The 57,671-nt window shown below is 42.6% G+C and carries 59 protein-coding genes and 1 pseudogene (2 of these 60 cut by a window edge); 5 read left to right on the plus strand and 55 right to left on the minus strand.

Going from position 1 to position 57,671, the window contains the following annotated elements:
- The 9 genes from MAHAU_RS07075 to MAHAU_RS07115 all read right to left on the minus strand — a co-directional run.
- Positions 1 to 221 carry the 5' portion of a dihydroorotate dehydrogenase gene (locus MAHAU_RS07075; RefSeq protein ID WP_013781041.1) on the minus strand. Its footprint begins 694 nt before the window's first position, so only the first 221 of its 915 coding nucleotides appear in the window; it begins with the start codon at positions 219 to 221; its stop codon lies off the left edge, out of view.
- Entirely contained in the window at positions 214 to 996 is a 783-nt protein-coding gene (locus tag MAHAU_RS07080; protein WP_013781042.1) for a dihydroorotate dehydrogenase electron transfer subunit, read from the minus strand. The genes MAHAU_RS07075 and MAHAU_RS07080 overlap by 8 nt, the downstream gene beginning before the upstream one ends.
- 4 nt (positions 997 to 1,000) lie before the next feature.
- A complete protein-coding gene (carB, locus tag MAHAU_RS07085; RefSeq protein WP_013781043.1) occupies positions 1,001 to 4,243 on the minus strand; it encodes a carbamoyl-phosphate synthase large subunit in 3,243 nt (1,080 codons plus the stop codon).
- A gap of 16 nt (positions 4,244 to 4,259) precedes the next feature.
- Positions 4,260 to 5,201: an orotidine-5'-phosphate decarboxylase gene (gene pyrF / locus MAHAU_RS07090; RefSeq protein ID WP_013781044.1), complete on the minus strand. Its 942-nt coding sequence runs from the start codon at positions 5,199 to 5,201 to the stop codon at positions 4,260 to 4,262.
- Positions 5,188 to 6,498 (minus strand): dihydroorotase, encoded by a 1,311-nt coding sequence (locus MAHAU_RS07095; RefSeq protein ID WP_041644438.1) that lies wholly within the window; start codon positions 6,496 to 6,498, stop codon positions 5,188 to 5,190. Before MAHAU_RS07095 ends, pyrF begins: the two co-directional genes overlap by 14 nt.
- Complete coding sequence (locus tag MAHAU_RS07100) at positions 6,482 to 7,432, minus strand: aspartate carbamoyltransferase catalytic subunit (RefSeq protein ID WP_013781046.1); 951 nt, start codon at positions 7,430 to 7,432, stop codon at positions 6,482 to 6,484. Before MAHAU_RS07100 ends, MAHAU_RS07095 begins: the two co-directional genes overlap by 17 nt.
- A gap of 38 nt (positions 7,433 to 7,470) precedes the next feature.
- Positions 7,471 to 8,007 (minus strand): bifunctional pyr operon transcriptional regulator/uracil phosphoribosyltransferase PyrR, encoded by a 537-nt coding sequence (gene pyrR / locus MAHAU_RS07105; RefSeq protein WP_013781047.1) that lies wholly within the window; start codon positions 8,005 to 8,007, stop codon positions 7,471 to 7,473.
- A gap of 178 nt (positions 8,008 to 8,185) precedes the next feature.
- On the minus strand, positions 8,186 to 9,274 hold the full coding sequence (locus MAHAU_RS07110) for a VIT1/CCC1 transporter family protein (RefSeq protein WP_013781048.1): 1,089 nt from the start codon (positions 9,272 to 9,274) through the stop codon (positions 8,186 to 8,188).
- Entirely contained in the window at positions 9,261 to 9,773 is a 513-nt protein-coding gene (locus MAHAU_RS07115) for a GNAT family N-acetyltransferase (protein WP_013781049.1), read from the minus strand. Before MAHAU_RS07115 ends, MAHAU_RS07110 begins: the two co-directional genes overlap by 14 nt.
- A gap of 158 nt (positions 9,774 to 9,931) precedes the next feature.
- On the opposite strand from MAHAU_RS07115, the gene MAHAU_RS07120 reads away from it, so the two are divergent.
- A complete protein-coding gene (locus MAHAU_RS07120; RefSeq protein ID WP_013781050.1) occupies positions 9,932 to 11,371 on the plus strand; it encodes an MATE family efflux transporter in 1,440 nt (479 codons plus the stop codon).
- An 11-nt stretch (positions 11,372 to 11,382) separates the two neighbouring features.
- On the opposite strand, the gene MAHAU_RS07125 is transcribed toward MAHAU_RS07120, so the two are convergent.
- The 37 genes from MAHAU_RS07125 to MAHAU_RS15010 form a co-directional block, all read right to left on the minus strand.
- Positions 11,383 to 12,630: a glutamate-5-semialdehyde dehydrogenase gene (locus tag MAHAU_RS07125; RefSeq protein ID WP_013781051.1), complete on the minus strand. Its 1,248-nt coding sequence runs from the start codon at positions 12,628 to 12,630 to the stop codon at positions 11,383 to 11,385.
- Complete coding sequence (gene proB, locus MAHAU_RS07130) at positions 12,624 to 13,454, minus strand: glutamate 5-kinase (RefSeq protein ID WP_013781052.1); 831 nt, start codon at positions 13,452 to 13,454, stop codon at positions 12,624 to 12,626. Before proB ends, MAHAU_RS07125 begins: the two co-directional genes overlap by 7 nt.
- A 78-nt stretch (positions 13,455 to 13,532) precedes the next feature.
- Positions 13,533 to 13,955: a putative toxin-antitoxin system toxin component, PIN family gene (locus tag MAHAU_RS07135; protein WP_013781053.1), complete on the minus strand. Its 423-nt coding sequence runs from the start codon at positions 13,953 to 13,955 to the stop codon at positions 13,533 to 13,535.
- Positions 13,939 to 14,223: a type II toxin-antitoxin system prevent-host-death family antitoxin gene (locus MAHAU_RS07140; protein WP_013781054.1), complete on the minus strand. Its 285-nt coding sequence runs from the start codon at positions 14,221 to 14,223 to the stop codon at positions 13,939 to 13,941. Before MAHAU_RS07140 ends, MAHAU_RS07135 begins: the two co-directional genes overlap by 17 nt.
- Positions 14,224 to 14,321: 98 nt before the next feature.
- Positions 14,322 to 14,960 (minus strand): ABC transporter ATP-binding protein, encoded by a 639-nt coding sequence (locus MAHAU_RS07145; protein WP_013781055.1) that lies wholly within the window; start codon positions 14,958 to 14,960, stop codon positions 14,322 to 14,324.
- A 1-nt stretch (position 14,961) separates the two neighbouring features.
- The gene (locus MAHAU_RS07150; protein WP_013781056.1) at positions 14,962 to 15,843 is read right to left on the minus strand and encodes a hypothetical protein; all 882 of its coding nucleotides are present in this window, start codon (positions 15,841 to 15,843) and stop codon (positions 14,962 to 14,964) included.
- A complete protein-coding gene (locus tag MAHAU_RS07155) occupies positions 15,836 to 16,609 on the minus strand; it encodes a hypothetical protein (RefSeq protein ID WP_013781057.1) in 774 nt (257 codons plus the stop codon). The genes MAHAU_RS07150 and MAHAU_RS07155 overlap by 8 nt, the downstream gene beginning before the upstream one ends.
- A complete protein-coding gene (locus MAHAU_RS07160) occupies positions 16,606 to 17,766 on the minus strand; it encodes a hypothetical protein (RefSeq protein WP_013781058.1) in 1,161 nt (386 codons plus the stop codon). Before MAHAU_RS07160 ends, MAHAU_RS07155 begins: the two co-directional genes overlap by 4 nt.
- Positions 17,767 to 17,959: 193 nt before the next feature.
- Positions 17,960 to 18,325, minus strand: coding sequence for a hypothetical protein (locus tag MAHAU_RS07165; protein WP_041643940.1), 366 nt, complete (start codon positions 18,323 to 18,325; stop codon positions 17,960 to 17,962).
- Positions 18,326 to 18,392: 67 nt separating this feature from the next.
- Positions 18,393 to 18,626: a hypothetical protein gene (locus MAHAU_RS15585; protein WP_148258402.1), complete on the minus strand. Its 234-nt coding sequence runs from the start codon at positions 18,624 to 18,626 to the stop codon at positions 18,393 to 18,395.
- A 547-nt stretch (positions 18,627 to 19,173) separates the two neighbouring features.
- Complete coding sequence (locus MAHAU_RS07170; RefSeq protein WP_013781060.1) at positions 19,174 to 19,809, minus strand: ABC transporter ATP-binding protein; 636 nt, start codon at positions 19,807 to 19,809, stop codon at positions 19,174 to 19,176.
- Between the two features lie 36 nt (positions 19,810 to 19,845).
- Positions 19,846 to 20,718: a hypothetical protein gene (locus tag MAHAU_RS15855; protein ID WP_013781061.1), complete on the minus strand. Its 873-nt coding sequence runs from the start codon at positions 20,716 to 20,718 to the stop codon at positions 19,846 to 19,848.
- Complete coding sequence (locus MAHAU_RS07180) at positions 20,715 to 21,485, minus strand: hypothetical protein (RefSeq protein WP_013781062.1); 771 nt, start codon at positions 21,483 to 21,485, stop codon at positions 20,715 to 20,717. Before MAHAU_RS07180 ends, MAHAU_RS15855 begins: the two co-directional genes overlap by 4 nt.
- Positions 21,486 to 21,489: 4 nt before the next feature.
- Entirely contained in the window at positions 21,490 to 22,659 is a 1,170-nt protein-coding gene (locus tag MAHAU_RS15860) for a hypothetical protein (protein ID WP_013781063.1), read from the minus strand.
- 241 nt (positions 22,660 to 22,900) lie between these two features.
- A complete protein-coding gene (gene ytfJ, locus MAHAU_RS07200; RefSeq protein ID WP_013781064.1) occupies positions 22,901 to 23,326 on the minus strand; it encodes a GerW family sporulation protein in 426 nt (141 codons plus the stop codon).
- A complete protein-coding gene (locus MAHAU_RS07205) occupies positions 23,271 to 23,936 on the minus strand; it encodes a DUF2953 domain-containing protein (protein ID WP_013781065.1) in 666 nt (221 codons plus the stop codon). Before MAHAU_RS07205 ends, ytfJ begins: the two co-directional genes overlap by 56 nt.
- Before the next feature lie 69 nt (positions 23,937 to 24,005).
- On the minus strand, positions 24,006 to 24,512 hold the full coding sequence (gene scpB / locus MAHAU_RS07210) for an SMC-Scp complex subunit ScpB (RefSeq protein ID WP_013781066.1): 507 nt from the start codon (positions 24,510 to 24,512) through the stop codon (positions 24,006 to 24,008).
- 16 nt (positions 24,513 to 24,528) lie between these two features.
- Positions 24,529 to 25,260, minus strand: a complete 732-nt coding sequence (locus MAHAU_RS07215) for a segregation and condensation protein A (protein ID WP_013781067.1) — start codon at positions 25,258 to 25,260, stop codon at positions 24,529 to 24,531.
- Complete coding sequence (gene trpS / locus MAHAU_RS07220; protein WP_013781068.1) at positions 25,257 to 26,240, minus strand: tryptophan--tRNA ligase; 984 nt, start codon at positions 26,238 to 26,240, stop codon at positions 25,257 to 25,259. The genes MAHAU_RS07215 and trpS overlap by 4 nt, the downstream gene beginning before the upstream one ends.
- A gap of 14 nt (positions 26,241 to 26,254) precedes the next feature.
- Entirely contained in the window at positions 26,255 to 26,902 is a 648-nt protein-coding gene (locus tag MAHAU_RS07225; RefSeq protein WP_013781069.1) for a site-2 protease family protein, read from the minus strand.
- A gap of 67 nt (positions 26,903 to 26,969) precedes the next feature.
- A complete protein-coding gene (lysA, locus tag MAHAU_RS07230) occupies positions 26,970 to 28,259 on the minus strand; it encodes a diaminopimelate decarboxylase (protein ID WP_013781070.1) in 1,290 nt (429 codons plus the stop codon).
- A 151-nt stretch (positions 28,260 to 28,410) separates the two neighbouring features.
- Positions 28,411 to 29,595, minus strand: a complete 1,185-nt coding sequence (locus tag MAHAU_RS07235) for a D-alanyl-D-alanine carboxypeptidase family protein (protein WP_013781071.1) — start codon at positions 29,593 to 29,595, stop codon at positions 28,411 to 28,413.
- A 66-nt stretch (positions 29,596 to 29,661) separates the two neighbouring features.
- Complete coding sequence (locus MAHAU_RS07240; RefSeq protein WP_013781072.1) at positions 29,662 to 30,480, minus strand: purine-nucleoside phosphorylase; 819 nt, start codon at positions 30,478 to 30,480, stop codon at positions 29,662 to 29,664.
- 12 nt (positions 30,481 to 30,492) lie between these two features.
- The gene (locus MAHAU_RS07245) at positions 30,493 to 31,662 is read right to left on the minus strand and encodes a phosphopentomutase (RefSeq protein WP_013781073.1); all 1,170 of its coding nucleotides are present in this window, start codon (positions 31,660 to 31,662) and stop codon (positions 30,493 to 30,495) included.
- Positions 31,659 to 32,522, minus strand: coding sequence for a tyrosine-type recombinase/integrase (locus MAHAU_RS07250; RefSeq protein WP_013781074.1), 864 nt, complete (start codon positions 32,520 to 32,522; stop codon positions 31,659 to 31,661). The genes MAHAU_RS07245 and MAHAU_RS07250 overlap by 4 nt, the downstream gene beginning before the upstream one ends.
- Before the next feature lie 52 nt (positions 32,523 to 32,574).
- Entirely contained in the window at positions 32,575 to 33,213 is a 639-nt protein-coding gene (gene spoIIM, locus MAHAU_RS07255) for a stage II sporulation protein M (protein ID WP_013781075.1), read from the minus strand.
- Between the two features lie 70 nt (positions 33,214 to 33,283).
- Positions 33,284 to 33,820 carry an NUDIX hydrolase gene (locus MAHAU_RS07260; protein WP_013781076.1) on the minus strand — a complete coding sequence of 179 codons (537 nt, stop codon included), beginning with the start codon at positions 33,818 to 33,820 and terminating at the stop codon, positions 33,284 to 33,286.
- A gap of 82 nt (positions 33,821 to 33,902) precedes the next feature.
- Positions 33,903 to 34,955, minus strand: a complete 1,053-nt coding sequence (locus tag MAHAU_RS07265; protein WP_041643944.1) for a DUF3866 family protein — start codon at positions 34,953 to 34,955, stop codon at positions 33,903 to 33,905.
- Positions 34,952 to 35,773: an MraY family glycosyltransferase gene (locus tag MAHAU_RS07270; protein ID WP_013781078.1), complete on the minus strand. Its 822-nt coding sequence runs from the start codon at positions 35,771 to 35,773 to the stop codon at positions 34,952 to 34,954. Before MAHAU_RS07270 ends, MAHAU_RS07265 begins: the two co-directional genes overlap by 4 nt.
- Positions 35,761 to 36,480, minus strand: a complete 720-nt coding sequence (locus MAHAU_RS07275) for a glycosyltransferase family 2 protein (protein ID WP_013781079.1) — start codon at positions 36,478 to 36,480, stop codon at positions 35,761 to 35,763. Before MAHAU_RS07275 ends, MAHAU_RS07270 begins: the two co-directional genes overlap by 13 nt.
- Positions 36,470 to 37,300 carry a copper transporter gene (locus tag MAHAU_RS07280; protein WP_013781080.1) on the minus strand — a complete coding sequence of 277 codons (831 nt, stop codon included), beginning with the start codon at positions 37,298 to 37,300 and terminating at the stop codon, positions 36,470 to 36,472. Before MAHAU_RS07280 ends, MAHAU_RS07275 begins: the two co-directional genes overlap by 11 nt.
- Positions 37,301 to 37,304: 4 nt before the next feature.
- The gene (gene steA, locus MAHAU_RS07285) at positions 37,305 to 38,423 is read right to left on the minus strand and encodes a putative cytokinetic ring protein SteA (protein ID WP_013781081.1); all 1,119 of its coding nucleotides are present in this window, start codon (positions 38,421 to 38,423) and stop codon (positions 37,305 to 37,307) included.
- Between the two features lie 87 nt (positions 38,424 to 38,510).
- A complete protein-coding gene (spo0A, locus tag MAHAU_RS07290; RefSeq protein ID WP_013781082.1) occupies positions 38,511 to 39,332 on the minus strand; it encodes a sporulation transcription factor Spo0A in 822 nt (273 codons plus the stop codon).
- Positions 39,333 to 39,442: 110 nt separating this feature from the next.
- Positions 39,443 to 40,210, minus strand: coding sequence for a type III pantothenate kinase (locus tag MAHAU_RS07295; protein WP_013781083.1), 768 nt, complete (start codon positions 40,208 to 40,210; stop codon positions 39,443 to 39,445).
- A 26-nt stretch (positions 40,211 to 40,236) separates the two neighbouring features.
- Complete coding sequence (locus tag MAHAU_RS07300; RefSeq protein WP_041643946.1) at positions 40,237 to 40,842, minus strand: ECF transporter S component; 606 nt, start codon at positions 40,840 to 40,842, stop codon at positions 40,237 to 40,239.
- A 211-nt stretch (positions 40,843 to 41,053) separates the two neighbouring features.
- Positions 41,054 to 42,436 (minus strand): radical SAM/SPASM domain-containing protein, encoded by a 1,383-nt coding sequence (locus MAHAU_RS07305; RefSeq protein WP_013781085.1) that lies wholly within the window; start codon positions 42,434 to 42,436, stop codon positions 41,054 to 41,056.
- Between the two features lie 121 nt (positions 42,437 to 42,557).
- Positions 42,558 to 43,229 (minus strand): hypothetical protein, encoded by a 672-nt coding sequence (locus MAHAU_RS15010; protein WP_013781086.1) that lies wholly within the window; start codon positions 43,227 to 43,229, stop codon positions 42,558 to 42,560.
- Between the two features lie 162 nt (positions 43,230 to 43,391).
- Here MAHAU_RS15010 and MAHAU_RS07315 point away from each other — a divergent pair.
- Positions 43,392 to 44,728: pseudogene (locus MAHAU_RS07315) on the plus strand (ISNCY family transposase).
- Between the two features lie 415 nt (positions 44,729 to 45,143).
- Entirely contained in the window at positions 45,144 to 45,803 is a 660-nt protein-coding gene (locus tag MAHAU_RS16035) for a lytic transglycosylase domain-containing protein (RefSeq protein ID WP_013781087.1), read from the plus strand.
- On the opposite strand, the gene MAHAU_RS07325 is transcribed toward MAHAU_RS16035, so the two are convergent.
- Together MAHAU_RS07325 and MAHAU_RS07330 are read right to left on the minus strand one after the other, a co-directional pair.
- A complete protein-coding gene (locus MAHAU_RS07325) occupies positions 45,770 to 46,624 on the minus strand; it encodes a Cof-type HAD-IIB family hydrolase (RefSeq protein ID WP_171804970.1) in 855 nt (284 codons plus the stop codon). The two genes, MAHAU_RS16035 and MAHAU_RS07325, sit on opposite strands and share 34 nt — an antisense overlap.
- Before the next feature lie 66 nt (positions 46,625 to 46,690).
- A complete protein-coding gene (locus MAHAU_RS07330; RefSeq protein WP_013781089.1) occupies positions 46,691 to 47,995 on the minus strand; it encodes a PhoH family protein in 1,305 nt (434 codons plus the stop codon).
- Positions 47,996 to 48,221: 226 nt separating this feature from the next.
- Here MAHAU_RS07330 and MAHAU_RS07335 point away from each other — a divergent pair, with 226 nt between their 5' ends.
- Positions 48,222 to 50,000, plus strand: a complete 1,779-nt coding sequence (locus MAHAU_RS07335; RefSeq protein WP_013781090.1) for a GGDEF domain-containing protein — start codon at positions 48,222 to 48,224, stop codon at positions 49,998 to 50,000.
- On the opposite strand, the gene MAHAU_RS07340 is transcribed toward MAHAU_RS07335, so the two are convergent.
- Genes MAHAU_RS07340 through epsC form a run of 3 tightly spaced genes read right to left on the minus strand, consistent with a single transcriptional unit; the run spans position 49,995 to position 52,448 of the window.
- Positions 49,995 to 50,405 carry a Mini-ribonuclease 3 gene (locus tag MAHAU_RS07340; RefSeq protein ID WP_013781091.1) on the minus strand — a complete coding sequence of 137 codons (411 nt, stop codon included), beginning with the start codon at positions 50,403 to 50,405 and terminating at the stop codon, positions 49,995 to 49,997. The genes MAHAU_RS07335 and MAHAU_RS07340 overlap by 6 nt on opposite strands.
- Positions 50,390 to 51,793, minus strand: coding sequence for a cysteine--tRNA ligase (gene cysS, locus MAHAU_RS07345; RefSeq protein ID WP_013781092.1), 1,404 nt, complete (start codon positions 51,791 to 51,793; stop codon positions 50,390 to 50,392). The genes MAHAU_RS07340 and cysS overlap by 16 nt, the downstream gene beginning before the upstream one ends.
- Positions 51,747 to 52,448 carry a serine O-acetyltransferase EpsC gene (epsC, locus tag MAHAU_RS07350; RefSeq protein ID WP_013781093.1) on the minus strand — a complete coding sequence of 234 codons (702 nt, stop codon included), beginning with the start codon at positions 52,446 to 52,448 and terminating at the stop codon, positions 51,747 to 51,749. Before epsC ends, cysS begins: the two co-directional genes overlap by 47 nt.
- An 897-nt stretch (positions 52,449 to 53,345) precedes the next feature.
- On the opposite strand from epsC, the gene MAHAU_RS07360 reads away from it, so the two are divergent.
- Positions 53,346 to 53,861, plus strand: coding sequence for a hypothetical protein (locus MAHAU_RS07360; protein WP_013781095.1), 516 nt, complete (start codon positions 53,346 to 53,348; stop codon positions 53,859 to 53,861).
- Between the two features lie 50 nt (positions 53,862 to 53,911).
- On the opposite strand, the gene cwlD is transcribed toward MAHAU_RS07360, so the two are convergent.
- The 4 genes from cwlD to tpiA all read right to left on the minus strand — a co-directional run.
- Positions 53,912 to 54,616 (minus strand): N-acetylmuramoyl-L-alanine amidase CwlD, encoded by a 705-nt coding sequence (gene cwlD, locus MAHAU_RS07365; RefSeq protein WP_013781096.1) that lies wholly within the window; start codon positions 54,614 to 54,616, stop codon positions 53,912 to 53,914.
- Positions 54,617 to 54,737: 121 nt separating this feature from the next.
- Positions 54,738 to 56,027, minus strand: a complete 1,290-nt coding sequence (gene eno, locus MAHAU_RS07370; RefSeq protein WP_013781097.1) for a phosphopyruvate hydratase — start codon at positions 56,025 to 56,027, stop codon at positions 54,738 to 54,740.
- 18 nt (positions 56,028 to 56,045) lie between these two features.
- A complete protein-coding gene (gene gpmI, locus MAHAU_RS07375) occupies positions 56,046 to 57,587 on the minus strand; it encodes a 2,3-bisphosphoglycerate-independent phosphoglycerate mutase (RefSeq protein ID WP_013781098.1) in 1,542 nt (513 codons plus the stop codon).
- 11 nt (positions 57,588 to 57,598) lie between these two features.
- Positions 57,599 to 57,671: the 3' end of a triose-phosphate isomerase gene (tpiA, locus tag MAHAU_RS07380; protein ID WP_013781099.1), read on the minus strand. The gene runs 677 nt beyond the window's last position; 73 of the gene's 750 nt are visible here — the last part of the coding sequence; its start codon lies beyond the right edge, outside the window; the stop codon is at positions 57,599 to 57,601.

The raw sequence follows: 57,671 nt of genomic DNA on the forward strand, positions 1-57,671 counted from the left end.
CCGACACTATTTAATATCCCTGCCGCGGTTTCTGCTATACGCGGAGGAGGATTGCCTTCTCTGGGATATAATGTTAATCCTTTAACCGATATTCCGCCTAATCTGTTCAGGTCTAAATATCGGCTGTATTCGCGCCCGAAAGCGAAGGTACCTGAAGCGGCTATGACCGGATTCTTAAGTTTCACACCGCATATATCCACGCACATGCTTATCTCATTCATCGAAACTCACCTCATGGCTCCAAAATACAGGTCCGTCCGCACATACGCGTCTATAGTGCCATTCACCGTCGCTCTTGATTTTACAATTGCATACTAAACAAGCACCTATCCCGCAGCCCATCCTCTCTTCCAGCGATACTACACATGGCACATCGTATTGCTCGGCTATACAAGCCAGCGATTTGAGCATCTTTGATGGCCCGCAACCCGCTATAATTTGTGGCTTATGCGCGCGCAGCGCCAACGTTAGTTCATCGGTTACCAAACCTTTATACCCATAACTGCCATCCTCAGTAGCTATGATAACACGTTTGCTATATTGCTCAAACGGTTGCCATAGAGGCTTAAATTCATCGCTTCTGAAACCCAGGATCGAGACTATATCGGCTTTATCCTTATATTGCTGTGCCAAAAGCTGCAGAGGAAAAACACCTATCCCCCCACCTACCAGCCATATTTCGTTAATATCGGCTGGCATCACAGCTTCAAATGAATTGCCGAGAGGACACAAAATGTCGAGTTTAGATCCTCTTACTTGTTCAGCCAGCCATCGCGTACCCTTACCTTTTACCTGATAGGTGATATATATAATACCATTCTCAGCATCGATCTGGCATACGCTTATAGGCCGTCGTAGTAACGGGTCATAGCTTTGCCCGCATCGCACGTGCACAAACTGTCCTGCCTGTATGCTTTCGGCAGTATCGCCAAGCTGTATGCCCATATTATATATGCTTGGCGATATCAAATCATTGCTGTATACTATCCCTTTCATAACCCTACTTAGCTCCTGAAAGCAGAGCCTTTTCCACGTCTTTGAGGTTAATCGGCTCCAATTTCTGCCCCTGACGTTGTAAGCGCAGGCTATTGACCAATGCCCTTGCGGTATCCAAAGACGTGAGGCATGGGATGGATTGCTCTACTGCCAACCGCCGTATCTTAAATCCGTCCCTTTGAGGCTGCCTGCCTTTGGTAGGCGTGTTTATAACGAACTTCACCTTGCCTTCGAGCATTAGATCCATTATATTAGGGCTTCCTTCGTTAATTTTGTTAACGACGTTGGCGGCTACATAGTTGGCGTTAAGCACATGGGCGGTACCGGCTGTGGCCACTATATTATACCCCATATCTTGAAATGCCTGGGCTATCTCGATTAATTCATATTTATCGGCGTCAGCTACGGTCATCAGCACATAACCGCCGTCAGATACAGCATCTAATTTTATGCCGCTGGCCAATAGACCTTTATATAGGGCTTCTGAATACTCTTTTGCTATGCCCAGCACTTCGCCTGTGGATTTCATCTCCGGCCCCAAGCCTACCTCCACATCCGGCAGCTTATCGAATGAGAATACAGGCACTTTTACCGCTATATATTCGCCGGCTGGATGCAATCCCGTGCCATAGCCCATATCGCGAAGTTTCTCTCCCATAACGGCCCTAGTAGCGAGATTAACCATCGGTATACCAGTTACCTTGCTTATATACGGGACGGTACGGCTGGAACGTGGATTTACTTCTATTATATATACATCGTCGTTATATACGATAAACTGTATATTGACCAAACCTATGACATGCAATGCTTTAGCTAATTTATAAGTATAGTCCACTATAATATCCTGATGCTTCGCTGATATATTCTGCGCCGGATATACCGATATGCTGTCGCCCGAATGTACGCCTGCTCTTTCGACATGCTCCATAATACCGGGGATCAGTATGTCCTGCCCATCGCATATGGCATCGACCTCTAGCTCTTTGCCCATGAGGTATTTATCGACCAGTATAGGATGTTCCTGCTTTACGCGGTTGACTATGCCTATATATTCTTCTATGTCTTTATCGGAATGAGCTATCTCCATGCCCTGACCACCGAGTACATACGATGGCCTCACCAACACAGGATAGCCAAGTTTGTTGGCTGCATCCATAGCCTCTTGAACAGTGAATACCGTTGCTCCTGCCGGCCTTGGTATATTCAGTTCATTGAGGAGCTTATCGAACTCCTCTCTATCCTCAGCCATATCTATATATAGTGGTTGCGTCCCTATTATAGGCATGCCCATGTCAGCTACTGGTTTGGTCAGCTTTATGGCCGTTTGGCCGCCGAATTGAACCACTACGCCCAATGGTTGCTCTGCTTCGAGAACATTGGCCACATCTTCGGCAGTCAAAGGCTCAAAGTACAGCCTATCGGATGTATCAAAATCAGTGCTGACGGTTTCAGGGTTATTATTGATAATTATGGTACCGTAGCCGGCTTCTCTCAACGCCCATACACAATGCACCGAACAATAGTCGAATTCTATGCCTTGACCTATGCGTATAGGGCCGGAGCCTAACACGACTACTTTCGGCTTGTCGAATGGCCGCCAGTCATCGCCTTGATCATATGTCGAATAATAGTACGGACTGACCGCTTCAAATTCGGCGGCACATGTATCCACCATCTTGAATACGGCTTTTATGCCGTACTGTTTCCTTAATTGCCTTACCTCATTCTCTGACATACCCAACCATTTTGCTATGGCTGCATCTGCAAACCCCATTTTTTTTGCCTTGAGCAGCGTTTCTTTATCGAGGGTATCACAACTCAATGTTTTTATATGTTCCTCTAAAGCAACTATATTGTTGATTTTATTCAAGAAGAAAAAGTCGATTTTTGTTATATCGTGTATATATTCCATGCTGAAGCCCCTGCGCAAAGCCTCAGCCACAACGAACAACCGTTCATCGCTTATCTCCGCTACCCTGGATTTGATCTCCTCGTCGGACAAGTGGTGTATATGATCCACTTCCAGCGAATATATGCCCAGCTCCAAGGAGCGCACTGCTTTGAGGAGACTGGCTTCGAGGTTTGTGCTTATAGCCATAACCTCGCCCGTAGCTTTCATCCGCGTACCCAGCGTCTTTTCGGCGTACACGAACTTATCGAATGGCCACTTGGGTATTTTAGTGACCACATAATCCAGCGTAGGTTCGAAACATGCATAAGTTTTGCCGGTAACGCTGTTTATTATCTCATCCAGCGTATACCCTACAGCTATCTTAGTGGCAACGCGCGCTATGGGATATCCGGTGGCTTTGGATGCCAATGCACTAGAACGGCTTACCCTCGGATTCACCTCTATCACAAAGTAATCCATGCTGTTCGGATCCAATGCAAATTGGACATTGCAGCCTCCTTCTATTTCCAAAGCGTTTATTATATTTATAGAAGCTGACCGCAGCATCTGATATTCCTTATCCGACAGCGTCTGCGATGGGGCCACAACTATGCTATCCCCGGTATGGATGCCTACGGGATCTATATTTTCCATGTTACAGACGGTGATACAGTTTCCATTGCTGTCGCGCATAACCTCATATTCTATTTCCTTCCATCCTGCTATTGAAGGCTCCACTATCACCTGATGTACGCGGCTCAATCTTAATCCATCTGAGGCTATACGGCGCAGTTCGTATTCATCGCGGGCTATGCCGCCCCCTGTGCCTCCTAGCGTATATGCCGGCCGCACTATTACAGGGTATCCCACCTTCCGGGCAAAAGCCAGTGCCGTATCGAGATCGTTGGCTATAACGTTATCCACTATGGGTTCGCCTATCGCTTTCATGGTCTCCCTGAAAGCCTCACGGTCCTCGGCCTTCCTTATAGATTGTGCCGATGTGCCCAACAGTTTTATATTATATTTATCGAGTATGCCCTTTTCAGCCAGCTCCATTGCCAAGTTCAAACCGGTCTGACCTCCCAGAGTAGGCAACAGGCTGTCCGGATGCTCTCTTTGTATTATAGCTTCTATCATATCTACGGTTAATGGTTCAATATAAACATTGTCGGCCATGTTCGTATCGGTCATGATGGTGGCCGGATTGCTATTGACCAATACCGTTTCTATGCCCTCCGCCTTCAAGGCCTGGCATGCTTGGGTACCCGCGTAGTCAAATTCGGCGGCTTGACCTATAATTATCGGCCCCGAACCTATGACCATGACCTTTTTCACATCATCTCTTTTTGGCAATGTATTTATACTCCTCCTATCTCTTCATTATCATAGCGGTGGCTATGTCATTTCTCATATCTATGGCTTCGCAACGCGCAGCCTGATAAAATTCTTCGGGCTTGAAGGCTTTGCTCCATTTATCGCTTTTGTAAGCGCATATAATACTGCGCGAAGCGTTTACTATAGCGCCCAGGCCGTGTTCGTCGAAACCGTTTATTATATCCTCGGCAGATGCGCCTTGTGCGCCGTAGCCAGGCACCAAGAAATAAGTATGTTTCATATCCTGTCGCAGACGCAGCAACTGCTCCGGATAAGTAGCTCCTACCACTGCGCCTACAGCGCTGTAGCCAAACTGGCCTATAACATCCTGCCCCCATTCTTCCACAAGCTGCCCCACTATCTGATATATACTTTTGCCATCTCGAGTTACCACATCCTGAACCTGCCCGGAAGATGGATTGGATGTTTTTACTAGTATGAACAAGCCCTTATCATAGGCTTTACATGCATCTACAAATGGCTTTATGCCATCGAATCCCAGATACGGATTTACTGTTATAAAATCCACATCAAAGGCGTTTTGCGCCACACCATCATCTATAAAGGTTTGCCCAAGATAGGCTGTAGCATAAGCTTGAGCCGTGGCTCCTATATCATTGCGCTTGACATCGCCTATGACTATAAGCCCCTTGCTCTTGGCATAGCGCGCCGTATCGTTAAAGCATTTTATACCGTAGAAGCCGTACATCTCGTAATATGCCATCTGAATCTTGACTGCCGGGACTATATCATATACAGCATCTATTATGCTACGGTTAAACTCCAGTATAGCCTCGCATGCCATTTTCATATCGATACCGGAAGCAAAATACCGTCTTTTTATATGTTCCGGTACATATTCGATACGCGTGTCCAGGCCTATGACCGTAGGATTTTGCTTTGCTACCGACGTTTCTATGAGTTTATCTATTATCATTGCCGTCCCCCTTCGCAATTTGTCCGCCGTAAAGGGCATATCGTCCATTTACTATGGTATACAATACGCGCCCTTTTAATCGCATACCGTCATAGGGCGAATTTTTCCCATTAGATATGAATTTTCCTGTATCCACCGTATATTCGGCGTATGGATCCACTATAGCTACATCTGCGGGCAATCCAATCGATAATTGGCCGGCATTTATGCCCAATATATCGGCCGGCACATGCGTCATCTTGGCTATGAACTGCATAGGTTCGAGTATGTCGGTATCGACCAGATAGGTTATGCCTACAGACAGCGCCGTCTCGAAGCCTGATATGCCAAAAGCCGCATTATATATATCATCGCCCTTGCTTGATAGATCATGAGGTGCATGGTCTGTGGCTATAACATCTATGGTGCCATCTTTCAATCCTGATATTATAGCCTCTACATCGGATGGCGATCGAAGCGGCGGATTAACTTTAGCCGCAGTATTATAGCCTTCAGCCATTTCATCGCTCAGAGAAAAATAATGAGGGCATGTTTCACAAGTAACATTTATGCCCAAGCGTTTCGCCTGCCTTATCATTTCGACAGAGCCGGCAGTGCTGACATGGGCTATATGCAAACGCCCTCCTGTGGAAGCGGCCAATACGATATCGCGGGCTACAATGACCTCTTCGGCGGCTGCCGGTATGCCTTTCAATCCCAGGCGCGTGGCCACCGCTCCATCGTTTATAACGCCATCTGCCGCCAGTCCTTTATCCTCGCAGTGGGCTATGATGGGCATATCGAATGATAAAGCGTACTGCAAGGCCAATCTCATGATACGACTGTTTGCCACGCTGTCCCCGTCATCCGACAGCGCTACGGCACCGGCCTCTTTTAACATTCCAAAAGGTGCTAATTCCTTGCCTTCACGCCCTTTGGTTATACATCCGATCGGATAAACCTTTACTGCAGCCTCTTTCTCAGCTTTAAGGCGTATATATTCTACCATAAGCTTACTATCGATGGGGGGCTGGGTGTTAGGCATGCATGCTACCGATGTAAAACCGCCGGCGGCGGCGCTGCGCGTACCTGTATATATGGTTTCTTTTGATTCGTAACCCGGTTCGCGGAGATGGCAGTGCATATCCACCAATCCTGGAACTATCCATAATCCGCCGGCATCTATGACGCTATCGGCATCGCATTCTATATTATCATCTATAACCTTGATGAAACCTTCTTCTATAAGAAGATCCGATACCCTGTCGGTATGAGAAGATGGGTCTATTATACGGCCGCCTTTAACCAATATCCTCAATATCATCGCCTCCTCCTAATATAAGATACAATAATGCCATGCGTACGGCCACACCGTTTGTAACCTGCCGGCTTATGACCGATTGCGGTCCATTTATGATATCCGCGCTTATTTCCACGCCGATGTTGGCCGGCCTGGGGTGCATCAATATGGCATCACCCTTGGCCATAGCCAGCCTTTGAGCGTTTATACCGAAATAGCGTGTATATTCGGCCAGCGAAGGTACAAGGCCGGCGCTTTGCCTCTCCCTTTGCATGCGCAGGCCCATCACCACATCAGCGTCTTTTATGGCATACTCGACGTCGGACGATACTTGCGCTCCCATAGCCTCGATATCCTTCGGCAGCAGAGTGGGCGGCCCTGCAACTACAACCTGCGCGCCCATTTTGGTTAAGCCCCATATATTGCTGCGCGCCACGCGGCTGTGATATATATCGCCTACTATAGCGACTTTTAATCCATCCAAACAGCCTTTGTATTCAAGCATGGTATACATGTCCAAAAGGGCTTGGGTAGGATGTTCATTCATACCATCTCCGGCATTTATGATAGGTACATCGATCTTTGACGCCATGACGGTCGGAGCACCTGAATACGGATGCCTTATGACAATAGCATCGGCCGCCATCATGGCTATGGTATCCAGGGTATCTTCCAGCGATTCTCCTTTCGCCACGCTGCTGCCTTGTGCAGACATCGATACAACGTGCGCGCCTAAGTACTTGGCGGCTAGTTCAAAAGAAAGGCGCGTGCGCGTGCTGTTTTCATAGAACACTATAGCCACGCTTTTGCCAGATAAAAATTCCATATCCTTTTTGCCTTGTTGTAATAAAGCTTTCATCTTAGCCGTGGTATGCAATATTAGATCTATGGTATCTTTGGACATGTCTCTCAGGCCAAGTATATCATATCCATGTAATGCAGTCTGTCGCATTTATTCCTCCTTTTGTTCAAAAAAAGAGTAGTCGAAAACTACTCTTCTATAACGGCTTTATCCATGCCATCTATCTCTTTGACATATACCGACACGACCTCCGCACTGGAAGTGGGCACATTTTTGCCCACGAAATCAGCTCGTATAGGCAGTTCTCTATGCCCGCGGTCGATGAGTACGGCTAATTGGATTGATTTGGGACGGCCCATATCCATCAGCGCATCCATTGCCGCTCTGACTGTCCTACCGGTAAAGAGCACATCGTCGACCATGACGATTTTTTTATTGGCGATATCGAAAGGAATATCGGTAGTGGTGACTATGCATTTATCGGTGGCATCGCCGCGGTCGTCCCTGTATAGGGTTATATCCAAAACGCCGACTGGGGGCAACAAGCCTTCTACCTGTTGCATTTTATCAGCCAAACGCAAGGCTAAGGGCACGCCGCGACGGTGTATACCTATAAGCACCAGGTCGTCGACGCCTTTGTTGCGTTCTATGATCTCATGAGCTATGCGTGTTATGGCTCGATTTATTGCTATTTCATCCATTATCAGGGCTTTTTCTTTCATCATATTCATCTCCGGGCATAAAAAAATCTTACCTGTGCGGTAAGATTTTACAGATATTTTCTTGCTCTTTGAACTGCAATAACCTTACCAGCCTCACAGGGCCAATTTAAAGGTCGTATACAAATTTTTTATAGTATATCATAAAGAAACAGCGATGTCTATAGGGAATTTTTATGTGTCCTTATACGCTTACACCGAAATAGCCCTGTACTATCAGGCCGAAGATATAAGAAACTCCGGCGGCACCCAAGCCGGATACTACCATCTCTATTATCTTACCCTTTATATTCGCATTGCCTGCAGATATTGAGACTATGGTAGCTACTGCAGCGAGCGCAATGCCCGCCAGAACAGCCGACAGTATGAGCGCTGATATTGAGGATGGCAGCAAAAAGTACGGCAGTACGGGAAAGGCTACCCCCACTATATAAGCAAGCCCGGTAAAAGCCGCCGAACGTATCTCATTCTCGTCGTTCTCCTCTATCAAAAGCTCTATCATAGACTCTTGGTTTTCACCTATCCTATCGGTAACTTCTTTCCCCACATCTTCGGGCATACCGGATTCGGTAAGTTTATCGAGCAATTCCTGTTTGGCCCTGTCCTTGGATACTCCAAAAAGCAATTCCATTTTCCTCCGTATCCCTTCGTTTACCTGCCTTTGCGACCTTACCGATATAAATGTGCCGATAGCCATCGACATCGCCCCCGCCAATCCTACTACAAGGCCGTTTATGCCAACGAACAAAGGATTGGACGGGTATACTGCCGAAAGCCCCGTCACCGCTCCTAAAAGCTCTACCAAGCCGTCGTTCATACCTAGTATGAAATCCCTAACGTTGTTTACCGGCATCACGCTCTTTTGGTTCTCAAAGAAGCTCTCATGATCCAATTCATCCTCGATTATCTTATTTAACCCTTCTTTTTCTTCTGTAGTTAAGTCCCCCGATGAAAGGAACTCGGCGTAAGCCTCTATGCTAGTGGATTCTCCCATTTCAAGGATCGACGTATAAAGCCCGGCGCCAAGCAGTTTCCTCAAAAATTTAGAAAGCGTTAGTTTTAGATTGCCAGTGCTTGACTTCGGTTCATATCCTCGATTTTTCAAAAATATATACCAAAATTTAACATGTTCTGCTTCGATATCATGAAGTTCGAGAAATTTGCTCTTGTTTGCGCTGTCGCTTTCGCTTTTAGCCAAATAAAAATACAGTTTGGCTGCATCGAATTCCTCTTTGTAAAAGGAATACGCTTTTTTTATACTATCTGTCACCATCATCGCCCCCTATAATATATTGCATATAGATCACGTCCAGCCATCGATCGAATTTATAGCCAGCTTCCCTTATACATCCTGCAGTCTGAAAGCCCATCTTCCGATGAAGTTTTATGCTGGCTTCATTATCGCCGGCTATAACAGCTATGATATTATGATACTTAAATCTTTTGGCACTGCCTACAAGATGCTGTAAAATAAGCGTGCCAGCACCTATGCGCTGGTACTCTGGATCTATATATATCGAATCCTCAACGGTAAATCTATAACCTGGTCTCGCAGCAAACTGGCTTAAACTGCCCCATCCTATTACGTCCTTGTTATATGTAGCTACCAACACAGGATATCGATTATTATGAGATAAAAACCATCTATATCTGTCATCCATAGACGGAGGCTCTATATCGAATGAGGATGTAGTATGCAGCACAGCATACCTGTATATGCGGTTTATATCCTCTAAATCTCCGACCACAGCATTCCTGACAACGATGCCCATAAATGCGGTTTTACCCCCTTATACGTGAAATATAGTATAACCTATTATAGCAGATTTGTGTCCATAATACCATCCGCATTTGCATTTACCACTGTAGGGGTCTATAATATTAGCATGGTAACCAATCAACTATTATTTGCAAGAAAGGGTTTGCTGTAATGTCTCATAAAGATGAAGAGAATATGATCAAGGAGGAAATTGAGGAAGGATATCCGGAAATATTGGGAAATACACTTCAAAAAAATTTTTTTGTAGAAGAATTAGCGCAAAATGAATCATTATTAAATAAACGCATATGGACATTGGCATGGCCGGCCATGTTGGAGCTGTTGCTTATGTCTCTTTTCGGTATGATCGATATGGTCATGGTAGGAAATATAAACAAGCAATCTTTGGCAGCAGTCGGCTTGACTAATCAACCTACACAATTAGCCTTGGCTGTGTTTCAGGCCCTCAACGTAGGCAGCACGGCTTTAGTGGCGCGCTTTATAGGTGCGGGCGACAGAGAAAAGGCTAAAGCTGTAGTTCGGCAGTCGCTGGTTCTAGTGCTTATAATGGGCACAGCCGTTAGTATATTAGGATTCATATTTGCAGAAGACGTCGTAGCCTTTATGGGCGCAGAATCCGATGTATTGCCGCTTGGCACGATATACTTTCAAATAATATCGGTTGGATGGATATTCACCACTATATCGATGGGCATGGCAGCCGTATTAAGAGGCGTCGGCGACACTATGACGCCAATGCGTTACAATGTAATCTCAAATTTACTCAATGTGTTGGGCAACTATATATTTATATACGGCAAATTGGGATTTCCCGCTATGGGGGTGGCTGGTGCGGCCCTTTCCACTACTATAACTCGCAGCATAGCAGCAATTATGGCATTATATGTTATTTACAAGCCTGGTTCGAGCATAGGTTTATCGCTTAAAGACAACTACCGCTTCGATAAGGATTTATTAAAACGCTTGTTGAATGTGGGGCTGCCTTCTGCTGCGGAACAACTATTGCTGCGTACTGGGCAACTCGTGTTTGTACGCACGGTGGCCAGTTTAGGCACTGCTGTAATAGCTGCTCATCAGATAGTACTAAATGTATTCGGCCTATCATTTACGCCAGGGCAAGCTTTTGGTATGGCGGCTACTACTCTGGTTGGGCAAAGCCTTGGCGCTAGAAGACCCGATATTGCCGAACGATGCGGTTATGCAGCTCGCCGGATAGGTATGTATATAGCCATGAGTATGGCTGTTGCATTTTTCTTCTTTGGTTCTTACATAGCCGACCTATTTACAAATGAGCCGGATATAATAGCTATGGCGGCTACATCTATGAAAATAATAGCGGTTATACAGCCGATGCAATCGACGCAATTTATATTGGCCGGGGCTCTAAGAGGTGCCGGCGATACGCGGTGGCCTCTATACTCTTCATTTATAGGCATCTGGGGTATACGTATTGTATTGGCCAAATTATTTATAGAAATGGGATGGGGATTGGTCGGCGCATGGCTAGCGCAAGGGTGCGATCAGATATTTCGTTCCATATTCATTTACAGCCGCTATAAGACGGGGTATTGGAAAAAGATCCGAGTTTAGCCCGGATCTTTTTATGCTCTTATTTGTCCGTTACCGTATATAATGTACTTTATAGTGGTCAACTCCTTTAATCCCATAGGTCCTCTGGCATGCAGCTTTTGCGTGCTTATGCCTATCTCGGCTCCGAAGCCGAATTCTCCTCCGTCAGTGAACCGCGTGGAAGCGTTGACGTAAACGGCCGCGGCGTCTACTTCCTGTAAAAACCGCTGGGCATGTTGATAATCGTTGGTTACTATAGCCTCTGAATGTTTTGTGCCGTATTTATTTACATGTTCTATTGCTTGATCGATGCCGTCTACCACCTTGACAGCCAATATATAATCCAGGTATTCAGTAGCCCAATCCTCTTCTGTAGCAGCTTTACAACTCGGATATATAGAACACGTTACCTTGCAACCACGCAGTTCCACATTCTTTTGCTCCAAAGCTGGCAAAGCAACAGGCAAAAACGCCTCCGCTATGGCCTTATCTACGAGCAATGTTTCAGCTGCATTGCATACGGCCGGGCGACTGGTCTTTGCATTTACTATTATGTCGGTGGCCATGTTTATATCGGCGTCGCCGTCTACATAAACGTGACAATTGCCCACTCCTGTCTCAATAGTAGGTACAGTAGCATTCTCCACAACTGTACGTATGAGACCGGCACCACCCCGCGGTATCAGCACGTCTATATAGCCATGAAGTTTCATCATATCGACAGCGCTTTGCCTGTCGGTATCCTCTATTAATTGTATGGAGTTCTCGGGAATGCCGACTTGTGTTGCTGCTTTCGCTAATATATCCACAATGGCCTTATTTGAATTAATAGCCTCTGAACCGCCGCGCAGGATAACGGCATTGCCGGTTTTAAGGCATAAACCCACCGCATCTGCGGTAACATTGGGCCGCGCCTCGTATATTATGCCTATAACGCCCAGTGGCACACGCTGCTGGCCTATGAGCAAGCCATTCGGGCGCTTCCACATAGACACGACCTCACCCACAGGATCGGACAAATCCCTGACCATGCGCAAGCCATCGGCCATCTGAGCTATGCGTTTGTCATTTAACGACAATCTATCCAGCATAGCTGTACCGATACCGCGCGCTTTAGCATCGTTAATGTCATTTGTATTGGCGGATAATATTCTATCCTTATTGCTTTCCAAAGCGTCAGCCATGGCATCTAGCGCCTGATTTTTAATCGCGGTGGAAGCATTGGCTAATGGATAAGCTGCCTGTCTGGCCCGTTTTCCTATTTCTTGTACGCTCAACATATCGCGTTGCTCTCCTTCTTGCCGTTTTTATCAGGTATAAATACCGTACCTATGTCTTTGCCTTCTATGAGTTCATAAATATTATGCGGTTCATTGCCGTTGATTATAGCCATCGGTATGCCGTAACCGCCCGCTATCTTGGCGGCCATGATCTTGGTCCTCATGCCGCCCGTTCCCCTCTCAGTACCCTTATCGTCGGCTATGCTTTCTATATGGACGTCTATATCGTATACCTCCGGTATAAGCACCGCTCCGTCATGGCGGTGCGGATCGCAAGTATACAAGCCATCTATATCCGACAGCAATATGAGCAGCGAAGCATCGACCAACGCGGCCACTATAGCCGATAGCGTATCGTTGTCGCCGAATTCTATTTCTTCAGTTGCGACGGTGTCGTTCTCGTTGACAACAGGTATGACATTCATGGACAACAGCGTATTTAAAGTATTGCAAGCGTTTTTGCGTGTATGCAGATTATCTACTATATCCTTGGTCAGCAATACTTGAGCCGTAGTTTGGCCATACTCACCGAAAATCTTACCGTACACATGCATCAGTATACCCTGGCCTATCGCCGCCATAGCTTGCTTCTCAGCTATACTGGTCGGTGGGTGCAGCGGTCCCAATTTAGCGGCGCCCACGCTGATAGCGCCCGATGTAACCAGTATGACATCCTTACCCTGATTCTTGAAATCCGATAATACGCGGACCAGCCTCTCTATGCGCTGAAGGTTCAATTTGCCGGTATCGTATGTAAGCGTCGACGTACCGACTTTAACCACTATCCGCGTGCAATATTTAAGTCTCTCCCGAATATTTTCCACGAAAAATTACCCCGTCTTCGATAATATTGTTACTATTATTTTAATCCAGCATTGCGATTTTGGCAATAAAAAGGTTCATTATGTGTTATCTATTTTATCTATAAATTCTCTTGCTGTTACTATTTTGATGCCGTTATACCCCTTTACTTGAAGCAAATGTTGATCACCCGATATGATAAACTCACACTCGCCAACTACGGCGCATTCCAAAAAGATATTATCCTTGGGATCTTCTGTTATAACCTCTATTTTTAGCTGTGGATTTACCACAATCACCTGATCTAAAGATAAAAGTCTGTCCAACAGATCAAGCCTTTCTTTTATGCTGCCTAAAGCAGAGAATTTATCTCTGAGCAAAACGGCGCTGTACTCTTTCACAATTTCACCGCTTATAACAGGGATAAATCTACGCATAACCCAGTAATCGAGAACCTTTGCGGGAAAGCTTTTATTGCTGATCATGCCAGAAATTAGCACATTTGTGTCAATTACTGCCCGCATTTCGTTCTTCCTCTATTTCATTTTCCACGTCTGTTTCAGTAAGACCTGCTTTTTCAGCTCTGGCCCTAAATTCATTCAGTATTTGAGCAATCTCTGCTTCTTTAGCTTTTTCAGCTAACGCCTTTAGTTCATTGTACATCGAATAACCGATGATAACACCCTTTGGTTCTGACCTGGAAGATACGATTAACACCTCGCCTTTTTCTGCCTCTTCCAGATATTCGCCAAGCTTGGGCCTTATTTTATCTATACCAACTATTTTTTCCATTTTAGCACCTCGTTAATTTTAACATTCATCTTTACATATATGTTAACATATATCTTAATAAAAATCAATACATAATTTTACCGCAGTATATACCATACTTATTCCACACGCGTTAATACACCACCATCCATCTCATAGACAGTGTCGCATAGCGCCTCTATATCTTCCGCATAATGCGATGATAAGATAATAGTGGTGCCTTCTTGATTTAATTCTTTGAGCACCTTGCGAATTTCTATGACCCCTTGTTTATCAAGACCGTTCATAGGCTCGTCCAATATCAATAACGGCGGCCTTTCCATAATAGCCTGCGCTATCCCAAGTCGATGTCTCATTCCCAAGGAATACTTGCTGACATGCTTTTTAAGGTTAGGATCCAACCCCACTAGCTTCAGCGTTTCGTGAATTTCATCGTCCGATATCTTTCTGTGTATGGATGCAAGCAACTTGAGATTTTTATAACCGCTCATTGAATTTATGAAACCGGGATCCTCGATAACAATACCCATTTCTTGCGGTGCACCAACTTTAATAGCCTCACCTTTTATAAGAATTTTACCTGAGCTTAATATCATGAATCCGCAAATACATTTAAACAGCACTGTTTTGCCAGAACCGTTTCGGCCGATAATACCATGTATCCTGCCGGTTTCGAATTTGACCGTCACATGGTTTAAAGCGGTTGTATCCTTAAACTGTTTGACAGCATCGAATACCTCTACTATATACTCTGACATGTCAAAACTCTCCTTTATGTATCTCAAGGTCTCTTTTGCAAAACACTACAACAGAAATTATGCTTAATAAAGCAATAGCAATTAACAGACAAATAATTGCATATGTTGGCGATGGCATACTACCTGTGCCATGCCAATCAAGATAGCTGATGCTGCTCCAGGAAATAGGGGACAAATAATAAATCCATTTTCCGAGACTAATAGTACCAAGAAATGCCGAAAAATAAGCGATGCCGGTAAAGATGGCAGCAGCGACTATACCGACCATCTCCTCTATAACAATATTAAAACAGCAAATCAACACGCCGATAAATGCTGTAACCAACCAGAACATGGTAAATGACAAAATAGTTGCTTGTATGGGCGTCAATATATCAAGTAATTCTTCATACGGCATGAAATTAAGGGCTACCCCAGTTTGTTCCATGATCTCAGATGGCGATTTAGAAATTGCATACAACAATTGCCCCCAATCGGTTGTGAATTCTATTCTTGGGAGTAACATAAATATAGATATCAAGAAAAAACAGGATGTATACACAAAACTCGATAAATAAATATAAAGTACCTGGCCGATTATCCAGTCATATCGACCAATTCGTATAACTAAAAATGGCATGTGCCCATCCGCAAAAGGTGCATTGCAGTATAACATGGTGGTTAAACTACCAAAAATAATAAACATGGTAGGATGAGTCATAAAAAATGGGAACACCCATGGAGTAGCATTGACTTCAAGGTAAGCTGCTATTTTAGGTATATCTGAAAATGTATAATAGCCAAAAATAATGATAATAGCAAGGATCACGTACATGCGCGGAGTGATGATCCATTTCTTAAAATTGATTTTAGAGCATAGCACAATTTCTTTCAGATTATGCACGGCTTACCCTCCTTTTCATTTGTACTGTTGCAGCGATACCCATAAGGCTGCATAAAACTAAAACAGTTGTCAATTTTATAAGCAGTGTAGCAAACGGCGATCCTACATCATAAATCCCATCAAACCATAAAATCGGGTTTAAATATCCAGGAAGTTCTCGTCCGCTGGTAAAGCGAGTCAATGTGAACTGGAGCACCACGGGTGATGCTGCCGCAACAAAGCGATTTGGTATATAAACGGAAATCCACATTGCGCATACGGCCATCAATGCGCCAGTAAATCCGAAATGGGCTATATATAGGAGCATACCAAGTAAAACATAACCCTGTCCCATAAGAATTTCATAAGAATAATCCGTGCTCGAAATTGCAAATAGTGGGAACCATGGCATTAATATAACTATAAACAATATCATGCCTACAACAACTGTTAAAAAGCCGGATATAGCACTGACTACAATTTTTGAAATTGTATATCTTATTATACCAGCCCGCACAATCCAAAAATATACAGCTTTTTCCTCCCATTCTATAGCAAAACTGATCGCAAATGTAAACACTGGAATAATAGAAAGAATTATGCTAGCTGTCCCGCTCCCACCCATACTCAAGTACATAAAATACCAAATTGAAGAAAAATCGCTCTTCCTCAATAACCCCGATACAGCTCCAAGCATTATGCAACTCACGCCAGACGAAGAAAGCAAAAAACGCCATGATAATAATGCACGTCGGACATCTGTAGCAAAAAGATTTTTAAATTTCATCCATTATCTACCGCCGTTCTTATTTGTTTTCCAGTAAAAGCGTTTATGACAAAGTAAGTGTATTCATTTATCACTTCATTAGTTTCTTTCAATTTAATAGGATGGGAAATACAAAATACCCATGCCGGAACAAGCTGGAGCTCTTTCCCGTGATAAATTCCTACATAATTTAGTTCCATAGAGAATATTTTTGTTTCAGATGTTTGGATGGCTTTTTTGTAATCATCCAATACAATCTGTAATGCATCTGTAGGGCTAATGAGAGACCCTTCTCTTATTTCTTGTCCAAGCTCGTAAAGGCCTCTTGCTTGAACATTTATTATACCATCTTTTGAATAAAAAACAGAAACTTGCGTCTCGGTTGGCTCCCAATTCCTTTGAATTCCGTTTTCCCATAAGACATTTATAAGAGGAATATCATCGACAATTTGACGGAAATGGATAAGATAGCATTCATCGTCTTTAGACCACTGAATTTGATCTTTTGCTTCATCTTTACCCCTTGTATTTATATAGAGCTGATAATGGGCTTTCATTGTCTCAACATCCAGTGAGTAAACTTCTTGCATTGCAAGTGTTGGGAAACCGCATGCAGTAAGTACTTTTCCCGTCTCAGATACCGCCTCCTCATAGGTTGAAAAAGTTAGATTTTTTTTGACACTATAGTCCATTTTATTAGCATATCCAAGTGTTTGTGCTACACCATCTGGTAATCCGGGAGATGGGTTTATTACATATGATAATTTAGTTAGTAAATCATTTTCATCGTTAACAAGAGAATAAGCCAATCCACCCTTTACAGAGCCATCGTAAATATTAAGATATTCTGTCCATTTCCCGTTGCCCGCTTTAAATCCCGGTCCCTCAGCATAAATGTAGGTATCCAGAACATTATAGCGGAGAAGATGCTTAGCAGTTTTTTTCGGTTCCAGTTTTAGCCATGTGATATTGTATGCTTTTGCGGATGCTATTTCTGAAACGGTAGCCGGATCAAATGTAACAAAAAGATTTTTGGGCAATTTTATAGATTCTATGTATTCTGATAGAGCAATTTTTTGCGAATCGTTCGAAATGCTATTTTGTTCATCACCTTCACAACCTGCTGTAAGCAATATTATTCCTGCACAAATTAACAATATGATGATTTTTTTCACCACAGCATGTCCTTTCATAAAATACTATAAAATATTATAAGTAGGTAAAAAAGCAAGCAGCGAGTATACTTGCTTTTAGGACTAATTAATCACCGACACCATTTACCCCTTACATTATACGAATTATAATTACCTGTTACATTTGGATAAGCTGATAGGCAATAATATTGCCCTACGCCGCCATAAACAGCGAGCTCTAGCCGTTCTTATTTATATTTATCTTTGGAAGTGTGTAACGCCAAAGTATTATAGACTGTATTATAACAACAGCTACTATCATTATAACGATAGATAATCCACGAGGCAATTCTATCTTTGGTATCAACCAACAAGCTGCTGATATAATAATATCGGATAGGATTATTGGTACAGACTTATTCCCGAACATTTTGAATAATATATTGTTTTTATAACCGTATATTACACAACCAGCAACGAGCATTATTAGCCAATGAATCATAAAGCTATCAGCCCTTGGTAAATAATATCCATACCAACCAGCAGCAGAAGAGGCAATAAAAATTAAGCCCCATAACTGAAGATTTTTGATTTTTTTAGCCACAGTATTAAACACCCCCATATTTTCTATTTTAACATAATAATCATAATCATCTAATAAACTTATAATCTTATCTCCAATAACCCATTTCTAGTGGCGGATAACTTAGGACAGGCCTAATGTAAATTCCCTGTTTAGTTGCTACAGCATATATTATTCTTCCTGCTAATTCTGTCAATGATGGTGCAGCAATTAATGATAATATGACAGTAAGAGTTGCACCAACAGGGCCACCGACTACAGTTGATAAACCTGTTAATGCTGCAGCAAGGGCAGCAGGACCTGCTTGCGCAGCTACAAGCAATGCTGCAGCTATACCACTAGTTAAATCATAATATGATATATATAGAGTGCCATTTGAAACATATACTTGCGGCTGTACCCTGCCTATATCCCCTATTAGAAAATTAGACAGGAGTTACGCAAAACGATATAAATGGCTTAAATCTAACATTTAAGTAGGAGATACTGTAAAATACCTCAAATCAACTTCTGAGTAAGAGCAGAAGATAAGATATTTACAGTATATACTTTCCTCAGCAAAGACGAATTCATACACAAAGTTATGAGTGAAGATAGCATCAGAACAATCATCTTCGAAAACTTCGCTGCTTAAAATATTAGATTTTCAAGGTTCAGTGGACTTTTGCATAAGTCCTATTATTTGTATTATATCAAGCAGTGTTAGTGGTGTCAAATGCCAAAATCGGTGATAAATGGCGTTTAGTCCCCTGATTCTGGAGTTTATGTGGTAAATGCTTCTATATCCTCGACATTGCTCTAAAATGCTATGCGATTTTGGCAATAAAAAGGTTTAACAAACGCGCATCATTCATTGCTAACCTTCTTTCTTATTCCACACGCGTCAAAACACCACCATCCATCTCATAGACAGTGTCGCATAGTGCCTCTATATCTTCCGCATAATGCGATGATAAGATAATAGTGGTGCCTTCTTGATTTAATTCTTTGAGCACCTTGCGAATTTCTATGACCCCTTGTTTATCAAGACCGTTCATAGGCTCGTCCAATATCAATAACGGCGGCCTTTCCATAATAGCCTGCGCTATCCCAAGTCGATGTCTCATTCCCAAGGAATACTTGCTGACATGCTTTTTAAGGTTAGGATCCAACCCCACTAGCTTCAGCGTTTCGTGAATTTCATCGTCCGATATCTTTCTGTGTATGGATGCAAGCAACTTGAGATTTTTATAACCGCTCATTGAATTTATGAAACCGGGATCCTCGATAACAATACCCATTTCTTGCGGTGCACCAACTTTAATAGCCTCACCTTTTATAAGAATTTTACCTGAGCTTAATATCATGAATCCGCAAATACATTTAAACAGCACTGTTTTGCCGGAACCGTTTCGGCCGATAATACCATGTATCCTGCCGGTTTCGAATTTGACCGTCACATGGTTTAAAGCGGTTGTATCCTTAAACTGTTTGACAGCATCGAATACCTCTACTATACAATCCATTATTACCATCCCTTCTTTTTAAACCGAGTATAGTTATTACATACCTTCAAGCATATTTATATCTTTTTTAGAAAACGAGATAACAGAAATTATACTGAGTATCAACGATGTCACTGAAAGAAATATAACAGCATATTGCAGTGACGGTGAGTCGCCGGAATTATACCAGTCTATATACCGTAAACTGCTCCAGCTAAGAGGCGAAAAGTAATATACCTTAAGCCCTATCGTTATCCGTCCCACAAATATTGAAAAGTATGAGATAAATATCAGTATACCTGCTGCTATTATACCGCTCATTTTCCCGATAATTATATTAAAGCTAAAAATGACTATTCCCATGAACAACGTAACTAAAAAAAACAGCCCCAAACTTATCAGAGTAGCTTCAATTGCCGAAAAAGATGTAACGATACTGCTATCTATCAAAACTGTTAGATTAAGTCCTTTTTCATATGCGCTCGCCGGATTCATAGCTAATGTTCTTATAACCTTTCCCCAATCGCTTGTAAAGTCTATGTAAGGGAAAAAAGAAATAACTGTTATTGCATAGTTGATAATGGTATACAGTAGGCTGGTAAAAACGATATAACACAGTTGGCCCAATACCCAAGGAGTTCTTCCCGTTCGTATCAGGAGAAACGGCGTATGTTTGTCTATAAAGGGTGCATCGGAAAATAGAAACATGGCAAAGCAACCGTAAACAGGCATTATTACAGGAGTAATAAATATATGCGGAAAAATCCATGGACTAACGCCGACCCCAACTATCTTTGCATATTCATATATCCCGGAAAAATTCCATATATTGAACACAAATATAAGCGCAAAGAGGGTATAGATTTTAATATCTACGACCCACTTCCTATAGTTGGTGATTGAACATAAAAGCACGTTTTTAATATTCATGATGTCTCTATCCTTCTTTTAATCTGTTTGACGGTAACGAACAATAAAATACCAAGTAGGACGATGACAGGCATCAGCTTATACAAAAACGCCTCCAAAGGGCTTACATTAGGATAAATGCTTTGAACAAGAAAATCTGGTTTAAAAAAAACCGGTATCGAAGCGTGTGTAACTAATCGCATAAGAACAAAGTATATAACTATTGGGGCAGCTATCACACTAAACTTATTGGATATGAAAGCCGATACTGCTATAGCGCCGCCGGCGAATAACGCCGCCGATAACGAATAGTGAACAGCGATAACCAAAATATACATGATAGGCTTATTATTTTCCAATAACGCTATATAGGAATCCCCACTTGAAATTTGATTAAACAATGGGAAGAACACTGACATAAGCAACGAGAAAATAACTATGCCGATGCAAACGGACAAAAAACCGGCTATGATTGAAGATATGAATTTACTGATTGCATACTTTTTTACACCTGTGCGTATAACCCAAAAAAATGTGGCTTTATCCTCCGTATCCGAAGCAAAAGACATTCCGTATGGCAATATGGGTGCGATACACAAAACAAATAAAGTAGATCCGCTGCCGGTTAAGGCATGACCAAGTAAATACATAACATCGGCGGTATCGGTAATGAATCCCGAGCAACTGATGAACATAACGAATATAATAAATGCGACAGAAATGATAAAATTAAACGATAGTATAGCTCTGTAAAGATCAGCTTTCATCAAAGATATAAATAATTTCAATTTTTCACCACCTATCCGGATACAATTTCCCAGTCACCGCATTTACAACGTCGTATTTATACGTAATAAAAGTAGTGCCATCCACTTCTCTGGCCTTTGCACTGCGAAATACCCACCCGGGAACCAATTCAACCATATTATCTTTAGGCACGTTTAAATAACATAGTTCTGCTGAAATGATGCTTACATCATCTTCTAAAATCGTAAGCGAGTAGTTATTTATCAACGCATTTAATGCATCATAAAGGTTAATCAGCTTATTATTTTCTTTTTCTTCGGTAATATTTAAGATGTTGTATGCTACTATTTTTCTTATGCCTGTTTTGTCATATACTAAGTAAATACAAGTTGCGGGCATCGGATTTCCCCACGCCGATGCCTTGGTGCCATCCGGCATTTGCCAGCCTTTGTTGACAATCGGTATGTTATCAACAAGCTGACGCAAAGAGAAGATGTAACATTCATCATCTTTGGTCCACTCTAGGTTTTTTCTATCATCCTCAGCAATTTCGCTATTTAGGTACAATTTATAATGGGATGTTATGGTTTCCAAATCCAAGGAATAGGCTTCATCGACATCAAATTGAGGCATTCCTGCTACATTAAATATTCTCTTTATATCAGCCAGCGTATCTTTATATGATAAAAAATCCAAATCTTTATATGAAGCATAGTCACTGTTAAGAGCATACCCATATTTTTGTGCATCAAAATCAGGATCATTGAATAATATAGATGCTACAGTATCTAATTTTTCCGATGGGATACTGTTTATTTCTTTTGAGTAAGAAAAACCGCCTTTCGTATCTGTTACTGTGCCAAAACTTTTGCCACCATCGTATATGCTTAAAAACTCTTTTATGTTACCGTCAGAAGCAATAATTTGAGGACCCTCCGCCCATATTTTTTCTTCGGTAACATTATTTTTAACAAATGCGTCTATAAGCTTTTGTTTGTCAAATTCTATATAATCTGCTTTATAGGTTTTTGCCTCACTAGGATTCTTTACCTCATCCAAATTTACATCTATCGACAATTTGTCAGGCAAAGTTATGCTTTCAAGAAAAGTTTTACTATCCATACCCTCAAAACTATCAGCCCTTTCATCTTCCCCACATGAAACCAATATCATAGACATAGTTATCAGTATAAAAAGTAAAATAGATTTCTTCATTTCGCCTCATCCTTTTATAGTATATTTACCACAGGGAACTCTTGGAAAGTCCGAAAGCACTTATTTTTTACACTGATTGTATTATACCAAGCAATATTAGTAGTGTAAACTGCCAAAATCGGTGATAAATGGCGTTTAGTCCCCTGATTCTGGAGTTTATGTGGTAAATGCTTCTATATCCTCGACATTGCTCTAAAATGCTATGCGATTTTGGCAATAAAAAAAGCGACTTTTCAGCCGCCTATTCGATATTTTCTTCATCATTTTTCATAAAGCCCTTAACCTCGTTCAATAGTTGGGGTACAGCGTCCACCAACCTATCCACCACGTTGTTGTAGAGTACTGGCAATAGCCGAATCTGCTCTTTGCCCACTACAAGGAATGCCACCGGTTGAACGGTTACACCTGCTCCAGTACCGCCGGCAAAAGGTAATTTTGAACCTTCCGCGGTATCGGCATTTGCCGATGTCTCTTTGCCTCTATTCGACGTAATGTTATAATCCCCGCCGCCTGACACAAAGCCAAAAGAAACCCGCGATATGGGGATTATGACCTTGCCTTCGGATGTTTCTACCGCATCCCCTACGATGGTATTGACGTCTATCATATCTTTAATATTCTCCATGGTGGTACGCATTATGTCTTGTATAGGATGCTGTTCTGCCATTTTTTATCACCGCCTTTATTTTATCCATAATAATAATTTTAAGCGCTTTAATGCTTGCGATAATAATATGGCCTAATCTGAGGCGTATTATACCATCGCCGTGTACGGTGATATTATTGCCGGCGTAATTGGGTTTTATGTTTATATCAGCGTCGCCTATCATAGTCCTCGTTTTAGCGTAGCTGAATAATATGTATATGAGCGATTGGATACTTCCTGTAAGAAGGGCCGTAACGGCGGCATCATATAAGCCGATGCTCATATGTAGCTGTATATACGGTATGCGCACCACACTTAGTATGTATAGAATTACCGCTTTCAATCCTTTTGCCGAAGATGCCCAGCGTTTTATCGATTCGGCGACTTTTTGTAAAGGAGTCTCTCTGGCTGCCGCATTATCGGTTTTTCTGATAAGCAAGCGCCAGCGTTTTTTGCTATCGACCCCAAGGGACATATTATACCGAAGCGTTACGAGGCCTTTAAGCCAACGCATCGATATAAACAGGTAATTTTCAGCATTATTCACGAATATTTTTATTTCAAATTCTATGGTGGAAAAACATAGCAGTGCTATTGCCACACCGATGATCGAAATTATCAAAAGCCACATTTATAAACACGCACTCCATATCTGTATAGCAAAAATATACAAATATAGGCTACCCACTGATGCCTGCCGCTATTCAATTTTAGGCAGTTCTTTCAGATCCGACAGACCGAAATGTTTTAAGAACTCGTCGGTGGTACCGTATTGAATGGGACGGCCAGGAGTCGACAATCGGCCTACGGCTTTTATAAGGCCTTGTTCCAGCAACAGGGATATGACCTTATCGCTATTCACTCCCCTTATATCCTCGATCTCCGCTTTGGTAACAGGTTGTTTATATGCTATGACAGTCAGTGTCTCCAGCATAGCATTGGACATCTGCTTTTTGTATACTGGGCGCAGGAATGCCTGTATATATGACGCCATTTGGGGTTTAGTAACCATTTGATAACTGTCGGCTATTCTTTGCAAGCATATGCCGCTGTCTTCCCTTTCATATCTGCGCTGCAGGGTTTCGATCGCTGCATATATGCTTTGTTCGTCGGCGTCGAACAACTCTGTTAACTGTTTGACGGACACGCTGTCGCCGTTTACAAAAAGTATGGCCTCGATGGCTGCTGTAAGTTCATAAACGTCCATATTATTATCCCTCGCCTCAATGTCGTCGCTTTATTCGGTTTATTATGAGCTCGGCAAATGGTTTGGACTGATAGGCATCGGCTTCACCGGACTTCATCAGTTCCAGAACCGATAAAAAGGATACCACCACATGCGCTTTATCGAACCTGTAGCGCGCCACGATGCGGCCGAAGCGTATTCGCTCGAACAGGCTCAACAGGCGTTTGAATATATTTATTTGCCTGTTTAAAGAAATGGCCTCGGCTTTAACATTATAAGGCGCTACCGGCTTGATTCGATTCAACAATCTATGATAGCAGTTGAATAAATCCTCTGCGCTAGCATTTATTTCTATAATGCGTATGGGTTCTGGCTTTGAAACGTAGCGGACTGGCCCGGTAAAGACCATCTCCTGGCATTGCTCCATAGTGCGTAAATGGGCGGCTGCCTCCTTGTAAGCGCTATAGATTTGCAGCCTGGCCTTTAAGCGCTGCTCGGGATCGGCATCGTCGACCTGCTCATTCTCTCCGGCTTTGGGCGGATTTGGCAGCAATAACCTCGACTTTATCTCTATCAGAGTGGCTGCCGTTACCAGAAATTCGCTGGTTAAATCCATATTGTTATCCTGGGCCTGCGATATGTATTCCATGTACTGATATGTTATATCAGCCATGGAGATATCGGTTATTTCGAGCTTCGATTGTTTTATTAAATACAAAAGCAGATCCAGAGGTCCTTCAAAGGCATCCAATTTTACATTGTAGCTCATAGCCCCATTTTGGTTCTAACCTCATCTATGGTCTCTTGTGCTATTGGTTTTATCTTATTGTAGCCATCGTCGAGCACATCGTGAACGTAATCTATATTCTTCTCCAGTTCCTTACGGCGCTCATATATAGGCTCCAAAAATGCTACTACATTATCAGCCAACTGGCGTTTGCATTGAACGCATCCTATTTGGCCGGCCTTGCACTCGCGCTCGCGTTCCTGGACTATATCGGGACTGAATACTTTGTGGAAGGCAAACACCGAGCATATATCCGGATGCCCAGGGTCATCTTTTTTTATCCTAGCCGGGTCGGTAATCATCATGCTTATCTTTTTCCTTGCCGATTCCGGGTCTTCTGAAAGAAGTATAGTATTGCCATAACTCTTGCTCATCTTCCTGCCATCTAATCCCGGCAGCACTTTTACATCATTTAAAAGCGCTTGAGGTTCAGGAAAGGTTTCACCATACAAAAAGTTAAAACGCCTGACTATCTCGCGCGCTAATTCCAAATGGGGCAATTGATCCTCGCCTACAGGCACTATAGAAGCCTTGCATATCAATATGTCTGATGCCATCAGGTTCGGATAACCGAGAAATCCGTATGTGGCTATCTCTTTATCCTTTAACTGCACCAGTTGATCCTTATAGGTAGGGCATCGCTCCAACCACGATACCGGCACTATCATGGACAACAGCAGGTGAAGTTCGGCTATCTCTTTGACGCGCGATTGCACATATATAGCGCTCTTATTTGGGTCCAAGCCAACGCTTAGCCAATCTATAGCCATCTGCAATATATTATCTTTTATATCCTCGCTTTCTTGATAAGCCGTCGTCAAGGCATGCCAATCCACTATCGAGTGAAAACACTCATATTTGCCTTGTAATTTAAGCCAGCTATCCAGGGCACCGAAGTAATTGCCCAAATGAAGCCTGCCCGTTGGTCTCATACCGCTCATAACGCGTTGTTTTGCTGTCATAAAACATCCTCCTGCTAAAAGAATATAGAGTAGAGCGCCATCACTATGACATTCATGCCGTTTATAACCAAACTCATCAAAGGATTCATAATGCGCCCTATAATACCTGTTATGATCAATATTATAAGTACTATGAAGCTATAGCGCTCGAATTCCCAAAAAAATTTTACATTATATCTGAAAAACAAGCTCTTAACAACATGATAGCCGTCCAGCGGTGGGATAGGCAATATATTAAATACGGCCAGCCCTATATTAAGCCCTACTATAGCCCAAAGTATGTTAGCTATTATCTGATTATCAAACGAAGCGGACATCGATAAAAAAGCTAGTACGGTATATGCTATCAAGGCTATTATGAGATTGGTCAGCGGCCCTGCTATCGATACAAGTATATCGCCCCACTTGCGGTTCTTGAAATTCCTCGGGTCTATCTCTACCGGCTTAGCCCATCCGAATCCGGCAAACAGCAAAAGCAAAAAGCCTACGACATCTATATGAGCCATAGGATCCAATGTCAAACGGCCCTGCTGCCTAGGCGTAGGATCTCCCAATCGGTCCGCTACCAAAGCATGAGCGAATTCATGGAAGGAGAAAGCGATTAAAAGCGCCAGCAACTGATATAAAAATGTCATCAGATCGAAATTCCTAAAATTTAACATATTCTATCCTCCTGTGATATCCATATTATCATTATACCATAATTGCTGGCTTTACTGCGCCTTTTTGTTATAACCATGATGGAATACAATCATGGCTTATGAGGTCATCGTACGACTGGCGACTGACCATAAGCTCCGCTCGACCATCCTTTACCAACACTACAGCAGGGATCGGAAGCCTGTTATAATTGCTGGCCATGGAATAGTTATATGCGCCGGTATCAAAAACAGCTAGTATATCACCTGCTTCAACTTTTGGTAAATCTATGTCCCATATAAGCATATCGCCTGATTCGCAGCATTTACCGGCTATCGATACTGTACATTCCGCAGGTTTATCAGCCTTATTGGCTATCATGGCGCTGTATTTGGCTTGATATAAAGCCGGTCGCGGATTATCGGCCATGCCGCCGTCCACGCTCACGTATGTGCGCACATCGGGTATATGCTTTATAGCGCCGACCATATACAGCGTTATGCCAGCCGGGCCTGCTATAGAACGTCCCGGTTCTATTAATATGCGTGGGTATTGCCTTGCATTATTATCGCAATAAGCCTTTATACCGTCGGTCAATGCGTCTATATAATCTTCGGGCGCAAGAGGATTGTCTTCTTCAACATATCTTATGCCGAATCCTCCGCCGAAATCTATCTCGTCCATGTTTAACCCGTGAGTATCATTTATATCCCACATAAGTTCAAGCATTATTTGAGCAGTCTCAATATAGGGATCAGTTTCAAATATCTGGGATCCGATATGACAATGCAGACCTTTTAACTCCAAATGAGGCTGAGTCAATATATATTCTATGATGCGGTATATCTGTCCGTCTTCTATGCCGAATCCGAATTTGGAATCCTGTTGGCCAGTCTTTATATAGTGGTGCGTATGGGCATCTATGCCTGGTTTGACACGTACCGATACGCCTATATTCTTATCGTAGTTTCGTGCTAGCTGTTCCAACAGTTCTACTTCGTGAAAGCTATCTATCACCACGCGTTCTATGCCGTATTCTACAGCCATGCGCAGTTCCTCATATGATTTATTGTTCCCATGCATATATATCCTCTCGGGGGGGAATTCGGCTTTCATAGCTGTATACAGTTCTCCCCCCGATACTACATCGAGGCCCAAGCCTTCCTGCTGTATAAGCTTGCACATAGCTATATTGGTGAACGCTTTACCAGCATATAATACCATGCCGTTGCCATATTGTCGTATAGCGCTCACATATCGGCGGCATGCATCGCGTATCTGAGTATCATCCATAACATAGAGCGGTGTACCAAATCGCTGCGCCAGGCTTATGGTATCGCATCCGCCTATCTCCAGATGTCCTTTATCATTTATCTTCATAGTACCCCACCATTCCATAAATCTATAGCATAAACCCCTTTACAATAATATTATAAACCGGCGTCTGGAATGTATCACCATTCCCGGCACCGGCACGTCCAATGTATATATTTATAGTATAGCGCAAATATATCTATTTAGCAATTATATTTCAGAACCACTGTGCTAAAAGATCCTTCAATATATCGGTCACCGACGCTCTTTCTACAGGCTTATCGGCTATGATATCAACGCTGCCGACCTCTTGTTCACCTTTAAGAGCGGTTAGCTTGCCTATCTTTTGAGATTCCACTACTGGCGCTTCAATAGTTTCGGGTAATTCGATGCGTTTTTCTATAGAAGCGGTATCGGTTTTTTTGGTCAGGACGCTGAGATCGTCGGCTGCTATACCATTAACCTGATCCGATTTGCCCCTTGTGACCCTTATATTACGTATAATCTCACCTTTTTTTACTATTCGATTTATGGTAAAAGTGTTGAAACCATAATCCAGCAGCTTAGCTGCCTCATCAAATCGCACTTGACTGGTAGGCCCCCCCAATATCACCGCTATCAAACGCATGTCATCCTTTTTGGCAGTAGCAGATATACAATATTTAGCCTTATCGGTAGAACCTGTCTTCAACCCATCGGCACCATATGTGCGTATCAATTTATTCGTATTAGCTAGATTGGTTTCCCCATCTCGAAGCGTGTCCATCCATATGCTGGTATACTTAAATATACCGTCATGCTTGGCCAGTTCCCTGGACATCAATGCCACATCGTAAGCGCTGGAGTAATGATTGTCGTCATCGAGACCATGTACATTAGCGAAGTTGGTGTCGTTCATTCCAAGCGATTTGGCCTTTTCATTCATCATTTTAACGAAGTTCTCTTGGGTACCAGCTATATACTCGGCCATGGCCGCGGCTGCATCGTTGGCCGAATTGACAGCTATAGCCTTCATCATCTCATCCACCGTCATCTCCTCGCCTTCCTCCAGCCAGATCTGTGACCCTCCGAGCGAAGCGGCGTCTTTGCTGACCCTCACGACATCGGTGGGCTTGATGCGACCGGAATCCAATGCCTCCATTATAAGATCCATGGTCATTATCTTCGTGATGCTGGCTATGGGAAGCTTTTCATGGGCATTTTTTTCATACAATAGCTGGCCTGTAGCTGCATCCATTAAAACAGCCGATTTGCTTTGCAGCTTTAGCGGATCTTCACTAGCGGGCTGCTCATCCTGCTCGTTCGGCTCATGAGCTGCTGCGATATTGCCTATAAACGCCCCATTCAGCAAAGCGAGGCATAACGATACGATAAAAATACCCTTATATAGTTTTGAATTCAAAATAATCCCTCCTCCATGGTTGCTAATCCTAGCATATCCATAGAAAAGGGATGTTATTCAATCATATCAGGCCATTTCTTTTATGATATCCATTATAAGCGTTTGAAACATATCGGCTATGGCATTAGCGGTGTCCATCACTTCTTTATGCGAAAGCGGCTGTGGCAAAACGCCTGCTGCCATATTGGTTATACATGATATGCCCAACACTTTCATGCCGGCATGTACGGCGGCTATAACCTCGGGTACCGTAGACATGCCTACAGCATCAGCGCCAAGCAAGCGCAACATACATATCTCCGCTGGCGTTTCATAGCTCGGTCCATTCAAGGAGACATACACGCCCTGACGTAAATCTATGCCATGTTTCTTTGCGCATTCCAGGGCTACCTTTCTTAATTCAGCATCATAAGCACAAGACATGTCCGGGAACCTTGGACCGAGTTCTTCGATATTGGGCCCTATAAGGGGATTATCGCCCATTAAATTTATATGATCCTCTATAAGCATGAGATCGCCGGCCTTGAAGTTCAGGTTAATGCCGCCGGCGGCATTGGTAACCACCAATTTGCTGCAACCGAGCATCGCCATAATTCGCACCGGCATGCATACCTGTTGAAGCGAATATCCCTCGTAATGGTGAAAGCGGCCCTGCATCACGGCCACATTGCATCCGCCCAAGCTACCGAATAGAAAACGCCCTGCATGGCCTGCCACTGTGGAAACAGGAAATTCCGGTATATCCCTATAACTCACTATAACAGGATCCTCTACCCTTTGAGCCAGATTGCCCAAGCCTGAGCCCAATATAAGTCCTACAGATGGTTTAAATTCGTTTAGATGTTCGAGTATATAATTGCGTTGTTTTACAAGTGTATCGTACATGCTTACCCCTCTTTACATTATATCATTTTTAAAGCTACAGCCGTTATCCAGTGAACCTGCTTTCAGTATATCGGTTATGGTAGCGCCGATGTCGGCATATGTGGAACGTACGCCGATGTTTACGTTGCTTCTGATTTGCCGGCCGTATAGCAGTATAGGTATATATTCGCGCGAATGATCAGTGCTGGGCGTAGTAGGATCACAACCGTGATCGGCCGTTATTATAAGCATATCATCATCTCTCATAGCTGTTATAAGTGCCGGTATGGCCGCATCAAAATCCTCCAGCGCTTTGGCGTAACCTTCCACATCGTTTCTGTGACCGTATAACATGTCGAAATCGACGAGATTGGTAAATATAAGCCCTGCGAAATCCTGACTCATGTAATCCAATGTGGCCTTTATACCGTCATCGTTGTTAGTGGTATGGCGCTTATCTGTAATGCCCTGTTGAGCAAAAATATCCTCGATTTTGCCCACTGCAGCTACACTGTATCCGCACGATACTAATTTATCCAAAAGGGTGGGAGCAGGCGGTTTTAAGGAAAAGTCCCTTCGTCGCTCGGTACGTTGGAAATTGCCGGGCTGTCCTATAAACGGACGAGCTATCACCCTCGCTACTCCATGTTGACCAGTCAATATCCTTCGCGCTTTTAGGCACATATCATATAGCTGGTCTACAGGTATTATGTCTTCATGAGCAGCTATTTGGAATACGCTGTCGGCTGATGTATATACTATGGGATAACCGGTTTGCATATGCTTTTGACCCAACTGCTTTATTATCTCGGTACCGGAAGCTGCTATATTGCCTAATATCGGACGACCTATGGCCTCTTCAAAAGCCCGTATTACATCTTCTGGGAAACCATGGGGGTATACGGGAAACGGTTTATCCAATACTATACCGCATATCTCCCAATGACCTGTGGTCGTATCCTTTCCTTTGGACTTTTCGGCTGCTTTGCCGAAACAACCTATAGGATTTTCGGTTTTTTCTCTTATATTTACGTCATCTATATTTCCAAGGCCCAATGATATCATATTGGGTATAGACAGATGGCCCCTGGTCCGCCATATATTACCGATGGTGTCACTGCCATCATCGCCGTAATCGACAGCGTCTGGCAACTGCCCTATGCCGACGCTGTCCAATACTATCAATATCACCCTCTTTATCATCTGGCAACCCCTTTTGGATGCACGAATTGCATATATGTATATGTGGTGGATATGTCGGTATGGCCCAACAATTGCTGCACGGTCTTTATGTCCATGCCGCTGCTCAACATATTTATGGCAAAGGAATGCCTTAATGTATAAGGTGTTATAGGTTGATTTATACCGGCTTTTTTAGCATAATACTTTACTATTTTCCAAAAGCCCTGCCTACTCATAGGTTGCCCGTGACAATTGACAAATACTACGGATTCTTCTTTACCATTTAACAGCTTGTCCCTGGCCTGGATGATATAATTTTGAAGATACTGACATGCTACACGGTTTATCGGTAGCAGACGTTCTTTGTCACCGGACCTGCATTTTACATAATTCATTTCCGTATTTATGTCATCCATGGTCAGCTCCAGCAATTCCGATACCTTAAAACCGGTGGCATATAGTATTTCCAACATGGCTTTATCGCGGATGCCCTTTGGCTCTTGCAAATTCGGCTGAGCCAGCAATAATTTAACCTTATCCGGTGACAAAATAGCAGGTACGCGTTTATCCATCTTGGGAGTTTGTAAATCAACAGAGGGGTCGATATCGCTATAACCCTTTTGTACCATAAACTTGCAAAAGCTCTTTATCGATGATATCTTACGCGACATAGTGGTCGATATGCAGCCTTTTTGTTTCAAATAATCCATATATTCGGCAATAGCATCAGACGACAGCATGTTCTGCAATGCGGCTTGTCCATCGGTAAATCCCAAGTACTGGCGTACGTCGGTAAGATAACATTCAACGGTATTGGAGGTCATCTTCCTTTCCTCGACCAAATAACGCTTATACCCATCGATATAGTCACTGTACCACATAAAACCGCTCCTTTGAAAGTTATTATTTACTATTATTATTTACCAAATTCCACTATTTTAATGCATCGGAAAATAATGATACCAATGCCGGCGCTATGAACGTTTCTATCAACGTCGCTATAAGCAATGCTCCGAACAAAATCAATACGATGACTGTATATATCAGAAATTGCTGGCGGCGCTGAGCTTTATCCATGATATTTTGCCGATTTTTCCATAGATATATCGAATATCTCGTAGATACAACAGCCATAGCCATGGAAATGGGTATGGATATGATATTCGAGGGCAGCATCGATAAGGTCACAAAAAGCAGACCTCTGTATGCAAATTCTTTTACCATAAATCCTACAGTAAATCCTATAACAAAGCCGCGCACAACGATTAACAAAAAAATAAGCGGTACGCCTATAATAGCTATAAGACCGAATACCCAGCTCAATAAGGCCATCTCTCCATTATTAAGCAAAGATTGCTTAAATATGGCCGATGTATCCATAGGAGTCGTACCGAGTATAACGAAGAAATTATTTATTGTATCTATCAGCTCGCTTCTTTGTGTCTCATCCATGGCCCCAACAGAAAATGAACCGGCCGCTATACCCACTATGAAGGCAAACAAAACTATAATATATAATACCCAATTATCGCTTATATGCCGAATAAGAGTACTTTTTATGCCGTTTTTCAAATACTGCCACCCCCAGCTTTACACCTGTTCATAAAACATATGTATGCCGGTGGGCATTTTATTATGTATCTTATCGGTCTAGCAATCGATCGACGAATAATATGCCGACAATGCTTTTGCTGTCCTTTATATCACCTGCCATCACCATTTCGACCAGTTGATCAAGTTTATAATGCTCCACTTCTATGAATTCATCGTCGTCGGTATCACTGGTGCCTTTTGTTATGCCGGTAGCCAGGAATAAATACATATTTTCAGTGGAAAAACCCGGCGTCGAATAAAATGCAGTCAATGGCCGAATATTATCCGCTATATAGCCCGTTTCCTCAGCTAATTCCCTCAAGGCGCATTGCCCGGGATCTTCGCCGTATTCCATCTTGCCGGCCGGCAACTCCAGCAGCGTATCGTCTACTGCCTTTCTGTACTGGCGTACCATCGGTATATATCCACCGTCATCTATCGCCACCACTACCACCGCTCCGGGATGAACCACTATATCCCTTGAGCTGATCTTGCCGTTTGGCAAGCGCACTATATCTTTGCGCAGCGATAAAAAAGAGCCCTTGTATATATCCTCACTGCTTATCGTTTCTTCTCTCAAATCCATATATGTAATCCTTTTCCTTTTGCTGTCAAGCCATTTGTGCAATAACCATTTTTATTAATGATATAGCCGCCAAGGCTGTATGTCAAATATTTTTTAACGCGCCGGCCACCTTAAAAAATGCCGGATCATCATTATAGCTGCGTCCCATGGTCGTCACGTGTAAGCCGTAACGCTCCATTATAGCTCCGATGCAACTCCCGTCTCTAAACCTCCATCGATGTTTGTTAAGAAGATTACCGCCTTCTATTTGCGATATTACCATTCTCATTTGCTTTTTCGGCAATATTGGTATATATACCTCAGCCTGGGTGTGGGCCGCTAAAGACAACGCGGTCAACGAATGGTGGCTTATGCCAATATGTCTCGATCTTGGATCGGAAAAACTTATACGCGGCATGAATATAGCCCTCCCGCTCAAAGCATTTACATCGTCTATATAATGGCCTTGCTCTAACGTGCTGAAGCCGTACATCGTACCGGTTCCTATAATTCCCGGTCCTATGGCGACTATTGCAGCATCAGCACGAGCTATTCTATGGGCTGTTATAAGTGCCGTATAAAGGTTTACCGCCTCATAATCGCCGCCGAACGCATTGCCTACTGTTATGGTATAATCGAGCAATTCTTTGCGACGCAATTCCTTAACGGTATTGCTGAAAGCTATTGGCAAACAAGCTCTATCGGTCATTATGTAAGCCAACGTATCAAACCCTATATATTTCAATACAGCCGCCGTCGGCGCAAGCATACTGTGCAATTCGCATATTATAACCGGCATACCATCCAACGTGCATTCCCTTGTAAATGCGCTGTGATATGCGCTATCGTCCTCCTCCACCGATAAACACCCGAACTGCCATGGCGTATAAGGCAATTTCATTATATGACCGTCGCCATACATTTTCACAGCATGCATGGCATCATGCCAAAGCACAAAATGGAATCCGCCGCTGCCCAGTTTTAGTCTTACGGCTGTAGTATTCAGCCATACCTTTTGTCCAATTTCTATTCGCCCGTATATATCTTTGTAATTTATAGCCTTTTCTACTAAACCGTTCAAATCCACATATAATATTTGAACGGTATCGTCCTCTTGTATGATATTCGCCACTACGCCGCATTCCAAAGTCATCATCGCTCCCTGCCCATCCTGTCAATCGCGCTCAATACCCTGGAATGTTCTATTAAAGCGCTGAATGAATAATGCTCGGCCAATAGATGAGCCATAACCACCCCCATTAAATAGATGTATTTATAGCTTTGAGGCCAGCTTACGACTATCGCCCAACCTACAGCAGCGCCTAGCATGTTAGCCCCCGTATCGCCGAGCATACCGGCCTCACTTGCATCCAACGGAAAGTATACTATGCTAGCAATTACCAGAGGCAAAATAAATAGTATACTGCCTATATGCCCCGGAGCAAATACAACAGCTATGGCCGTCATCAACCAAAAGACCTTTAGGCATCGACCGGGCCGCAAGTCAAACAAATTCATAAAATTAGCCGATAGCGCGATGATGAATACGTTTAATGCAAGAGCGTATATATCGGAATATATTGAAAGGCAGGCTAATAATGCTATGCCTATGCCGAGCAGTGCCTTAAAAGCCCCTGTCGTCATATGTCCGGACATGAGTTGAATCAGGTGAGCCTTAATACCCTTTACCTGTCGTTCGCCTAAAAGGTCGTCTGTAAGGCCGATAAAAGCCATGCCATATAGCAGTAAAAGAAACGCTGTTAAATGCGTTTTATTTGCTGTAGGAAAAAAGTATAAGAAAGAAACCGATAAACTTGTAGCTGGTAGTAATATAATGCCCAGGGCTGTGGGTATCATTCTCCCCCTATAATTTAAGATGAGCGGACCGGTTCGTTTTATCATATTGTATGTAATATCTTTGGAAAATAATGTTAACATTGCGCTGCTCAATAATGATAGTATTATATATACCATGTCGACCGCCTTCTTCTGCTCAAGGATACAGCCAAAATAGCCATCAGTATATCTATAAATTGACGGAAACGGTGTATAAAGCCTTTGACATCTCTACCGCTGTAACGGTGTACCATGGCAACGTCTATCTCCATCACCCTGTATCCGGCCCTTAATATATCTGCGCTCATGCCCAATTCGATACCGTAACCGTTATATCGTATGCCTATCTTATCCAATACCGCCTTTTTAAAAGCCCTCTGACCAGACAAAACGCTCTCTAGGCGTTGTCCTGTCAGCACCTTTATGCCCCAATGGGCAATACCCTTAACTATACCAAAACCTCCATGCATTTTATATGTCTCATTACATACAAACCGCGCTATGGTTACATCGGCTCGATCTTCCAGCAACGGCTGTATCAATAGCGATGCCTGCTTGGCTGTATTACCTGTATCTGCATCCAAAAATAGCACTATATCGGCCTGATCGACATATGCATAGCCTTCTCTCAAGGCAGCGCCCTTTCCCATGTTATGCTTAAAGCGTATCACTTTGGCGCCGGCCATAACGGCTTTTTTACCGGTATCGTCGACAGAGCCGTCATCGATGACTATGATCTGCGATACATGATGGATTTCTTTTGCCGCGGCTATAGTATCAGCAATGACGTCTGCTTCGTTATAAGCTGGAATCAGAACTGCCAAAGACGGATCATCAGCGTTCATCGTTTGATTCAGCCTCCTGCGCACTGGTTTCCAGTGAATTGGCCATTATAGCTTCGGCCGCTGATTTGACACCGTAATGCCCATCGACTCCTCTGATAACGGCTATAAGGGATAGTTTACCTATAGACGAATCTATGTTATCTATTGTAGATATACCCTCCTTTTTATAAAGCTGCATATGAGAGTTGGATACCAATTCCTGCTCAACGGCTGCCAGAGGTATATCGGTCGCCTTTACCGCCCACGTCAATTCTAATTCCAAACGCTGGTTTGAAGGTCCTCCTACGGCCAATATGATAAAATCTGGCACCGATTTTATGGGTATAAGAGACTTAATATAACCATTATCCAATAGTTGCTTATAATGATCGTCTTCTATACCTTGCTGCAGGGCAAGCACTATCTGCTGCACCATATCGCTATATGAGCCTTTGGTATCGCTGTATATTATCAGCCATGACGCTATTTCCGCCCCTGCTGTTTCCAAGGAGCTCTTCATGTCTTGATAATCATAAGCATCGCCGATTTGGACTATCGCGATACTTGTGCCGACAAGCTTCTCTTTGGTCAGTTCCTGATACATGATTTTATTGATGGTTTCGTATGTATTACGTTCTTTCGTCAGTTGAGAAAGCTCGTCTAGCAAAGATGTGTTCTCTTTTCTTAATCGGGAGAACTCCAATTGGATCTGGTCGGCCAGAGCAGCCTGGCTTTCATCTATCATATTGCCGTTATTCATATTAAAACCCACGAATATCCCTATTCCTATCGATAGGAATAGGGTCATTATCAATATGATGTAATATTTGATATTAATCATCGCGCTACCATCCTAACAGGATCTGAAACCGTATCAACAACAGTTTATATAATTGTTGAAAGGCCGGGGACAGGCCGGTCACCATGATTATTGGAAAAAGCGCTGCAGCGATCAAACCGACTACATGTGACAGCCTTATATGTGAATTATATAGTTTATTGACACCTTTGGCATCCACCAGTTTATAGCCTATCTTCATGCGCGTAAGCAACGTGCTGGCCATACCATTCCTGCCTTTTTCCAGAAAATCTATAACATTGCTATGGCTGCCCACCGCCACTATGAGGTCAGCACCCTTTTCATAAGCCAGCATCAAGGCGGCATCCTCGCTGGTACCTATACATGGAAATGCATGGGCGTTCAAGCCCAATCTGTTCACCCTTTCTATACCTGGCGCCACACCGTTAATATAAGCATGAACAATGATCTCCTTGGCCTTTTTTAGCGCGATATCGCTGACGCTGTCCATATCCCCTATTATTATATCGGGTATATAGCCGCACTCCAATACAGCATCGGCTCCACCGTCCACGCCTATTATTACAGGATGTATTTCGTCTATATAGGATTTTATAGCCTTAAGATCATCTTTATAATCCCTTCCCCTTATGACTGTCAATACATGCCTACCTTTAATATTCGTTGTAAGCGGCGGAATATCAAGCTGTTCCAATATGATGGCTTTTTCCGTTTTGGCATGCTCCAACGTATTATCTATGAATCTATCCAATACTAACTTCAAGCTTTTGTCGGCTTGAGCCATCCGAGCCTCGAAGATAGCTTTGGACATCAGAACGCCACAGCCTATCTTCCGACCATCTTTGTAAATATCGCTGCCATCTATGATCAATATGTCCCCGTCTTTTACTATATCGAATATATCATCGGTCACGTCGTCTATGACTGTTATCCCGGCAGTTAACAGCATAAATACGCCCTTGGTAGGGAAAATACCTGTTATAGAACTTTCGGTATTTATTACAGCTCTAGGCCGTTTATCTAAAAGCAAGCGAGCCGCCACTTCATCTATATCTCTATGGGATACGATAGCTATCTCGCCCGCTTTCAATCGTTTTACAAGATTTTTGGTTTTATGATCTATTTTAGCTGTTCCTTTGATCAACGATAAATCTATACCTCCTTTCCTTTAGTAGGATTATCATAAAACCATAATTTATACCATGCATAAAAAAAGAAGCCTTAAAAGGCTTCATGTTAACTTGATCATTTTTGAATCCAATCGCAATTTATCTGCTATCATAGCTATAAACTCACCGTTGGTAGGCTTGCCTTTATCGACCTGTATAGTATAACCAAACATTTTATTAAGTGTCTCCGGCTTACCTCTGCTCCATGCCACCTCTATAGCGTGCCTTATGGCCCTTTCTACGCGGCTGGGCGTGGTGTTGTATTTCTCAGCTATTGTCGGATATAATTGCTTGGTTATCTTACTGAGCAATCCCATATCACTAACCACCATAGTTATGGCTTCGCGTAAGAATTGATAGCCTTTTATATGAGCCGGTATGCCCAATTCGTGCATGAGATCGGTTATTTTATTTTCTAACGACACATCGGTGCGCATCACCGCATCGCCGCGGCTTATGAAAGAAGATGTTAAAACGGGTTTCTTAGCATATGTATCATCGTTTTTTTCGGTAAAAATCTCCCTTATACGTTTAAGAAACATGGCTATATCAAACGGTTTTACTATATAATAGTCAGCCCCCAACGCTATCGCCTTTTGCGTGATCCTATCTTGCCCTACGGCAGACAACATTATAATCTTAGGCATGTGCTCCATATCAGACGCGTTGAGCCTTTCCAATACTCCCAGACCATCTAAATGCGGCATAATGATATCCAGAACCATCAGATTCGGATCGGTACGCGCTGCCAGATCTATGGCCTCCATGCCATCATAAGCAATGCCTACCACCTCCATATCCTCCTGTTTATTGAGGTATTCCGCCAAGATATCACAAAAATCCTTGTTATCATCTGCCAACAGAACCCTTATCTTATCCTCCAAAGCATTTCACTATCCTTTCAAATATATTTGAGTTATATTTTAACAATTCGACATAATTTCAAAAAATCCTGCTAAAATTATAAAAAAAATAGAAGAGCTCTTAGGCTCCCCTATTGATTGCGGCAATATATAATCCGCAAACCCTCTAATGTAAGTAGATTATCAGTTTTTTCTATTGTCTCAGACTCCGACGCTATAAGCCTGGCTAGCCCGCCTGTAGCTATGACATGAGGCTTGCCGGCATCCAATTCCAATGCCATACGCCGTACCATATAATCCACCAAGCCCACATAACCGTATACGATACCCGATTGCATACTGTTCACGGTATTCTTGGCTATGACGGTATCCGGTTTAGCCAATTCTACACGCGGTAACCGAGCTGTCCTCTCAAATAAGGCATCGCTGGATATCTTTATACCCGGCGCAATGGCGCCACCCAAATATTCGCCTTTATCCGAAACGGCACAAAACGTTGTGGCGGTACCGAAATCTATTATTATATCCGGCCCCCCATACGTCTCATATGCCGCTACAGCATTGACTATCCTGTCGGCTCCAACCTCCTTTGGATTATCGTATTTTATATTCATTCCGGTTTTTATGCCCGGCCCTACTACAAGTGGATCGCGATGAAAGTATTTGCGGCACATATGTTCTATGGAATACATTATAGGCGGTACCACCGATGATATTATTATGCCATCTATAGTTTCGGCGCTTAAATGCTCATAAGCAAATAACTGTGTTATCGATAAGCCATATTCATCGGCCGTTTTATTTTTGTCGGTAGCTATGCGCCAATACGAGATCAACTTTTTGTCGTCATAAACCCCTAATACTATATTGGTATTGCCTATATCCATTACCAAAATCATCGATCGATTTTTTCCTCCGCTTTGATTTACTGCCTGCTTATTCTACGCACAGCGCTTACCACTGCAATCGTTATTATAACGGCGATTATTATCTCCGGTATGCCATTGGTTAAACCTATCGCCGCTATTGCTCCGCCTGCGGCAGCTTCGCTTATGCCCATGGCTTTAGCCACACGAGCGGCATATATGATATATATCATACCTAACACGCCAACAGTATTGGTAATTGTACCCGCGGCGGCGGCTATGCCCGTTGCTACCGTATTGGCAACTGTCAAGCGCTTATCTGCGTCGTTCCTAGGCCATAATATCAACACCGCTCTGTAGACATAATACGATACCACGCCTATCAATATCCTGGGCAATACGGCTACCAATGGATTCAAAAATGCAAAGGACAAAACATTGGGATGCATCACTGCTTGAAGCATACTGAATGCACCGAATATCAATCCGATAAGAGCACCAACCAATGGACCTTCTAAAATTGCTCCTATAAGCACCGGTATATGCATAGTCGTTGCACTGGCCGGCGGTATGGGAATAAAGCCCAAGCCAGGCGTTAGTCCAAGTACGATAGATATGGCAGAAAGCACGCCTATTATAACCAACTTGCGCGTATCAATGCGCATAAAAAACACCTCCGTTCGAGTTCCTTAAAAGGATACCAGACGTTTTTATTTTATTTTTTGACTGCAGCAGTCTAGTTCCATGAGATACTAGCTAGTTGATATATATTTTACCACTTAAATATTTCATCCGCAAGGATATTTTTCGGCTATCTTAACAGCCGAAGTTTAAGTCATCTCATTTCTCCATATCAAAAATGAGCACTAAACGTGCTCATTTTTGATTAGAAGCTGCTATTTCAGCTTTTTGCTTTTCCTCCAAATGCTTTTGCCATATCTCGTCGGCCTCAGCGCCCCATTTCTCTGAGTACGGTTTGAGCTTATCGGCCAGCTCATCGACCGGTTCAGGGTCATCGTACTGCGTCGAATAAGCATTCGCCTCACGCACCATTTCTCTAAGTTGTTCGGGATTATCCAGCATGGGGCACGGCCGCAACATATTCTCGTTGAAAGGCTGGCGTTTCCTGTAGGCTTGCATTAACGGCGATTTAAGCGCTTCGAATAACGTCGTATCTTTGATATTACAAGTGGCATAATGTATGAACGCACATGGCTCTACATCTCCGTGAGCATTTATATGCAAATACCTCCTGCCACCAGCAATACAACCCATAGAAGCCTCGCCATCATTCCAAAAATCCAATACGAATATAGGCTTGGTAGATCGGATTTCATTTATGCGCTTATACATAGTAGCTCTTTCTTCCGGCGTGGCCATCAAGTCCAAATCAGCATCTCTGCCCACGGGTACGTACGTAAAATACCAACCGAATACGCAGCCTTTTTCCACCATTAAGTCGATGAATTCATCGGATGAAACCTCATCTATATTGCCATGCTTATAAGTGGTAGAGAAACCGAATATGCAACCGGCATCCCTCAATTTTTCCATAGCCGATATAACCTTTTGGTAAACGCCCTTGCCTCTGCGCTCGTCGGTAGTTTGCTCAAAGCCTTCTATGCTTATGGCAAATGCAAGGTTACCCACACGCTTTACTTCTTCAATAAACGGCTCATCTATAAGCGTGGCATTAGTGAATGACAGAAATACTGAATCCGGGTGTGCTTCAGCCAACCTTATAAGATCCCTTTTGCGCACCGTAGGCTCGCCACCGGAAAATATAGTAAAGTATATCCCAAGATCCTCAGCCTCACCTATCACTCGATCCAAGGTTTCATAATCCAAACTGGCACTCTTTTTATATTCTCCCGCCCAGCATCCTATGCAGCGGAGATTACACGCAGCCGTCGGGTCTATCAATATAGCCCACGGAACGTTTATATCGTATTTTTCAGATAATTCCAATTGTTTCGGCGTACCAAGTAAGCTAGCATTAAGAAAGAAATTAACGCCTATTTTCTCCGCCACATGTGGGTCGGTTCGTGTCAGCAAGGTTACGGCAAATTTATGCCAGTTATTATTGGGATCAAGAACATACTTCTTTAAGTTTTCTATAGTTTCCTTATCTTGTTTACGTATGGCTATTTTTTGAGCCCAATTAAGCATTTTAGGAAGATTCTTCTCGGGATCTTTACCCAAGTATTTTAGCCCCTGTTTCAGAACCGCCTCTCCTAATATCTTAGTCGCTGCACTCATAATTTATATCCACCTTTCTATAAACAGATTATATAGCTGTGACAACATATCCACAACGCTAAGGGCCTCTACCACATGATCTTATATAAACCACCATAAATCTCCCCTCTTTTCGACACACTTAAGTGACAGTGTTTACAGCAAAATCCCATAGCATATTTTGCTGTTCAATAGATATATCCGATATATTATGCTGAAGCCTATTTATGTACTGCATAATATTTTGGATCATAGCTTTATTTTTGCCCGTTTTCATAGCTTGGCCTATCAGTAGACCTATAAGTATTGACAATTTTAGTTCTGCTTTAATCTTCATCCTAGTAACTTCTTTTAAGCTATCATTTATTTCCTCTTTTTTTAGTTCGTCCCCTAGATCTACCATTAAAAGGGCTATAGTGTAGGCACACAACACCAGAGAATCGTCTAAATGCGATATTTCTTCAATGATATCCTCTAAAACGCGATTTCTATTCTCATGTTTTGCCTCCCTAATCTTTACCAACAGGCTTTCCTCTACTAGTTTCCATTTATCATCGCTAGTCACCGCACTTCCACATCCCGTTTCAACAGGTATAAAACCAACAGTTGAGCGTCCGGGCATATTATCGTTTCTTACTATATATGTAACATCCAATATACCCAACTCGTTTAACTGCTTCATGACATCGTAAGCTGTCCACTTGCTCACACCTAATTGATCTGCCACTTCGGAATAATGCACTGGACGCTTAAACTGGCCATAAAGCTGATTTATAGTGTTCAAAAAGTCCTGTTGCCGTCCAGTCAGCTTCATTCAAATCATCTCCCAAAAAACCAAAAAATATCTTGTTATTATAATAATAGAAATATATTCATTTGTCAATAGCTTATTTTGCCAATGTTATTATTCTATGATATTGTCATAGTAAAATTATTCTGCGATAATGTCATTATGAGGAGAGAGGAACAGTATTGTATGACAGAGAGCGAAATGCAAAAACTTGTTGTTATTAATAAAGTCATCGATGGGACGTTAACCGCAAGTGAAGCTGCGCAGGTTTTAGACCTCAGTGTTCGTCAAATATTTAGACTTAAGAAGGGGGTTAAAGAACAAGGTGCGTCTTTCGTTATTCATAAGAACAGAGGCCGTAAACCTGCTAATGCTTTAAGCGATGAGCTAGTAAACCATATCCTCACTTTGAGGAAGGAAAAGTATTTTGATACGAATTTCTCTCATTTTAGAGATTTGCTTGAGGATGATAAGGGTATTATTCTTAGTAATTCCTCGGTTTATAGAATCCTTGATAAGGCCGGTATTCAAAGCCCTAGAAAGCATAGACGCCCTCGTAAGATTCATGCTAGAAGGGAACGTATGCCTCAGGCTGGCATGTTGGTGCAAATCGATTGCACCTCTTTTGAATGGATTCCTTCTGTAGGTAATATGGCTCTCCACGGTGCCATAGACGATGCCACCGGTCAGGTCCTCGCGCTCTATTTTACTGAAAACGAGTGTATGAATGGCTATTTTGAGCTCATGCGTACCATCATTGGCCAATATGGTATCCCTATATCTCTATATGCCGATAAGCATACTATATTTGCTTCTCCTAATAAGGGTAAAATCTCTATCGAGGAGCAGCTTGAGGGTAAAGTGGTAAATGAAACCCAGTTCCAAATGGCTATGAGTACATTGGGTATATCTATCATTAATGCCAGGTCCCCTCAGGCTAAGGGCCGCGTAGAGAGGCTATGGAATACTTTGCAGGATAGGCTCAGGGCAGAATTGAGGATTTATGGCATTGATTCTATGGAAAAGGCCAATGAGTTTTTGCCTAAGTTCCTGGAGAGATATAATAAAAGGTTCGCCATAGAGCCTCAAGATCCCGAGCCTGCTTTTAGAGAATCACCGCCGGATATCGACTTAGATAATATACTTTGTGTTAAGTTATCTAGAAAAGTTGATAATGGCGGCGTATTTTCTCTACACAGCCAATATTATCAAGTTGTATGTGATGATGGCAAAACCGTTGCACCTATCGTTCCTAGAGCTAAGATAACGGTTCTTACCAGCCCCAGGATAGGTATACGGTGCAGTATGGCAATAATATATATGCTGTGAAAAAGCTCGATGAACCGCCTAAGAAAGCTCAGAAAGCTAATAAGGCAAGTTCATCGAGCACAGCTAAGCCTTATAAGCCTTCTCCCACTCATCCTTGGAAACAAGGTTGGCAGAAGGCGCCATCATATTGGTATGAGGAATCAGACAGAGAGATTTTAGAGGCTCTGTATAATTCCTCACGCGCCTGGCACTAGCCAGTATTAAGGCTTACAGCCTAATTATATAATAGCTGCGAAATGAACGTGCGTCAAGGGCAAGCGGAGCTTGTTTATTTTACCCTTTACGCACGGGAATGGAGCAGCTAGAATTTAGCAAAGCAGTAAGCCTTAAGATAGTATTATCTTTTTTGCTCATTTGGTGGTAATATATGTTCTCATATCATATTAATGTAAGTTGCTAAAGTTATATAACCAGCTTACTGTAATATAATCTATATTTAATGTTCCAATTATAGTAAATCTATGCCTCGTTATGAAATTTTCGCTGAATAAATATCAGCCATTTACTATGACATTTTCGCTGACTATTGACATAGCTTATTTTGCCAATGAAATAATCCTCTATAAATTTATAGCACCATGTTGCCGAAAAATAATAGTGAGGTGATTTTTGTTGAACATACATTACATATTTTTATCCAAGGTACGCGAGATAAATGAGAGATTACCCGAAGCAGCAAGGAATATACAGCAGATAAACTTCGGCAGGGTGTTTAACGCTAAAATGCAGCAAGGACAACAAGTAATGACACGTTCTGCCGTAAGCGCACAGGTTAAATATTATGCGCCCGACGTTCCATGGAAAATTATCGACGCTCAATCTTACACCGAATCCCTGGATGCCGTTTTTCGGCTTCAACATTTGCCAAGCGAAATAAACGATGCTATATCGCAAATGTCTCAGAAATATGATATAAATCCGGCGTTGATCGCAGCAGTAATAAAGGCCGAATCGAACTTTAATCCTAAGGCCGTATCATCAGCGGGAGCCTTAGGCTTGATGCAATTGATGCCCTCTACGGCCAAAGCTATGGGAGTAGAAGATCCGTTCGATATATTGGAAAATATTGATGGCGGTACGCGTTACCTAAAAAATATGTTGGAGCGTTTTGGTAACGTATCATTAGCTCTAGCGGCATATAATGCCGGGCCGGGCAGCGTAGAAAAATACGGAGGCATACCTCCATATTCTGAAACACAAAATTATGTTAAAAAAGTGTCGCGCTATATCGACGATTATAATGGGGGGCAAACCTCATTCATGATATAATGGCTTAAAGCATAGGCTACGCCATCCTGATTGTTTGAAGGGACAATATATTTGGCAAGTTCTTTTACGGCGTCTATAGCATTATCCATAGCTATAGGTAAGCCGACGCATTCGAGCATAGATAAGTCGTTTTCGCTATCCCCTATAGCCGCTGTTTCTTCCATAGCTATATTATAATGTTGTGCCAGCATTTGCAGCGCCTTTCCTTTGCTCACACCTTCGGCCATAACTTCAAAATTATTGGGCATAGATGCGCTTATAGCCAACGACGGTATACTCATAGCCTCACTTCGAGCCTTTGCCAATTTATCCAGATCATCATCGATCATCACAAGCTTTACTATATCACAACCACTGCGCAAGACAAAATCCACACCGTCATCTACATGCCGTATGGCTATTCGTTCTTCAAGCGGAAGCTTCTCATTCAGCTTGGCATATCCCCAAGAGGAGTATGCTAATTGCTCAGTATAGAGCACATCATTAGAGTAAAGATGATAATATATATCATATTTTTTAGCTACCTCTATACACCTGGCTGCTGCTGTAACATCCATAGGTTTAGTGTATATAATATTACTGCCCGTGGCATCGCTTACTACAGCACCATTGGATGAGATGACATAGGTTTGCAATCCCAATATATTGGCATAATGCCTAACCGCCGCAAAAATCCTGCCTGTAGCGATCACCACCTTTATTCCTTGATTCAAAGCATCTTTCACGGCATGTAAGTTTGCTTCCGTTATATCGTCGTTTGAATCCAATAATGTTCCATCCATATCTATGGCAAGCATCTTATATTTCAAAACATTTGACACAAAACTACTCTCCATATCATTTATTCTTTCGCATTTTATTTTAGCATATGCGCCTTCCCATATCAACTACAGATACATAGCTCCCAATTCTGCCAACTTAGAGCGTTCGCCTTTAATTAACGTAATATGACCGGAAACCTCTTGACCTTTTAGATGGTCTATTAGGTATGTGAGGCCATTGCTACTTATGTCCAAATAGGGGTTATCGATTTGCTGAGGATCGCCGGTAAATATGATTTTCGACCCTTCTCCTACCCTCGTTATAATGGTTTTGACCATGTGTGGTGTGAGATTTTGAGCTTCGTCGCATATGATGAACTGATTAGGCAACGTGCGACCTCTTATATATGTCAAAGCCTCTATCTCTAACATTCCTCGTTGTTGAAATTCCTGCACCAAGTCTCTACTGCTTATATCGGATTGGCAAAGATACTCCAAGTTATCGAAGATCGGCTGCATCCATGGGCGCAGTTTCTCGTCCTTGTCGCCTGGTAAATAGCCTATATCTCTGCCCAACGGCACCACCGGCCTGGTCACAAGCAGCCGCTTATATCGTTTCTCTTCTACAACTTCGTGGAGCCCGGCTGCTAAAGCCAAAAGCGTTTTGCCCGTACCAGACTGTCCGCTCAATGTTACAAGAGATATATCAGCATTTAGTAAGAGCTCCATAGCAAAACGCTGTTCTTTATTCTTCGGTCTTATACCCCATATTTCAAGATCTTTATAAAAAAGCGGAATTAAGCATTTTTCTTTGATAGAATAACGAGCCAGCATGGAATGGGATTGATTAGTATAATCTGTCAAAACTGCAAATTCATTGGGCAAAAAGTCAACATTATCTATTGATAACCGTGAATACTTATAAAAATCATCTATACATTCGGCGTTTACTTGCAATGTTTTAACGCCACTGAATAAGGTAGCTACATCTACTTTGTCATTTTTGTAATCTTCAGCCTCTAGTCCCATAGCATCGGCTTTTATCCTAAGATTTATATCCTTTGTGACCAGCTTTACCAAACCTGGATTTTCAACATTTAAGCTATATGCTACTGCCAGTATTCTATTATCGTATTTCTCACTGCTTAATCCTATCGGAAGATTATTTGGTGATTGATGATTGAGCTCCACTTTTATGATACCACCGCTGTCTGTATATACTCCGTCAGATAATGAGCCTCTGGCCCTCAAGGTATCCATTATGCGCGATATACATCGGGCATTATCGCCTATCTCATCTTGGCGGTTTTTTTGATTGTCTATCTCCTCTACCACGGCTATAGGTATAACGACACAATTATCTTGAAAGGCGAATACGGCTTCAGGATCATGCAAAAGGACATTGGTATCCAGCACATAAATTTTAGTCAAACAGCATCCTCCTTTGCTACATCTATCTATTGTTATGATAACAAATTATTATGCTCAACGAGTTAAATCTATGTTAATTTTTATGGGCATAGCTTAACATAAATTTTACAGAATCTTAATCGTATACATCTTCATTTGAAATACGTTTTGTATTATAATTGAATTACTGCTTGGCTACCAATAAACGCAAGTGCTTAAGCAATAATGATAAAAAGGAATTTTTGCGATGAAAGATGATCCGACTATGGATATCCGCGATGAATTCAAACATATAATAAGCCAAAAAAATATAAGGACGGTGTTTCAGCCGATAGTATCACTTGTTAATGCCCAAATAATAGGATATGAAGCGTTAAGTAGAGGGCCCTACGGTTCATCATTGGAAACCCCCAGAGAACTCTTTAGCGTTGCCCAGCAATTGGACATGCTATGGGAGCTTGAATTATTGTGCCGTACGCTGGCCATGGAAAGAGCAGCAAGCATTTTATCGAATAGCATATTATTTCTCAACGTAGACCCTAACATCATAAAAGATGAGAACTTTAAAAAAGGATTTACTCATGAAATATTAAAGCAATACGGTCTCTCGCTTCAAAATCTCATATTTGAGATAACCGAAAAAACAGCTATAGAGGATTTGAAAAATTTCCGATCTATTTTAGATCACTATAAGAGCCAAGGCTACAAGATTGCTATAGATGATACTGGCGCCGGTTACTCTGGCCTGACGCTGCTGGCCGAAACGCATCCTCAGTATATAAAAATCGATATGGAGCTGGTCAGGAACATAGATAAGGATTCCTTAAGGCAAGCGTTGATGAAGACATTCCATCAATTTTCCATAGTAACAGGCATAAAGATAATAGCTGAGGGCATAGAGACATTAGATGAGCTCAATTGTCTCATAGATATAGGTATAGAATACGGTCAAGGATACTTGCTCCAAAGGCCATCAGAGGGATTTTTGAGGCTATCGCCAAATATAAAAGAGGCTATTTTAAGACGCAATCAGCAAAGACGCAGCTTTTATTCCAATACACCAAAATTTATATCTATAGGAGAGATCATGCGTCAGGACCCGCCTATATACATTACAACTACCGGTACAGAGGCAAATAACATATTCAAGCGCAACCCTAACATACAGGGCTTGGCTGTAACCAGCAATGCTAAACCGGTTGGATTATTGATGAGAGAACGTTTTTTTGCTCAGATAGCCAATCCGTATGGCACCGCTATATTTATGAAACGACCGGTAACGTTGCTGATGGACCCTCATCCGTTGATAGTAGATTATGATATGCCTTTGGACCAAGTATCGCGTCTAGCTACCAATAGGCATGAAGATCATCTGTACGATTATATCATAGTAACCAAAAATAAGCATTATTGTGGTATTGTTACAATAAAGGATTTATTGGATCGCACTACGCAGATAGAATTGAATATGGCCAAACATTGCAATCCCTTAACCGGTCTACCCGGCAATATGATAATAGAGGAAAACTTGAAGATAATCGTAGATGATAACGTGCCGTTTGCTGTATTGTATATAGATATAGATAACTTCAAGGAGTACAACGACGTTTACGGTTTTGAAAACGGCGACAAAGCCCTTTTGATGACAGCCGATATCATAAATAGGGCGCTAAGCGATGAGATAATGCCCAACGCCTTCATAGGACATATAGGCGGCGATGATTTCATTGCGATAATACATGATACGGAACATATCGAAACGATATGCCAGCATATCATAAAGACTTTTGATTCTAATGTAAAAGACCTTTATACCGAAGATGATAAGCGTAAAGGTTATATAGTAACCAAGAATCGATATGGCATAGAGGAGCAGTTCCCGTTGATGAGCCTTTCGGTAGCAGTCGCAACCAACAAAGATAGGTGCTATACCAGCGTGGAGAATTTAAGCGAAGTAGCCAGCAGTGTGAAGAAATTATGCAAGAAATGCCAGGGAAGCTGCTATATAATCGATCAGGTGTCATGATATACTATCATCGCTTAAGCATAGCTCCAACAGGTATTTTAGCCTATCATATTCTCCCTTTAGATATAGATAACCGATTAAAGCTTCAAATCCAGTGGCATATCTGTATTGTATTGGACTAGTATGGCGCGGCACGTTGCTCGACTTTGTATTACGGCCGCGCCTTACTATATCGATTTCTTGCTCGTTCAGCATGCCTTCCAGGCGCTTAAGCATTTCTGCCTGGGCTTTGGCATTAACCAGAGCCACTGTTTTTTTATTGAGTTCATGTGGTGATATATCATATCGCGTTACCATATACGTGCGAACGAAAAGCTCGTATACGGCATCGCCTATATATGCCAGCGTTGACGGTGACATATCATGCCGGCAACGCTCCAACCTACTCGTTATATTCTCTTCCATCTTACGCCCTGCGGTGTATCTTCCAGCACTATACCCATCGCCTTTAATTCATCTCTTATCCTATCAGCGGTAGCCCAATCTCGGTTAGCTCTGGCTTGCTGGCGCTTTTGTATCATCTGTTCTATCTCATTATCCAATTGTGAACAGGCGCTATCTTTGTAAAGCAATCCCATGACGCCGGTCAATTCCTTAAGCATATCCGATGCCTCGGAGGCGAATTCTGCTGAAGCACCATCGGCCATAAGTATATTAACGTCTTTTGCCAAATCGAATATAACGCCCATAGCGCTAGCTGTATTCATATCGTCGTCCATAGCCTCGATAAACTTTTGCCTATATCTGGGCATATCATTTATAAATGCCCGTTCCTGCTCCGATACAGCGCTTATATCGCTGCTATTTTTTATATCTTCCAGTCGGAATTTAACATTATACAACCTAGCCAAAGCGTTCTTGGCTTGCTCCAGCAATTGATGGCTGAAATTTATCGGGCTGCGGTAATGGGATAACAGCATGAATATGCGCACTGTTTCAAGGTCATATTCCTTGGATATATCCCGCACTGTAAAGAAATTGCCCAGCGACTTGGACATTTTCTGACCATCGACGTTTATATAACCATTATGCAACCAAAATCGCGCCAAGGGCTTGCCAGTTAAGGACTCGCTCTGGGCTATTTCGTTCTCATGATGCGGAAAGATCAGGTCCTGACCACCGCCGTGTATATCTATAGTATCACCTAAATATTTCATAGACATAACAGAACATTCCATATGCCATCCGGGACGCCCCATGCCCCACGGGCTATCCCATGCAGGTTCTCCGGGCTTTTGAGCTTTCCACAATACGAAATCCATCGGATTACGTTTGCTTTCGTTAACCTCCACGCGAGCCCCGGCTTCTATCTCATTAAAATCTTGGTGAGACAGTTTACCATATTGGGGAAACTTCGATGTATCAAAATATACGTTTCCATCTACAACATATGCCACACCCTTATCGATTAATTTTTTTATAAACTCGATCATATCGGTTATATGCTCGGTAGCCCGTGGATGAACATCCGCCGGCCGTATATTTAGGCCCTTTGCGTCCACGAAATATTCCTGTATAAATCTATCGCCTAGCTCTTTTACGGTAATGCCCTCTTGGTTGGCGCGCTTTATCATTTTATCGTCAATATCGGTAAAATTCTGAACGTATTTCACTTTATAACCGCGATACTCAAGATAGCGCCTCAACGTGTCGAATACCACCAGCGGCCTGGCGTTGCCTATATGAAAATAATCATATACGGTGGGACCGCACACATACATCGTTACTGTATTATCGTTTAACGGTTCAAATATTTCCTGCTTCCTTGTCAGCGTATTGTATAGCCTTACCATCTTGTTTTACCTCTAACTCTGCTATCCTTTCTTCAAGTATTTTTAATTTATTCATCAAATAGTTTATATCATTCAGCATGGGATCAGGTAAATGTATCTGATCCATGTCGCATTGGCTTGCAGTAGCATCAACGCGCATATTATCCCTTCTTACTATGCGTCCCGGTACACCCACAACCGTGCAGTTGGGCGGAACATCCTTTAATACTACGGCACCCGCACCGATTTTGCAATTATCTCCTATCTTTATAGGCCCTAACACCTTAGCTCCAGCGCTTATCATCACATTGTTGCCTATTGTGGGATGCCTCTTGCCCTTGTCTTTGCCGGTACCCCCTAGTGTAGCCCCCTGATATATAAGCACATCATCGCCTATTTCTGTAGTTTCTCCTATAACCACGCCCATTCCGTGGTCTATAAACAACCTCTCGCCTATTTTAGCCCCCGGATGGATCTCTATCCCGGTGAAAAACCTGCTGGTCTGCGAAATAAGCCTCGCGAGCAAAAACCAACCATGCCTATAGAAGAAATGCGCTATGCGATGCATAAGCACAGCCCAAAAGCTGGGATAGCACAGCACTACTTCCAGAGCATTTCTGGCTGCGGGGTCACGATCCAATATTCCCCTTATATCGCTGCTCAAGCGTTTAAACATAAATACTCCCCTCCATACACCAAAAAACCTCCATCTCTTTCAGAGACGAAGGCTCGCGGTTCCACTCTGTTTGAATACGCTATACTATATCGCTGTATTCCACTCATGTAGCATTAACGCTGCCAAACGGTTTACCCTACTGCAATTTCGGGCAACGGCTCCCGAGCGCACAGGATATAGGCTCATGCCGATGCCGCTCTCAGCCGGTGACGGCATCTCTCTGTGACTGCTTTTATATCCATCTGCCCGTTCAACGCCTTTACAAATTCCAAGCAAAGCGCTATAATTTAACTTGCTTTTATTATATTATATGCATCACGCGGTGTCAATACTCAATAAAACGTGGACGTAAGCGTAAAAAATTTTCCTCAAATGAAACTTTTACGGCAAAAATGCGTCTTATATATATAAGTAATATTTGTAGAGCCTACTGAACTAATTAAATTAGTAACATAATTATGGAGGATAAAATGGACATTAATATCGGTAATATAATTACTTTTGTCGGCTTTGTGATATCAATAATATATCCTATAATAGTGCTTAAAGTATTTGAAAATATTTACAAGAGATATAATAAAAAATTGTATTTCTTAATAGTTCCGATTTGCATAGTTACAGTTTTTTTTATACCATATTTAATCGTTTATTTAATAGACCCTGATATAGTTTTCAATTTAGAAAGCATATGGGATTTTTCTGTTAAAAGCGGATTTATAATTTGCTTTGATATCCCTACTACTTTTGTCAGCATTATATGTACAATATTTGGTTATATAAAATAGTCAATTGCTCTAAATGACTGAGCTTGGCTATGTCAGCAGACAGCAGTATTGCATCCTATTGATGTAGAAATTAGCTTTATTGATTCTTAGAAGATGAAGAGAGGAAAAATTAATGACAAAAAAGTTTCTTTATATAGGTATGGGTCTATTTGTTACTATAATAATTGTTGTAGCAATAGTCGCTCATATGGATACAGATGATAGGGTACGTGTATTTGAAAAGCAATATAAAGTGGATCTTCCTAATGATGTAGCATTAGCTACATTGTATGACGATTATGGCGGTGTGCCATATGAGGGAGAGCTGTTATATCGTTATAGTTTTTCCAGTCAAGAAGGCGAACAATTTATTTCATCAATTATTGAAGCCGGCGATTGGAAACGCTTGCCGCTATCTGCACCACTAAGCCATCTTATGTACGGTGATACAGCTGAAGTCGGTGGTTTTGCAAAAGAAACCGGCATGCCGAAAATCATAAACGGATATTGGAGATTAGTTGGCGATAATGTAAATGTGCTTGAGAGCAATGATCCACAAGCTCTTGATAGCCTTCATTCGTTCAATTTTAGCTTAGCTATATACGATGAAGATAGCAAAATTTTGTATATGTTTAGTATAGACACATAACCGATATACATATATCTTGACTTTTACAGCAAAAAGAAAATAAAAATGCGCTAAGGTGTGCCGGCAGCAGCTGAAAAGTAGTCCTTTATGCCCATGTATATAGCATGGGCTATATCCTGCTGATACTCATCCTGCTGCAGCAGTTTCTCTTCATCGGGATTGGATAAGAAACCGCATTCCACTATGACGGCAGGCATCTTGACATTGCGTATAACGTAATAACTGTTTGAGGCTTTGGCCTGGCGCGTGTTGCCCCTATCCAATTCTTCCAATAACCGCGACTGTATAGCCTTGGCCAGCTTTTCACCCTGCTGTGATCCTTCCATGTAGAACGTCTGAGCGCCATAATACTGTGACTGCGAGAATTTATTGAGATGTATGCTCACAAATATGTCAGCGTCGGAACTATTGGCTATATCCACCCTTTTGGCCATATCCTTGCTTTTGGTCGGAGCTATGGCCTTCTCATCCCGGCGCGTAAGTATCACCTTAAAGCCCTCGCGTTGTAGCAATCCTTCGAGTTTTTTCGCTATGATAAGGTTTATGTCGCGCTCACTGACGCCGCTTCTGCTGCTGGCCCCCATATCATTGCCGCCATGACCGGCATCGATGACTATAATGCCTTTAGCATTATCCTTAAATGTCTCCATAATGCTCGTGTATGAAAGATTCCACACCATTATGCTTACAAGAATAGCTGCAGCTACCACCGCCATCCTTATCCTTTTAATTCTGGATAGATCTATTATAATCAACGGAGTGCTTTCCTTTCCTTTTACCGATCTCAATATAATGCTATTCAGCCTTCTTGTCCATAATGCATGGTTCTCATAAAAATAAAAACCCCCGCGGTATGTGCTACTGCGGGGGCCATCATTACTTCAAGTTAAACCAGGCTTTGAGCCCTAAATATTGGGCAGTATCTCCGAGCATCTCTTCTATACGGAGCAACTGGTTGTATTTGGCCACCCTGTCGACGCGGGATGGTGCACCGGTCTTTATCTGCCCGGCATTTACGCCTACTACTATATCGGCTATGGTTGTATCCTCAGTTTCTCCGGAACGATGGGATACCACAGCGGTATAACCGGCGCGGTTGGCCATCTGAATGGCATCCAACGTCTCGGTCAGTGATCCTATCTGGTTGACCTTTATCAGTATGGAATTGGCCACGCCTAAATCGATACCTTTGGACAACCTCTCTGTATTTGTTACGAATAGGTCATCACCCACCAATTGTATCTTTTTGCCCAAGCGCTGAGTTAATAGTTTCCAGCCTTCCCAATCCTCTTCGGCTACGCCGTCTTCCAATGATATTATCGGGTACTTATCGACCAGATGCTCATAAAAATCCACCATTTCCTCCGATGTACGAACAACACCCTCGCCCGGGAAATGATACTTACCGTCTTTTTCATCGTACAATTCGGTGGCTGCTGTGTCTATGGCTATGCGTATATCATCGCCTGCTTTATAGCCTGCCTTTTCCACAGCCTCCAGTATAACCTCTATGGCCTCTTCGTTGGTCTTAAGATTGGGCGCAAAGCCTCCTTCATCGCCTACGGCGGTGCTATAGCCTTTATCGCTCAATACCTTCTTCAGCGTGTGGAAGACCTCGGCGCACATGCGCAAAGCTTCCTTAAACGATGGAGCGCCAACCGGCATTACCATGAATTCCTGTATATCCACCGTGTTATCAGCATGTTTGCCGCCATTTAATATGTTCATCATAGGCACGGGGAGCACTTTGGCGTTAACGCCGCCTATGTACTGGTATAAAGGCAGACCCACGCTGGCTGCAGCAGCCTTTGCCACTGCCAATGATACACCCAATATAGCATTAGCACCCAGCTTCGATTTGTTCGGAGTGCCATCCAGTTCAATCATAAGCTTATCGATGGCTACCTGATCGATGGCATCCATGCCGATGAGCTCTGGCGCTATAACATTATTGACGTTATCAACAGCCTGCAATACACCTTTGCCCATATAACGGTTCTTATCGCCATCCCTTAATTCAATGGCCTCAAAAGCGCCTGTCGATGCACCTGATGGTACAGCGGCGCGGCCTACGAATCCACCTTCCGTCAGTACTTCTACCTCGACGGTAGGATTACCTCTTGAATCCAGTATTTCTCTAGCCAGTATGTCTATTATCTCGCTCATATTATATTGCTCCTTTCTTTATACTATCAAACTTTGCCCGCTCATTTCAGCGGGTTTTTGTACATTCATTATCTCCAATAGAGTAGGTATTACATCAGCCAGCCGTCCTTGTTCCCGGAGTTTAACAGTTTTGCGCTTATCGTCCACTAATACGAAAGGCACCGGATTGGATGTATGAGCTGTAAATGGCTCGCCTGTAGCATAATCCACCATCTGCTCAGCATTGCCGTGATCAGCCGTTATTATAACCTTTCCTCCGTGGCCGCGCACAGTTTCCACAACGCGGCCCACGCATTTGTCTACCGCTTCTATGGCGGCTACAGCCGCTTCCATAATACCCGTATGTCCCACCATATCTGGATTGGCATAATTTATAATGATCGTATCATATTTATCCGATTCTATACGGCGTATCACTTCCTCGGTTACTTGAAAAGCACTCATCTCAGGCTTTAAATCATAAGTAGCCACTTTTGGCGATGGTATCAATACCCTGTCTTCACCTTCATTCGGCTGCTCCACGCCGCCATTGAAGAAAAATGTAACATGTGCATACTTTTCGGTTTCAGCTATCCTGAGCTGTTTCAATCCCAGCCCGCTTATATATTCTCCAAATGTATTTTTTAATTCTTGGGGTGGATACGCATACGATATATTGGTAAATGTCGCATCATATTGCGTCATAGAAACGAAAAATACCGGGAAATAACCCTTTGCCCTTTCAAAACCATCAAAATCAGGTTTTATAAAACTGCTGGTTATTTCACGTGCTCGATCAGCTCTGAAGTTAAAAAATATAATAGAGTCATGTGGTTGTATAGTTGCCACCGGCCGACCGTCTTTTTCTATTACCGTCGGTACCACAAACTCATCGGTTTCTCCACGGTTGTAAGCCATATCTACGGCATCCAGACCGCTAACGGCTTTATAGCCTTCTCCAAGCACCATGGCATCATACGCCTTTTTCACCCTATCCCAGCGCTTATCGCGGTCCATAGCATAATAGCGGCCCATCACGGTAGCTATATCACCAATGCCAAGCTCATTTATTTTGCTTTGCAAAGCCTCTATATATATTTTAGCTGAGGCAGGGGGCACATCTCGACCATCTAAAAAGCAATGCACATAAACTTTTTGTAAGCCATGGTTTTTAGCCAATTCCAGCAAGGCATACAAATGCTCTATATGACTGTGTACGCCACCATCTGATACCAAGCCCATTAAGTGCAAGGCAGAATTACGGTTTTTTGCATTTTCTATGGCCGCCAAAAACTCAGGGTTCTCGAAAAAAGGCCCTTCTTTGATATCTTTGGTTATACGAACCAGGTCCTGATAAACGATACGTCCAGCACCGATATTCAAATGTCCTACTTCGGAGTTGCCCATTTGCCCCTCAGGCAAACCCACATCCAAGCCGCTGGCGTAAATAGTAGTATGTGGGTAAATATTCCAATAATTGGTTAAATTTGGCCTGTTAGCAGCATATATAGCATTACCTTCTCTTGCTTTGCTTATACCAAATCCGTCCAATATAATCAACATGGCTAAATCCTTGGGCATATTTTCTCCTTTCAATAAGCTTTAACTATTATGGCAAAGTCTTCAGCCTTTAGGCTGGCTCCTCCTACCAATGCGCCATCTATG

Origin of the sequence: Mahella australiensis 50-1 BON (assembly GCF_000213255.1) — a bacterium.
GTDB lineage: Bacteria > Bacillota > Clostridia > Mahellales > Mahellaceae > Mahella > Mahella australiensis.

Coding starts and splice junctions, on each gene's coding strand:
- MAHAU_RS07225 (WP_013781069.1), bottom strand. CDS start 26,902: ATGTTAAATTTTAGGAATTTCGATCTGATGACATTTTTATATCAGTTG.
- MAHAU_RS07155 (WP_013781057.1), bottom strand. CDS start 16,609: ATGAAATTTAAAAATCTTTTTGCTACAGATGTCCGACGTGCATTATTA.
- cysS (WP_013781092.1), bottom strand. CDS start 51,793: ATGGTAAGGCTATACAATACGCTGACAAGGAAGCAGGAAATATTTGAA.
- MAHAU_RS15860 (WP_013781063.1), bottom strand. CDS start 22,659: ATGAAGAAATCTATTTTACTTTTTATACTGATAACTATGTCTATGATA.
- MAHAU_RS07215 (WP_013781067.1), bottom strand. CDS start 25,260: ATGAGCTACAATGTAAAATTGGATGCCTTTGAAGGACCTCTGGATCTG.
- MAHAU_RS07100 (WP_013781046.1), bottom strand. CDS start 7,432: ATGCGACAGACTGCATTACATGGATATGATATACTTGGCCTGAGAGAC.
- MAHAU_RS07300 (WP_041643946.1), bottom strand. CDS start 40,842: ATGCGCATTGATACGCGCAAGTTGGTTATAATAGGCGTGCTTTCTGCC.
- MAHAU_RS07250 (WP_013781074.1), bottom strand. CDS start 32,522: ATGTGGTACAGTGACTATATCGATGGGTATAAGCGTTATTTGGTCGAG.
- MAHAU_RS07135 (WP_013781053.1), bottom strand. CDS start 13,955: ATGCGGGCAGTAATTGACACAAATGTGCTAATTTCTGGCATGATCAGC.
- trpS (WP_013781068.1), bottom strand. CDS start 26,240: ATGACAGCAAAACAACGCGTTATGAGCGGTATGAGACCAACGGGCAGG.
- MAHAU_RS07120 (WP_013781050.1), top strand. CDS start 9,932: ATGTCTCATAAAGATGAAGAGAATATGATCAAGGAGGAAATTGAGGAA.
- MAHAU_RS07110 (WP_013781048.1), bottom strand. CDS start 9,274: ATGGTGACAGATAGTATAAAAAAAGCGTATTCCTTTTACAAAGAGGAA.
- ytfJ (WP_013781064.1), bottom strand. CDS start 23,326: ATGGCAGAACAGCATCCTATACAAGACATAATGCGTACCACCATGGAG.
- MAHAU_RS07245 (WP_013781073.1), bottom strand. CDS start 31,662: ATGATAAAGAGGGTGATATTGATAGTATTGGACAGCGTCGGCATAGGG.
- eno (WP_013781097.1), bottom strand. CDS start 56,027: ATGAGCGAGATAATAGACATACTGGCTAGAGAAATACTGGATTCAAGA.
- MAHAU_RS07335 (WP_013781090.1), top strand. CDS start 48,222: ATGAAAGATGATCCGACTATGGATATCCGCGATGAATTCAAACATATA.
- MAHAU_RS07140 (WP_013781054.1), bottom strand. CDS start 14,223: ATGGAAAAAATAGTTGGTATAGATAAAATAAGGCCCAAGCTTGGCGAA.
- MAHAU_RS07270 (WP_013781078.1), bottom strand. CDS start 35,773: ATGGTATATATAATACTATCATTATTGAGCAGCGCAATGTTAACATTA.
- MAHAU_RS07240 (WP_013781072.1), bottom strand. CDS start 30,480: ATGTACGATACACTTGTAAAACAACGCAATTATATACTCGAACATCTA.
- scpB (WP_013781066.1), bottom strand. CDS start 24,512: ATGGACGTTTATGAACTTACAGCAGCCATCGAGGCCATACTTTTTGTA.
- MAHAU_RS07340 (WP_013781091.1), bottom strand. CDS start 50,405: ATGGAAGAGAATATAACGAGTAGGTTGGAGCGTTGCCGGCATGATATG.
- MAHAU_RS07145 (WP_013781055.1), bottom strand. CDS start 14,960: ATGTCAGAGTATATAGTAGAGGTATTCGATGCTGTCAAACAGTTTAAG.
- MAHAU_RS07305 (WP_013781085.1), bottom strand. CDS start 42,436: ATGAGTGCAGCGACTAAGATATTAGGAGAGGCGGTTCTGAAACAGGGG.
- MAHAU_RS07275 (WP_013781079.1), bottom strand. CDS start 36,480: ATGAACGCTGATGATCCGTCTTTGGCAGTTCTGATTCCAGCTTATAAC.
- MAHAU_RS15010 (WP_013781086.1), bottom strand. CDS start 43,229: ATGAAGCTGACTGGACGGCAACAGGACTTTTTGAACACTATAAATCAG.
- pyrR (WP_013781047.1), bottom strand. CDS start 8,007: ATGATGAAAGAAAAAGCCCTGATAATGGATGAAATAGCAATAAATCGA.
- pyrF (WP_013781044.1), bottom strand. CDS start 5,201: ATGATAATAGATAAACTCATAGAAACGTCGGTAGCAAAGCAAAATCCT.
- MAHAU_RS07115 (WP_013781049.1), bottom strand. CDS start 9,773: ATGGGCATCGTTGTCAGGAATGCTGTGGTCGGAGATTTAGAGGATATA.
- lysA (WP_013781070.1), bottom strand. CDS start 28,259: ATGAAGATAAATGATAAAGGACATCTGGAGATAGGCGGATGCGATACC.
- MAHAU_RS07205 (WP_013781065.1), bottom strand. CDS start 23,936: ATGTGGCTTTTGATAATTTCGATCATCGGTGTGGCAATAGCACTGCTA.
- MAHAU_RS07265 (WP_041643944.1), bottom strand. CDS start 34,955: ATGATGACTTTGGAATGCGGCGTAGTGGCGAATATCATACAAGAGGAC.
- MAHAU_RS07280 (WP_013781080.1), bottom strand. CDS start 37,300: ATGATTAATATCAAATATTACATCATATTGATAATGACCCTATTCCTA.
- MAHAU_RS07170 (WP_013781060.1), bottom strand. CDS start 19,809: ATGGATTGTATAGTAGAGGTATTCGATGCTGTCAAACAGTTTAAGGAT.
- MAHAU_RS07260 (WP_013781076.1), bottom strand. CDS start 33,820: ATGGATTTGAGAGAAGAAACGATAAGCAGTGAGGATATATACAAGGGC.
- MAHAU_RS07295 (WP_013781083.1), bottom strand. CDS start 40,210: ATGATTTTGGTAATGGATATAGGCAATACCAATATAGTATTAGGGGTT.
- MAHAU_RS15855 (WP_013781061.1), bottom strand. CDS start 20,718: ATGAATATTAAAAACGTGCTTTTATGTTCAATCACCAACTATAGGAAG.
- MAHAU_RS07360 (WP_013781095.1), top strand. CDS start 53,346: ATGACAAAAAAGTTTCTTTATATAGGTATGGGTCTATTTGTTACTATA.
- epsC (WP_013781093.1), bottom strand. CDS start 52,448: ATGTTTAAACGCTTGAGCAGCGATATAAGGGGAATATTGGATCGTGAC.
- gpmI (WP_013781098.1), bottom strand. CDS start 57,587: ATGCCCAAGGATTTAGCCATGTTGATTATATTGGACGGATTTGGTATA.
- MAHAU_RS07125 (WP_013781051.1), bottom strand. CDS start 12,630: ATGTTGAGCGTACAAGAAATAGGAAAACGGGCCAGACAGGCAGCTTAT.
- MAHAU_RS07080 (WP_013781042.1), bottom strand. CDS start 996: ATGAAAGGGATAGTATACAGCAATGATTTGATATCGCCAAGCATATAT.